This window comes from Saccharopolyspora cebuensis, assembly GCF_039542665.1.
GTDB lineage: Bacteria > Actinomycetota > Actinomycetes > Mycobacteriales > Pseudonocardiaceae > Saccharopolyspora > Saccharopolyspora cebuensis.
In genome coordinates this window covers 56,578-112,624 of the sequence record NZ_BAABII010000013.1, presented here as the reverse complement: position 1 = coordinate 112,624, position 56,047 = coordinate 56,578, and the positions used below count along the sequence as shown (strand labels likewise).

Sequence of the window (56,047 nt, the reverse complement as noted above, 5' to 3'; positions counted from 1 at the left end):
ACACGTTCTTCAGCAGGCGCTCCGAGGCGTTCTCCGAGCGCGACGCGGAGTTCGCCGAGAACGCCAAGCTGAAGGAGGAGCTGCTGGCCGAGGCCGAACGGCTGGACCCGGCGGCCGATCTCCAGGGCGCGCAGCAGGCGTTGCAGCGCATCCAGGGCCGCTGGGACGAGATCGGCAAGGTGCCCCGGGAGCGGATGCGGGAGCTGGAGGGCAGGCTTCGCGCGGTCGCCGACTCGGTGCGCGACGCCGCCGACGCCCGGTGGCGGCGCACCGACCCGGAAGCCCAGGCACGGGTCGACCAGTTCCGGGAGCGGGTCGAGCAGTTCCAGGCGCAGGCGGACAAGGCCCGCGCCGGGGGCGACGAGCGCCGGGCGAAGAAGGCCGAGGAGCAGGCGCAGCAGTGGCGGGAATGGCTCGCCGCCGCGGAGCAGGCCCTGGCCAGCCGCTGATCAGCCGGGCGGCGGGTCCACCGGGACTCGCCGCCCGCCCGGATCGCGGCGGGCGATCAGCTCAGTCCCGGCTCCAGACGATCTTCATCCACTGCACGCCGAGCACCAGCATGCACAGCACCGCCAGGACCAGTCCGAACGACGGTCCGGCGACGCCGCCGGTCTGGCGGGACCAGATCGCGATCATGCCCTCGAAGGTGACCATCAGGCCGCCGAGCCCGGCCAGGAAGGCGATCACCCACCGCCGGGTGATCAGCGCGAGCGAGCCGAGCCCGACACCGACGACGGTGGCGTTGGTGGAGAACAGCCAGGGCAGCAGGCCGATGTCGAGTTCCGGATCGGCCTGGCCGGTCAGCACCTCCCACCCGGCGGCGTCGCCGACCCACGGCAGCACCGACGAGAACACCAGCACCAGGATCGCACCGGCCAGCACCAGCGCCCGCGAACCGGGGTCGAAGGTGCGCAGGACCTCCCGCTCGCTGCGGGACAGCGCTCGGGTGCCTTCTCGGGTCTTCTCCGGTTCGCTGCTCAACACGCACATCCCTGCTGCACTGCGGTTTCCTGGGGCGAGGCGGGCGGGGCGCCGAAGGACGGCAGCCCCAGGGTCACCCCGGAGGTCTTGGGCCGGACGCCTTCCTCCCAGTGGTCACCGGCGCGGGTGCGGCGGTGCTGGTGCAGGTCGGCGTCGGCGACCAGGTGGTGCGGCGCGGCCTTGGTGATGGTGGTGCGCACGACGTCACCGGGCCGGATCTCCCGGTCGATCGCCCCGCCGGGCGCGAAGTGCACCAGCCTGCCGTCCCGGGCGCGGCCGGAGAGCCGGCGGGTGGCGGTGTCCTTGCGGCCCTCGCCCTCGGCGACCAGCAGCTCGACCTCGCGGCCGACCAGGGCGCGGTTCTCCGCCCACGAGATCTCGTCCTGCAACGCCACCAGCCGCTCGTAGCGCTCCTGCACGACCTCCTTGGGGAGCTGGTCGGGCATGTCGGCGGCGGGGGTGCCGGGGCGCTTGGAGTACTGGAAGGTGAACGCGCTGGAGAACCGGGCCTGCCGGACGACCTCCAGCGTCTGCTCGAAGTCCTCCTCGGTCTCGCCCGGGAAGCCCACGATGATGTCGGTGGTGATGGCGGCGTCGGGCATCGCCTCCCGCACGTCGCGCACGATGCGCAGGAAGCGGTCCGAGCGGTAGGAGCGGCGCATCGCCTTGAGCACCCGGTCCGAACCGGACTGCAGCGGCATGTGGAGCTGGTGGCAGACGTTGGGCGTCTCGGCCATGGCGGCGATCACGTCGTCGGTGAAGTCCCTCGGGTGCGGCGAGGTGAACCGGACCCGCTCCAGCCCCTCGATCTCGCCGCAGGACCGCAGCAGCTTGCCGAAGGCGTAGCGGTCGCCGAACTCGACGCCGTAGGCGTTGACGTTCTGCCCGAGCAGCGTCACCTCCAGCACGCCCTCGTCGACCAGCGCCTCCACCTCGGCCAGCACCTCGCCGGGGCGGCGGTCCTTCTCCTTGCCGCGCAGCGCGGGGACGATGCAGAAGGTGCAGGTGTTGTTGCAGCCGACCGACACCGACACCCAGCCCGAGTAGGCGGATTCGCGCCGGGCGGGCAGCGTGGAGGGGAAGACGTCCAGCGACTCGAGGATCTCGACCTCGGCCTCGTCGTTGTGCCGGGCCCGCTCCAGCAGGGTCGGCAGCGAACCGAGGTTGTGGGTGCCGAAGACGACGTCGACCCACGGCGCCTTCTTGACGATGCTGTCGCGGTCCTTCTGGGCCAGGCAGCCGCCGACCGCGATCTGCATGCCGGGGTTGGCGTCCTTGGCCGGGCGCATGTGACCGAGCGTGCCGTAGAGCCGGTTGTCGGCGTTCTCCCGGACCGCGCACGTGTTGAACACGACCACGTCGGGTGACGCCCCGGTCACCGCGCGCACGTATCCGGCGTCCTCCAGCATCCCGGCCAGGCGCTCCGAATCGTGCACGTTCATCTGGCAGCCGTACGTCCGGATCTCGTAGCTCCTGGCGCCACCGCTCGTGCTCACCGTTCCACCGTAGCTCCTGGTCAGTTCCGCCGTTCACCCGCCCGGACGCGCTGCCGCGGCGCCGAGCCGCGACCGAACCCCCGCGGCGGCCCCGGGACCCGGCGCGGCATTTGCCGGATTTCTCGAAGTAACCGAGTTGCAACCGGTGTTTGCCCGATCCGTCTGGACTAAGCGGTTCCGGCGGCTTAGGTTCCTGCCAACGAAATCCGATTCGTACCAGGAGAAAGCATGGCCGAAGCTCCCCCGGACGCGCCGATGATCCGGATGTCCGCGGTCGACAAGCACTTCGGCCCGTTGCACGTGCTGCGGGACATCACGCTGGAGGTGCCGCGCGGACAGGTCGTGGTGGTGCTCGGGCCGTCGGGCTCGGGCAAGTCGACGCTGTGCCGCGCGATCAACCGGCTGGAGCCGATCGACTCCGGGACCATCGAGATCGACGGCGTCCCCCTGCCCGTCGAAGGTCGCGCGCTCGCCGGGCTGCGCTCCGACGTGGGCATGGTCTTCCAGCAGTTCAACCTCTTCGCGCACAAGACGATCCTGGACAACGTGACGCTCGGACCGATCAAGGTCCGCGGCCTCGGCAAGGAGGCGGCGCGCGAGGAGGCGCTGCGGCTGCTGGACCGGGTGGGCATCGCCGACCAGGCGGCCAAGTACCCGGCCCAGCTCTCCGGCGGCCAGCAGCAGCGGGTGGCCATCGCCCGCGCGCTGGCGATGAAGCCGAAGGTGATGCTGTTCGACGAGCCGACCTCCGCGCTGGACCCGGAGATGGTCAACGAGGTGCTCGACGTGATGACCGCGCTGGCCGACGAGGGCATGACCATGCTCGTGGTCACCCACGAGATGGGCTTCGCCCGCCGCGCCGCGCACCGGGTGCTGTTCATGGCCGATGGCGAAGTGGTCGAGGACGCCTCCCCCGACACGTTCTTCAGCGCGCCGGAGAGCGACCGCGCCAAGGACTTCCTCGGCAAGATCCTCACCCACTAGCGTCCAGAGAGGGGCACGCAATGCGAGGCAAGAAGGTTCGGTTCGCCGGGGTGCTGGCGGCATCGCTGGCCCTGGTGCTGACCGGCTGCGGGGGCGGCGGCGAGAACCAGCTCGCCACCGGTGGCACCGACGCCCAGGCCGAGGTCGACGCGAACGCGCAGTTCGAGCCCGGCACCACCATGGCGGCGCTGCAGCAGCAGGGCACCATCCGGGTCGGCACCAAGGTCGACCAGCCGCTGTTCGGCCTCAAGGGGCTCGACGGCCAGATGCAGGGCTTCGACGTGGAGATCGCCGAGATCGTCGCGGGCAAGCTGGGCATCGCCCCGGAGAACATCGAGTGGGTGGAAACGCCCAGCAAGACCCGCGAGGAGGTCCTCGAGCAGGGCCGGGTGGACATGGTGGTGGCCACCTACACCATCAACGACGCCCGCAAGGAGCGGATCAGCTTCGCCGGCCCCTACTACCAGGCCGGGCAGGACCTGATGGTCAAGGCCGACGACACCTCGATCACCGGCCCCGAGTCGCTGCGCCCGGCCGGCGCCAAGGTCTGCTCGGTCACCGGCTCGACGCCCGCCGAGGAGATCAAGAAGTACGTCGACGCGTCGAACCTGGTCCTGTTCGACGTGTACTCCAAGTGCGCCGACGCGCTGCGCACCGGCCAGGTGCAGGCCGTCACCACCGACAACGTGATCCTGCTCGGGCTGGTCGAGAAGAGCGGCGGCGAGTTCAAGCTGGTGGAGAAGCCCTTCACCGAGGAGCCGTACGGCATCGGCATCAAGAAGGGCGACGTGGCGTTCTGCGAGTTCATCAACCAGTCGCTCACCGAGGCGGCGCAGGACGGCGCCTACGAGGCGGCCTGGAAGGCGACCGCGGGCACCGTCTCCGAGCGGACGCCGCAGCTCCCCGAATTCGATCCCTGCAGCTAGTTCACCGCGGAAGGGTGCCGCCCGGACCGGACGGCACCCTTCCTCATGGCCGGAGTTGACCCGTGGACGTCATCATCGACAACCTCCCGCTGTACCTGGACGGGCTGGTGCGCACGCTGCAGATCTGCGCGTACGCCGCCGCCCTCGCGCTGGTGCTCGGCGTGATCATGGCCGGTTTCCGGGTGTCACCGCTGCCGCCGCTGCGCGGTTGCGGCTCCGCCTGGGTGACCGTGCTGCGCAACTGCCCGCTCACCGTGGTGCTGTTCTTCATGGCCTTCGGGCTGCCCGAACTGGGCTTCAACGGCTCGTACTTCTGGTTCGGCACGATCGGTCTGGCCCTCTACACCTCGGCGTTCGTCTGCGAGGCGATCCGCAGCGGCATCAACGCGGTGCCGCCCGGGCAGGCCGAGGCCGCCCGGTCCATCGGGCTGACCTTCGGGCAGTCGCTGACCATCGTGGTACTGCCGCAGGCGGTGCGGACCGTCGTCCCGCCGCTGGGCAACGTGTTCATCGCGATGATCAAGAACTCCGCGATCGTCGGCGCGTTCGGCGTCGGCGGCGACCTGTTCGCCGTCGGCGACACGCTGACCTCCGCGCGCGGGTTCGCGGCGCTGCCCGTGCTCACCGGGGTGGTGCTCGGCTACCTGGTGATCACCATCCCCGCCGGGCTGCTGCTCAGCTACGTCGAGCGGAAGGTGGCGATCGCGCGATGACGACGAACTCGGTGCTCTACGAGACGCCCGGGCCGCAGGCCAAGCGCCGGTCCCTGATCGGCAGCGCGGTGGTCGGCCTGGCGCTGGCCGGGGTGCTGGCCTGGGTCCTGGTCCGGCTCGGCACGCAGGGGCAGCTCACCGCCGAGAAGTGGGGCCCGGTGCTGAACCCGGCCGACGGCACGTTCACCGCGCTGTGGTCGCTGCTCGGCCGGGGCCTGGCCAACACGGCCGCGGCCGCCGCGCTGGCGATGGTGTTCTCGCTGGTCATCGGCACCCTGCTCGCGGTGACCCGGCTGGTCAGCGCGCCGTGGTACCGGTGGCTCGTGGTCGGCGTGGTCGAGGTGCTGCGCGGCGTGCCGGTGGTCATCGCGATCTTCTTCGCCGCGCGGGTGCTGCCGGAGTTCGGACTCCAGCTGCCGACGCTGTGGTTCCTGGTCATCGGGCTCACCGCGTACAACTCGGTGATCATCGCCGAGATCGTGCGGGCCGGGATCCTGGCGCTGCCCAAGGGGCAGAGCGAGGCCGCCTACGCCATCGGCCTGCGCCGCGGGCAGGTGCTGACCACCGTGCTGCTGCCGCAGGCGTTCCGGGCGATGATGCCCGCGCTGATCAGCCAGCTCGTGGTGATCGTGAAGGACACCTCGCTGGGCTTCATCATCGCCTACGTGGACGTGCTGCGGCAGGCGCAGGTGATCATCCAGAACCTGAACAACCCGATCCAGATGTTCTTCGTGGTCGGCGTGCTGTTCATCGTGATCAACTACGCGCTGAGCCGGGTGGCCACCTACACCGAGCGCAGGCTCAGCCGGGGCCGCAAGGGCAGCACGGTGGTCACCGCCGAAGTCGACTGATCCCCGGCCTCACCCGGACGAGTGGGGAGTGCGGGGCGCCTTCATCCGACCATGCCGGATGAAGGTGCCCCGCACTCGGATCAGGTGGCCGGGGCGGGTTGGGCGCAGGTCGGGCAGCGGCGTTGGATGCCCTGGAGCAGGGCGCTCAGCGCTTGCGGCCCGGGCGGGCCGAAGGAGATCGTGAGCGCCACCGCACCGGCGACCCGGAAGACCTCCTCGTTGCGGACGTCGGTGAACCACCACAGCACGGGGGCCAGCGGTCCGAGGACCCGGGAGAGCTCCTCCTGGTGCTGCATCGCCCAGCGGAACAGGTCGGTGAGCTGCTTGAACCGGCGTTCGCCCGAGGTCGGCACCAGCCCGCGCCCACCCGCGACCCGCTCGCCGTGGTCCAGCGCGACCTGCTCAGCCGCGCTCCACTCCCGGTCGTGCACCGGCCGGTGGTCCAGCCGACCGGCGCGCAGGTCGACCAGGTAGGCCGCCCACTCGCCGGTCCCGGGGTTGCCGAAGTCGTCGGCGCCGGGACGACGCGCCACGACGAGGCTCCGCTCGAGCGCTTCGAGCAACCCCGAGCCGGTGACCGCCAGCCAACTGCCCGGGTCGCCCACGCCCCAGTCGCGCTGCGCGTCGAGCACCGCCGCGATGGCCGCCCAGCGCCGGAAATCCGGCTCGTACCGGGTGCCGTGCCGCTGCACCAGGCGGACGAAGTGGGCCCGGTCGGCCACCGGCATCCGGGCGATCTCGCCGAGATCGCAGCGCAGCGTGGTGGCGCAGTGCTCCGGCGAGGGCGGGGCGGCAGCGGTGGCCGGGACGGCGAGCCCGACCGAGGCGACCACCACCAGCCCGAGGGTGGCCAGGCGGCGGAACAGCGGCGGACCGGACATGGGGCCTCCGAGGACGGCGCGGCGGGATCGCGATCATCCAACCGCCGCTCCGCACGGCCGTCCATCTCCCCGGCAGGTGAGTCGGCCCCTCGACCAGGTGATCTCGCGGTGGCCCCGGACGCGGACCGGGTCAGCGCGGGCGTGCGGGGATGCCCTCGCGGCCGAGGGTGGCGTCGTAGGCGCGCTGCCAGGACCCGTCGGCCACCGCGGCGTCCAGGATCCCCTCGAACTCCTCGACCATGGCGTCGTCCCCGCCGCGGACCACGACGAAGCGGGGTTCGTCGGTGACCGCGTACGGGCCGACGTCGGCCAGATCGGCCCGGCCCCCGGCCTGCCAGCCGATCACCGCGTCGACGCTGCCGCTGGCCAGCGCGTCGTAGAGCAGGCTCGGCGGCAGCATCCGGTAGGTGACCTCGGTGTCGGGGTCGAGACCGAGGCGGGTGGCCAGCAGCCCGGCGATCTCCACGTCGAATCCCGCGTACTCGCCCGGCCCGACGCGCGCGGCGAAGGCGGGCGCGTCGTTGCGCACCCCGACGTGGAACTGGCGGTGCTGCTTGATCTCCTCGATGGTCGGCGAGGAGTCCAACCCGACCGAGGTGTCCGCCGACGGACGCGGTGCCGGGGGCGCGCTCGACGGCGCGTCGCGCGGCGGGAAGGCGTTCGACGCCGAGGGCACCTCCTGGCCGCAGGACGCCAGCACCGCGACGACGGCCACCACCCCGACCAGGGCCCGGATCCGCATGAGCACTCCTTCCGCCGGGTCCATGATCGCGCACCGGGGCGGGCGCCGGGGAACCCCTCGCGGAAAAGGCTCGCGCGGCTGGGGCGGTCACCGGCTGGATCGATTTTGGAATCCTCGACTGACCCATTAGTGTGGCTGCCGTCACCCGGCGCCAGCGTTGTCGCCTCCCACCACGTGTCCGGAGGCACCCATGACGCCGATGAACCACGTCGTCGACCAGGTCACCCGGCGCATCGTCGAACGCAGCAGACCCACCCGCGAGGCCTACCTCGCGCGCCTGCGCGACGCCGCGTCCACCCGCCCGGCCCGCACCGAGCTGCCCTGCAGCAACCTGGCGCACGGCTTCGCGGCCTGCTCCGGCCCGGACCGGCTCGCGGTGCGCGGCGCCACCAAGCCCGGCGTGGCGATCGTCTCCGCCTACAACGACATGCTCTCGGCGCACCAGCCCTACGCCGACTACCCGGGGCTGATCAAGGACGCCGTGCGGGAGGCCGGCGGTGTCGCGCAGTTCGCCGGCGGGGTCCCGGCCATGTGCGACGGGATCACCCAGGGCCGCACCGGGATGGAGCTCTCGCTGTTCTCCCGGGAGGTCATCGCGATGGCCACCGGGGTCGCGCTGTCCCACGAGATGTTCGACGGGGCCCTGCTGCTCGGGGTGTGCGACAAGATCGTGCCGGGACTGCTCATCGGCGCGCTGTCGTTCGGCCACCTGCCCGCGCTGCTGGTGCCCGCCGGACCGATGCCGTCCGGGCTGCCCAACGGCGAGAAGAGCCGGATCCGGCAGCTGTTCGCCGCGGGCGAGGCGAGCCGGGACGACCTGCTGGCCGCCGAATCCGCCTCGTACCACTCCCCCGGCACCTGCACCTTCTACGGCACCGCGAACTCCAACCAGCTCGTCGTCGAGGTGATGGGGCTGCACCTGCCCGGCGCGAGCTTCGTACCGCCCGGCACGCCGCTGCGCACCGCGCTGACCGAGCACGCCGCCCGACGGGTGGTGGAGATCGGGCCGAGCACCGACGACTACACGCCGCTGGGCGAGGTCCTCGACGAGCGCGCCATCGTCAACGGCGTGGTGGCGCTGCTGGCCACCGGCGGGTCGACGAACCACACCCTGCACCTGGTCGCCATCGCCGCCGCCGCGGGCATCGAGCTCACCTGGGACGACTTCGCCGAGCTCTCCGCCGAGGTGCCGCTGCTGGCCCGCGTCTACCCCAACGGCTCGGCCGACATCAACCACTTCGCCGCCGCGGGCGGGGTGCCCACGCTGGTGGGCTCGCTGCTCGACGCCGGGCTGCTGCACCCGGACGTGCGGACCGCGGCGGGCCCGGGCCTCGACCGCTACCGCGAGCAGCCGTTCCTGGAGGACGGCGCACTGGTCTGGCGGCCCGCGCCGCGCCGCAGCCTGGACCCGGACGTGCTGCGCGACGTCGACGAGCCGTTCGCCCCCGAAGGCGGGCTGCGGGTGCTCGACGGCAACCTCGGGCGGTCGGTGATCAAGGTGTCGGCGGTGGCCGCCGAGCACCGCTCGGTCACCGCCCCGGCGCGGGTGTTCACCGACCAGCACGAGTTCACCGCCGCGTTCCGCGCCGGGGAGCTGGACCGCGACGTCGTCGTGGTGATCCGGGGCCAGGGCCCGCGCGCCAACGGGATGCCCGAGCTGCACGGGCTGACCCCCTCGCTGGGCGTGCTGATGGACAAGGGGCACCAGGTCGCGCTGGTCACCGACGGCCGCATGTCCGGGGCCTCCGGCAAGATCCCGGCCGCGATCCAGCTCACCCCGGAGTCCGCCGCCGACGGGCCGCTGGCCCGGATCGCCGACGGCGACGTGGTCCGGCTGGACGCCGACCGGGGAACCCTCGAAGTGCTCGTCCCCGACGCGGAGCTGGCCGCCCGCACCCCCGACCTCGGCGCGGCCGGACCGCAGTTCGGCACCGGCCGGGAGCTGTTCGGGGTGTTCCGCGACGCGGTCGGCCGCGCCGACCAGGGGGCGAGCGTGTTCACCGCACCGCAGAGCTCCACGGCGGACGTGACAGCATGACGGCAACTCGCTCGGAGGAAGGGACGTGGACGTGAAGGCAGCCGAGGTGCTGGAGCTGAGCCCGGTCGTACCGGTCGTCGCCCTGGACGACGCGGAGCAGGCCGTGGATCTCGCGCGGGCGCTGGTGCGCGGTGGGATCGGCACCATCGAGGTCACCCTGCGCACCCCGGCGGGCCTGCCCGCGATCGAGCGGATCGCGGCCGAGGTCGAGGACATCGTGGTGGGCGCGGGGACGATCACCGAGCCGGGGCAGGCGGCGCGGGCCGCCGGGGCCGGGGCCGGGTACCTGGTCACCCCGGGTGGCACCGACCGGCTGCTCGACGACCTCGACGAGGTCGGCCTGCCCTACCTGGCCGGGATCAGCACGGTGTCCGAGGCGATGCGGTTGGCCGAACGCGGGGTCTCGGCGATGAAGTTCTTCCCGGCCGAGGCCAGCGGCGGCGTGCCCTACCTCCAGTCGCTCAGCGGGCCGCTGCCGGGACTGCGCTTCTGCCCCACCGGCGGGATCGGGCCGGACAACGCGCGGGACTACCTGGCGCTGTCCAACGTCGGTTGCGTCGGCGGCTCGTGGATCACCCCGAAGCGGCTGCTCGCGGCCGGGGACTGGGGCGGGGTCGAAGCGCTCGCCCGGGAGGCCGCCGCGCTGCGGTGAACCGGCGGATCGCGGTGCCGTCCGGACGGCACCGCGATCCGCCGGGCGCCGGGTTCAGCCGGGCGCCGGGTTCAGCCGGGCGCCGGGTTCAGCCGGGCGCCGGGTTCAGCCGGGCGCCGGGTTCAGCCGGGCGCCGGGTTCAGCCGGGCGCCGGGTTCAGCCGGTCCGGCCGTCGATGCGGGCCAGCGCCTCGGAGATCGAGTCCACCACCGGGCAGCCCGCCTCCTCCAGCGCGGTGCGGGACATCACGCCGGTGGTGAGCAGCACGCAGTCGGTGCCCGCCCGCTGCGCCGCGTGGGCGTCGTCGAGGACGTCACCGATGAGCACCACGTCCCGCGGGTCGAGTTCCAAGGCGTCCATGTGCCGCACCAGGTGTTCGGCCTTGGACCCGCCGCCGAGGTCCTCGCGGAGGCCGTCCACCCGGCTGAAGTAGCCGTCCAGGCCCATGCTGCTCACCAGCGGCACCAGCTCGTCGTGGAACCACATGGACAGCAGGGATTGGCTGCGCCCGGTTCCCGCCCAGTCGGCGAGCAGGTTCGGGACCCCGTCGGCGAGGCGGCAGCTGTGCAGCAGGTCCCGGTACGCGTTGTGGTAGAGCACGTCGATGCGCGCCCAGTCCTGCTCGTCGAGCGAACGCCGCAGCAGGCGCTCGTAGCACTTCTGCAGCGGGCGGCCGAACAGCGAACGCCACTCGTCGATGTCGATGTGGTCGCGCTCGAACGCCGTGCACACCACGTTCACCGCCTCGACGACGGCGTGGTTGTCGGACAGGAGTGTTCCGTTCCAGTCCCACACGATGTGGCGCGGGACGCGCGTGGCCAGACTCGTCACGGTCGTCGACTCTACGAGCCGCCGGCGAGGAGGCGAAAGCCGCTCCGCGTCACGGTTCCTCGCCCGCCTGCGGCTCGCCGTCGACACCCGAGCGTTCGAGTTCCTCGCGCACCACCCGGAAGGCGAGCCCCTCCGAGTAGCCCTTGCGCGCCAGCATCCCGACCAGGCGGCGCATCAGCACCGCGCCGTCGGCCGAGGTGGTGGAGCGGAGCTTGCGCCGCACGGCCTCGCGGGCCCGCTCCACCTCGTCGTCTTCGTCCACGGTGGACAACGCCGCCGCGACGAGGTCCTCGGACACGCCCTTGCGGCGCAGCTCGAAGCCGAGCGCCTTGCGCCCGAGGCCGCGGTTGCGCTGGCGTTCGTGCACCCACTCCGCGGCGAACGCGGCGTCGTCGACCAGACCGGCGTCGACGAACTTCCGCAGCACGCCGTCGGCGACCTCGTCTTCGAAACCCTTGCGCAGCAAGGCTTGCCGCAGCTCATCCCGGCTGCGGGCGCGCACCGCGAGCAACCGGTAGACCACGTCCCGCGCACGCTGCTCGGGAGTCCGCTCGGCCTCGTCGGCCGCCGGGGCCGGGTCGTCGCCGGAGGAACGGCCGCGCGCGCCGCGCCCCCGGCGATCACCACTGCCGTGCACCGGGATCAGAAGTCGACCGGAGCCGGCTCGGCCGACTCCTCGGCGTCCACGGTGGCGCCGATGCCGAGCTTCTCCTTGATCCGCTTCTCGATCTCGTTGGCGATGTCGGGGTTCTCCCGCATGAAGCGGCGGGCGTTCTCCTTGCCCTGGCCGAGCTGGTCGCCCTCGTAGGTGTACCAGGCCCCGGACTTGCGGACGATGCCCTGCTCCACGCCCATGTCGATCAGCGAGCCCTCGCGGCTGATGCCGACGCCGTAGACGATGTCGAACTCCGCCTGCTTGAACGGTGGCGCCATCTTGTTCTTCACCACCTTGACCCGGGTGCGGTTGCCCACCGCGTCCGAGCCGTCCTTGAGCGTCTCGATGCGCCGGACGTCCAGCCGCACCGAGGAGTAGAACTTCAGCGCCTTGCCGCCGGTGGTGGTCTCCGGCGAGCCGAACATCACGCCGACCTTCTCGCGGAGCTGGTTGATGAAGATCGCGGTGGTCTTGGCGTTGTAGAGCGCCGAGGTCAGCTTGCGCAGCGCCTGGCTCATCAGCCGGGCCTGCAGGCCGACGTGGCTGTCGCCCATCTCGCCCTCGATCTCGGCGCGCGGCACCAGCGCGGCCACCGAGTCGATGACGATGACGTCCAGCGCGCCGGAGCGGATCAGCATGTCCGCGATCTCCAGCGCCTGCTCGCCGGTGTCCGGCTGGGCCACCAGCAGCCCGTCGGTGTCCACGCCGATCGCCTTGGCGTACTCGGGGTCCAGCGCGTGCTCGGCGTCGATGAAGGCCGCCGTGCCGCCGAGCTTCTGGGCGTTGGCCACGGCGTGCAGCGCCACCGAGGTCTTACCGCTGCTCTCCGGGCCGTAGATCTCCACGACGCGGCCGCGCGGCAGACCGCCGATGCCCAGCGCCACGTCGAGCGAGATGGAGCCGGTCGGGATCACCTCGATCGGCGCCCGGGTCTCGTCGCCGAGCCGCATGACCGAGCCCTTGCCGTACTGCTTGTCGATCTGGGCAAGCGCGAGTTCCAGCGCCTTGCCTTTGTCGGGAGTCGTCGCTGCCATCGGGGGCCACCTCGGGGAGTCGGACTGCGTCGGGTCAGGGCCGACGCTACTGGCCGGGACCGACGATTTCCGCAGGGGCCGGGAGGCCGCGGGGAGATCGCGATCCGTTGCGCCACCATCATAGGCGAACGGGTGTTCGATCATCGGACCGACACGCCGGTCCCGTCGCTCGTCGGTGTGACGGTGCGATCACCGCCGACCGCGCGGACACTGGGACTCCCGGACACCGACCGGGGCACGGACCGCTGGAGCACCGGGGGCGCGGAGCCGCCGGTTCCGCCGACCGACGGCCACCGCGAGGAGGTGCCGATCATGACGACGCGCCGTTCCCTGCCGCCCGAACATCCGCTGAGCCGGATCTACCGGATCGTGGCAGCCCTGCTCGGCGCCGCGCTGGTGGTCTACGGCGCCCTCGTGCTGGGCGGTCGGCCACCGCTGCTGGGGGCGGAGGGCGCCCAGGTCTACTTCTGGCTCTCCGGCAACGGGATGCTCGGCTACCTCTCCGTCGCCTTCGGCGCGGTGCTCGTGCTCGCGGCGGCCTGGGGCGGCAAGGTCGCCTCGACCACCAGCACGGTGGCCGGGGTGCTGTTCTTCCTCGCCGGGCTGGCGCACCTCGTGCTGTTCGCCACGACGTGGAACCCGCTCGGGTTCAACGCGGCGAACGTGGTGTTCAGCCTCGCCGCCGGGGCGCTGCTGGTGTTCCTGGGGGTCTCCGGCCGGGTCGGCGGCCCGCTGCCGCCCGACGACCCCCGGCACCGCGCCGCGGACCGGTTCCCCGAGCAGCGGACCGGCGAACGGCCGCCCGCCGGCTCGGCGCAGCAGCGGCTGGCCGACCTGCAACCGCTGTCCCGGGACGAGGCCGCCGTCGCCGCGGGCACCTCCACGCCGCAGCAGCAACGGCGGGTCCGCGCCGAGGCATGGCGCCACCAGCAGGAGGAACGCCGCCGGGCCTACGAGCACTACGCCGAGCAGCACCGCACCGAGGCCGACGAGATCAGCGCGCAGAACCCCTGGCAGGACGAGTACCCGGAGCCCCGCAGCGCGCCGCCCACCCGGGACCTGAGGTTCCCCCAGCGCGGCGACACCTGATCCCGGCGCACGGCCGCTCCTGCACCGGGTCCCGCGACCCGAGGTCAGCGCCGCTCCGGCGGCACCTCGAACGCGTCGCAGACCGCCTGCCAGACCTCCTTGGGGGTGAACCCCGCCTCGAGGGCCTCGTCGATGGTCCGGCCGCCCAGCACGGCGAACACGTGGTCCTGGGCCATCATCTCGGCGCGGACCCGGCCGAACTCCTCGGCGAGCCGGTTGCGGAAGTGGGTGTGGCGCATCACCGCTGAGCCTACGCGCCGCCCGTATGCTGGGGGCGTGCTGCTCCTGCAAGCCGATCCGACCGGGTTGTCGTCACCGCTGGGCAAGCTGGTGATCGCGGCGATCCTGCTGACCGTCGTCGTGCTCGCCCTCCGGCACCTGTGGAACCGGCGCGGGCGCTGAGCCCGGCGGGACCGCACGTCCGTTCGGGTGAGCGCCCGCTCCGCTGCCCGCTGTCGGTGCCGTGGTCCAGCATGGAGGGGTGAGCGATGTGCTGGAGGTGTTCTCCCCGCCGACCCGGGACTGGTTCCGCGGCGCGTTCGCCGGGCCCACCGAGGCCCAGCGCGGCGCCTGGCAGGCCATCGCCGACGGCGAGCACGCGCTGGTGGTGGCGCCCACCGGTTCCGGCAAGACGCTCGCCGCGTTCCTCTCGGCGCTGGACCGGCTGGCCGCCGAAGGACCTCCGGAGGACCCCCGGCGGCGTTGCCGGGTGCTCTACGTCTCGCCGCTCAAGGCGCTGGCCGTGGACGTCGAGCGCAACCTGCGCGCGCCGCTGGCCGGGATCCGGCAGGCCACCCAGCGCGCCGGAGGCGAGCCGCCGGACATCGCGGTCGGCACCCGCACCGGTGACACCCCCGCCGACCAGCGCCGCGCGTTCCAGCGCACGCCGCCGGACGTGCTGGTCACCACGCCCGAATCGCTGTTCCTGCTGCTGACCTCCGCCGCCCGCGAGTCGCTGCGCGGGGTGGAGACGGTGATCGTCGACGAGGTGCACGCGGTGGCGGGCACCAAGCGCGGCTCGCACCTGGCGGTGTCGCTGGAGCGGCTCGACGAGCTGCTGCCCCGCCCGGCGCAGCGGGTCGGCCTGTCCGCGACGGTGCGGCCGGTGGAGGAGGTGGCGTCGTTCCTGGCCGGCGGCCGACCGGTGCGCACCGTCCAGCCGGCCCACCCGAAGGAGGTCGAGGTCCGGGTCGAGGTCCCGGTGCCGGACATGGCCGAGCTGGGGGCGCAGTCCGGTGACGTCGAGGGCTCGGCGGCGGGGGCGGCCCCGCGCACCTCGATCTGGCCGTCGGTGCAGGAGCGCGCGCTGGAGCTGATCCGGCAGCACCGCTCGACCATCGTGTTCGCCAACTCGCGGCGGCTCGCCGAACGCCTCACCTCCGGGATCAACGAGCTCGCCGCGGAGCAGGAGACCGGGGTCGCGCCCGAGCCGTCCCGGTTCCCGGCCGAGGCGGTCGGCGGCTCCGGCATCACCGCGGGCGCGCCCGCCGTGGTCGCCAAGGCCCACCACGGATCGATGTCGAAGGAGCAGCGGGCGGTCGTCGAGGAGGAGCTCAAGTCCGGCCGGCTGCCGTGCGTGGTGGCGACCTCCTCCCTGGAGCTGGGCATCGACATGGGCGCGGTGGACCTGGTGGTGCAGATCGAGACGCCGCCGAGCGTGGCCTCCGGCCTGCAGCGCATCGGCCGCGGCGGGCACCAGGTCGGCGCGGTGTCGCGCGGGGTGGTGTTCCCCAAGTTCCGGGGCGACCTGATCGGCTGCGCGGTGGTGTCCGAGCGGATGGCCGACGGGCTGATCGAGGCGCTGTCCTACCCGCGCAACCCGCTGGACGTGCTGGCCCAGCACGTGGTGGCGATGGTGGCGATGGAGCCGTGGTCGGTGCCGGACCTGGCCGCCGTGCTGCGCCGCGCCGCGCCGTTCGCCGGGTTGCCCGACTCGGCCCTGCACTCGGTGCTGGACATGCTGGCCGGGCGCTACCCCAGCGAGGAGTTCGGGGAGCTGCGGGCGCGGATCGTGTGGGACCGGGTCAACGACGAGCTGCGCGCCCGGCCCGGGGCGCAGCGGCTGGCGGTCACCTCCGGCGGCACCATCCCGGATCGCGGGCTGTTCCTGGTCACCACGCCCGGGGAGACCGGGACCGGTGGCGCGCGGGTCGGCGAGCTCGACGAGGAGATGGTCTACGAGTCGCGGGTCGGCGACACCTTCCTGCTGGGCACCTCGGCGTGGCGGGTGGAGGACATCACCCACGACCGGGTCGTGGTGGTGCCCGCCCCCGGCGCGGCGGCGCGGATGCCGTTCTGGAAGGGCGATTCCCCCGGCCGTCCGCTGGAACTGGGCCGGGCGCTGGGCGCCTTCGTCCGGGAGGTGACCGGTTCGGCGGCCGAGACCGCGCGGGAGCGGATGGCCGCGGCCGGGCTGGACGAGTGGGCGCGGGACAACCTGCTGTCCTACTTGGACGAACAGCGGGAGGCGACCCGGCACGTGCCGGACGACCGGACGATCCTCGTCGAGCGCTTCCGCGACGAGCTGGGCGACTGGCGGCTGGTGGTGCACTCGCCGTTCGGCGCCAAGGTCAACGGGCCGTGGGCGCTGGCCATCGGCGCCCGGATCCGCGAGCGCCGCGGGGTCGAACCGCAGGTGGCGTCCTCTGACGACGGGATCGTGCTGCGGCTGGCCGACGCGCTCGACGAGGCGGGGTCCGAGGTGCTGCCCACCGCCGAGGACGTGCTGCTGGACCCGGACGACGTGGCGCGGGTGGTGACCGACGAGGTCGGCGGCTCGGCGCTGTTCGCCTCCCGGTTCCGGGAGTGCGCGGCCCGGGCGCTGCTGCTGCCGCGGCGCGATCCCGGCCGCCGCTCGCCGCTGTGGCAGCAGCGGCAGCGCTCGGCGCAACTGCTCGCGGTCGCCGCGCAGTACGAGCAGTTCCCGATCGTGCTCGAGGCGATGCGGGAATGCCTGCAGGACGTCTACGACGTGCCGGGGCTGACCGACCTGATGCGGCAGGTGGCCGCGCGCCGGGTGCGGGTGGTGGAGGTGCAGACCCCGACGCCGTCGCCGTTCGCCCGCAACCTGCTGTTCGGCTACATCGGGATGTTCCTGTACGAGACCGACGCGCCGCTGGCCGAGCGCCGTTCCGCCGCGCTGAGCCTGGATCCCGCGCTGCTGGCCGAGCTGCTGGGCTCCGAGGAGCTGCGCGAGCTGCTCGACCCGGAGGTGGTCACCGAGGTCGAGCAGCAGTTGCAGCGGCTCACCCCCGAGCGGCACGCCAAGGACGCCGAAGGCGCGGTGGACCTGCTCCGCTTCCTCGGCGACCTGTCCGCCGAGGAGGCCGAGGCGCGCGGCATCCACCCGGAGTGGCTGGCGGAGCTGGCCGCGCAGCGCCGGGTGCTGTCCGTGCGCATCGCCGGGGAGCCGCGCTGGATCCCGGTCGAGGACGCGGGCAAGGTCCGCGACGCGCTCGGCGTGGCGCTGCCGGTCGGCGTGCCGGAGACGTTCACCGAGCCGGTGCCGGACCCGCTGGGCGAGCTGCTGATCCGCTTCGCCCGGTGCCGGGGGCCGTTCACCGCCGAGGCCGCGGCCGGGCGGTTCGGGCTCGGCGTCGCGGTGGTGCACGGGGTGCTGGACCGGTTGACCGGCACCGGCAGGCTGGCCCGGGGCGAGCTGCGCCCGCTGGACGCCGGTGGCGGTGGTGCGCTGGAGTACTGCGACACCGAGGTGCTGCGGCGGTTGCGGCGCGGTTCGCTGGCCCGGCTGCGGGCCGAGGTGGAACCCGTCGAGCCCGCGGCGCTGGGGCGGTTCCTGCCCGCGTGGCACGGCATCGGCGCCCGGTTGCGCGCCGCGCCGACGGTGGACGACGTGTACTCGGTGGTGGAGCAGCTCGCCGGTGCCCCGGTCCCGGCCAGCGCGCTGGAATCGTTGCTGCTGCCCGCGCGGCTGCCGGGCTACTCCCCCGCGCTGCTCGACGAGCTGACCGCGACGGGCGAGGTGACCTGGGTCGGGTCCGGTGCTCTGGCCGGTGGGGACGGCTGGATCGCGTTGGCGCCCACCGACGTCGCGGACCTGCTGCTGCCGGACCCGCCGGAGGCGACCGGGGACGACGCACCGCTGCACCGGGCGCTGCTGGACGCGCTGGGCGGCGGGGCGCTGTTCTTCCGGGAGCTCGCGGAGCGGGGCGGGTCGGCGCTGGTCGAGCAGGGCGAGCAGGCCCCGGCCGACGACGCGGTGATCGCCGCGCTGTGGGACCTGGTCTGGGCGGGCCGGGTCAGCAACGACACGCTGGCCCCGCTGCGCTCGCTGGTGTCCGGCCGGGGTGCCGCGCACAAGCCGCGGCGCAGCGCGCCCCGGGGCCGCTACGCGCGGTTGCGCGCGGGCCGCCCCGCGATGCCCAGCCGCACCGGGCCGCCCACCGTCTCCGGCCGCTGGTCCCTGGCGCCGCGCCCGGAAGCGGAGCCGACGCGTCGCGCGCACGCCCGCGCCGAAGCCTTCCTGGAGCGGCACGGGGTGCTGACCCGGGGCGCGCTGGACGTCGAACGCGTCGCAGGCGGGTTCTCCTCGGTCTACAAGGTGCTGCGGGCGATGGAGGAATCGGGGCGCTGCCGCCGCGGCTACGTCGTCGAGGGGCTCGGCGCGGCGCAGTTCGCGGTGCCGGGTGCCATCGACCGGCTGCGCGCCCTGTCCCACCCGCCGGAGGAAGCGCCGGAGGCGGTGGTGCTCGCCGCCGCCGACCCGGCCCAGCCGTACGGCGGGGCGCTGGAGTGGCCCGCGGCGATGGGCGGCACCCGGCACCGGCCGGGGCGCAAGGCCGGTGCCCTGGTGGCGCTCGTCGGCGGGGAGGCGGTGCTCTACGTGGAGCGCGGCGGGAAGTCGCTGCTGTCGTTCACCGAGGACGAGGACGCGCTGCGGCGGGCGGCGGCCGGTCTGGCCCGGGTCGTCCGGGAGGGCTGGCTGGACCAGCTCGCCGTGCAGCGCGCCGACGGCGAGGGCGCCTGGGGCTCGCGACTGGCGGAGATCCTCACCGAGGCAGGTTTCCGCGCCACGCCGAAGGGTCTGCGGCTGCGGGCCTGAGGCGTCGGCGGTCTCCTCGCGGACGTTGGGCCGCGAGGGGACCGGTTCGGCCGCGGCGGGACGCGTTCACAGGTGCGGCGCCACGTGGTCGTGGAACGTGGTGATGCGGGTGTAGCCGGTCAGCACGTCGGCGAGGCGCAGCTCGGCACCGCGCGGGATGGCCAGCGCGGTGACCCCGACGAGCTTGCCGTCCACGACCAGCGGACCCCCGCTGTCGCCGCCCGAGCTGGCCACGCCGCCCTGCTCGTACCCGGCGCACACGTAGTGCTCGGGGTGGAACGCCACCGGCCACGGCGATCCGTGCAGCGCCGCGTCCCGGCAGGCCTCGTCGGACACCAGCGGGAGCTGGGCCTCCTGGAGCAGCGGGGTCGCCGACTCCGCCGGTGGTGCGCCGAGCTGCTCCTCGCTGCTCACCCCCCACCCGAGCACCTGGGCCGGTGTGCCGGGCCGGTACAGCTCCTCGGCCTGCTCCGGGGTGGCGACCGGGAGCGTCCGGTACGGCATCGGCCGGTCCAGGGTCAGCACCGCGACGTCGCCCCCCGGGTAGCTCTGCCCGCCCTCCGGCGGGGGCGGGCCCGGGACCTTCTCGTGCGGGTCGATCGCCACCACCTTCCTGACCTCGCCCGCGTCGGTGCGCAGATCGGTCCGCCCGCCCACCACGTCGAGGTCGCCGAGCCGCGTCTCGTCGACGCAGTGCGCTGCCGTGACCACCTTGGTGGGGGCCACGAGCGCGCCGCCGCACTGGTGGTTCGACGGCCGGTCCGGGTAGGCGTGCGGATCGGAGAGGAACACCATCCACGGGTGGTCGGCGACCGAAACCGGTCCGCCGCCGATGACCCGGGTGCCGATCCCGTCCTCGGCCGCTGCCACCGGACCGGCCAGCGCCGTCGTCGCCATCGCGGTGGCGCCCAGGGCCATCGCCCACGTCTTCGCTCTGCTCATGCGACCAGGCTCGCGCGGCGGTGCGTCCACCGGTACCGGGACGAACCCGGAGACCGGCCCGGCTGCCCGTCCGCCCCGGAGCTGATGCCGAACGGCGCAACCGCCGCCCCCGCTCGGCGCAGCACCGCTCGTCGGCGCTGGTCGCGGGACCGCCCGGAGCCCTCGAACGTCCTACCCGGGTCCGATGCGTGATCGGGCATCCTGGGCGGGTGGACTGGCCCCAGCTCGCCGCGCTCTCCGTCGCCGCCGGGGCGGGGGCGATCGTGTTCCTCCGGCGCCGGCGCGGATCGGTGGTGCACCGCGCCGTCTCCGCGGTGCTGGTCGCGACGCTGGCCTACTTCGGGGCCATCGTCGCGCTGACCGTCCTGACCGGACTCGCCTGGCTCACCGCTTCCTAGCCGCCTCCGCGCGAAAACCGCCCGCGCACCCGCACCGGTGGGCCATGCTGCGGAGGTGGACTCCTCCTCGGTGGTGCTCGTCGGCGCGTCGGTCGGCGCGGGCGCGGTCGTGCTGGTGCGTTCGCTCCGGCGCACCGGCTGGCGCGACGCCTGGACGTTCGGCGGGCAGCTCGCCGGAGCGGCGCTGGCCGCCGTGCTGGCCTACTGGGGCGCGTTCGCGCTGCTCGCGCTCGGGTACGCCGCCGCGCTGAGCTCCGGTGCGTGACACCCGCGTCCGAACCGCTACGCCGGGACCGATCGCGCACGACGTCCTCGGGAACCCCACCACCGCCGACCGCGGTCCGGAACACGGCGGTGCGGAGGCGCAGCACCCGCCGAGGCCCGGGAGGACCGCTCAGCACCTGCCCGCCCGGCCCGGGAAGCGACCGCGCACCGCGGATACCCAGCAGCCTTCTCGCCGCGAGCCGCCGAGACCGTCAGCCACCGTTCGCCACGTCGGCGCCATCCGCGCGAGGGACCGCCGAGTTCCCGCCGCTCGGCGGCCCGATTTCCGGTGAGTGAGGGGCACCTTCATCCGGCATAGTCGGATGAATGTGCCCCTCACTCGGTGAACTGGGCGGGAGCCGCGTCAGCGGGTGGCGAGCCGCAGCAGCCCCCAGAGCTGGGCGATGGCGTCCGGATCACCGCTGGTCTCCACCGCGCGGTCCGGGAGCCTGCCCCACAACCAGAGGTACACCGCCGCCGGGTCGCCGCCGACGACCGCCTCCGGCGTGGTCAGCGCGACGTCGGCCGTGCTCACCACCGCCGTGCCCGCCGGATCGGCGGTGACCAGCCAGTTCCGGTCCGCCGCGTGCACGCCCACGGAGCAGGCGCGGGTGGCGGTCACCCCCAGGGCGTGCAGCCGGTAGTCGAACCACACCCGCAGCACCTCGTCGATCCCGTCCACCGCGATGTCCGGGTCGATCGGGGTGAGCTCGATGCCCGCCGCGATCTGGAGGTCGACGCGCTGCACCACGACGGCGTGCAGCAACCGGCGGGCCCAGAACCGCACCGAGTGGTCCTCCGGCCACCAGGTCGGGCAGGGGTCGTGGGGCGGTCGGCTGACCAGTTCGGCGAGCAGGTCGGCCAGCCGCAGCACGAGCCGGTCGGCCAGCTCGCGCAGCCCGGGATCGGCGGGCAGTTCCCAGCGCAGCGCGGACTCGGCGGAAGCGCCCAGCCAGGACAGCGCGTCCTCGGCCAGGTCCCCGAGGTGCCGCACCGTCTGGCCGACGGTCCGGCCGGAGGCCCCCGCGACGGGCAGGTCGGCGTGCGCGTCGTGGGTGGCGGCGACGAGGAGCTGCCCCTCGTCGGCGAGCAGATCGAGCATCCGCCCGTAGTCCATCCTCACCTCGCACCTCATCGCGCCGCTCCCGTCAGGTTCCTGCCGACGACGTCGAGGAACTCGCGGCTCTTGGCCACCAGGTCGTCGGCGTCGCGACCGGTGACCGGGACGCCCGCCTCGGCCGCGGCCCGGCGGTCCGACCGGGCCGCGAAGAAGGCGGCCCACTCCCGCAGCTCGGGTGCCGCCGCGGTGAGCAGGGCCCACACGCTGGTCGGGCGGGTGCGCTCCTGCTGCCGGGCGCGCGCCACCACGACGGCGGTCGCGGCCCGCAGCGCGGCCAGGTGCGCGGCGACGTAGCGCTCCCCCGCGCTGGCGCCGCCCTCGGCCGAGTGCAGCGACGACCGCGCCTGCACCAGGAGGGACATCGAGCCGGCCGGAACGTCGGCGGGCTGGGGCGGTCGGTGGTCCTCCACCGACCGCCGGGGAGCCGGGATCGACAGGTTGGGAATTGACATCGGCGTTCTCCTCGCACACGACGAGACGGTCCAGCCGGGGCGGGTCCGGCGGCGAGGTGCTTCCCCCACCGCACCGCCGAACCCGGATTCGAACATCAGTCCATCGAACCTCAGTTCGAACACCTGAAGATTAGCCCGCTCCCCCGATCGACTCAAGCATTGCGTCGCACATCACCTGTTCGAGCGGTGACCAGCGAAGATGATCACCTGAACGGAGGCAACGGGACGGCTCCGCCGGCACCGGCACGCGACCGGCCCGCGTTCGGGGAAAGACCTCGGCGGCCAAACCGGCTAGGGTTCCGCCCGTGACCGCCGCGCCGTCCCCCCGCTGTGACCGGATCAGCGAGCTGACCGCCGACCAGCTCCGCGCCCGCCTCACCGAAGCCCTGCACGTCTACGTGACCGCGATGGGGTACCCGCCCAGCACCGCGACGCAGCGGGGTCCGATGTGGTCGGCGCACACGATGCGGCCCGGGTGGCGCTGCGTCGGCGCGTTCAACGACCGCGACGAGCTCATCGGCATCGGCTACGGCTACCTCGGCGCCGCGGGCCAGTGGTGGCACGAGCAGGTGCGGCGCGGGCTGCTCAGCGTCGGCGGGGACGTCGACCGGTGGCTGACCGACTACTTCGAGCTCACCGAGCTGCACGTGCACCCGGGCAGCCAGGGCGGCGGACTCGGCGGGGAGATCCTGCGGCGGCTGCTCCTCGGGGCCGAGGGCAGCACCGTGCTGCTGTCCACACCGGAGGGACCGACCCGCGCCTGGCGGCTGTACCGCAGGCTCGGGTTCGACGACGTGCTGCGCGACTACCGGTTCACCGGGGACCCGCGTCCGTTCGCGGTCCTCGGCCGGTCGCTGCCGCTGGCGGACTGACCGGCCGGGGCACCTCGCGCCCCGGCCGGCGCCGGGATCACAGCAGCGCGAGCTGCTCCCGCAGCGTGTCCAGCCCCATGGCGCCCATCCGCAGCGCCTGGGCGTGGAACTCCTTGAGGTCGAACGCCGCGCCGTGCCTGCGGCGGGCGTCCTCGCGAGCGGCCAGCCACAGCCGCTCGCCGAGCTTGTAGGACGGCGCCTGCCCCGGCCAGCCGAGGTAGCGGTCGATCTCGTCGCGCACGTGCGCCGGGTCGGCGATGGTGCGGGTGAGCATGAACTCCAAGCCCAGCTCGGGCGTCCAGCGCTGCCCTTCGTGGAAGCCGGTGCCCTTCGGGATCTCCAGCTCCAGGTGCATCCCGATGTCGACGATCACCCGCCCCGCCCGGAAGAGCTGGTCGTTGAGCATCCCGAGCAGGTCGCCGTCGTCGCCGAAGTAGCCGAGCTCGCGCATCAGCCGCTCCGCGTAGAGCGCCCAGCCCTCCCCGTGCCCGGAGACGAAGCACATCAGCCGCTGGAACTTGTTCAGCCGCCCGGACTCGTGCACGCCGGTGGCGATCTGCAGGTGGTGCCCCGGAACGCCCTCGTGGTAGACGACGGTCAGCTCCCGCCAGGTCGGGAAGTCGACGCGGTCGGCGGGCACCGACCACCACATCCGGCCGGGGCGGGAGAAGTCGTCGCTGGGACCGGTGTAGTAGGCGCCGACCCCGCCGCCGGGCGGCGCGATCCGGCACTCCAGGGCCATCAGCCGGTCCGGGATCTCGAAGTGGGTGTCGCGCAGCTCGCGCAGCGCCTCGTCGGACCTGCCCTGCATCCACGCCTCGAATTCGCGCTGCCCGCGGACCAGGTAGCGCGGGTCGGCGTCGAGCGCGGCCGCCGCCTCGGCCGGGGAGGCGCCGGGCTCGATCCGCCGCGCGACCTCGCGCAGCTCCGCCTCGATCGCGGTGAACTCCTGCCAGCCCCACTCGTAGGCTTCCCGCAGGTCCAGCTGGGCGCCGGTGAAGTAGCGGGACCACAGCCGGTAGCGCTGCTCGCCCACCGCGTCGCGCTCCGGGGCCCGCGGCAACAGCTCGTCGCGCAGGAAGTCGGCCAGCTCGGCGTAGGCACCGGCGGCCGATTCGGCGGCGGCGTCGAGCTCCCGGCGCAGCGCCCCATTGACCTGCGCCCCGCCGACCTCCGCCCCGGCGACGAGCTCCGCGAAGAACGACTTCGGCGCACCGCGCCCGGACCAGGTGTCGCACTGCGCCGCCACCTTGGCGATCTGCCGCGCCGCCGAGACCGCGCCCCGGCGGGCGCCTTCGGTCAGGCCCGCGCGCAGCGAGCGCACCGATTCGCCGACCTTCGCCAGCCGGGTGGCGATGGTGCGCCAGTCCTGCTCGGTGGCGGTCGGCATCATGTCGAAGACCTGCCGGACGTCCTGCACCGGACTGGCGATCACGTTCAGCGCCGAGAGGTCGGCGTCGGCCTCGTGCAGCTCCAGGTCGACGCCCACCCGCTCCAGCAGCACCGCCTGCGCGACCCGTTCGGCGTCGTCGGCGGGCACGGCCTCGCGCGCCGCCGCGACCGCGCGCCGCGCCGCCTCCGCCCGGGCCCGGTGGCCCTCCGGCGAGTAGTCCGTCATGTCCTCGTCGTGACCCGGCAGCCCGAGGAAGGTGCCGGAAATGGGGTCGAGCGCGGCCAGCTCGTCGACGAACCGGTCGCTGATCTCGTGCACGCCCTGCTGATCAGTCGCCATGCCCGCCCACGCTAGTCGTCGCCCGCCGGAGCCTCATCCGGATTCCTCCGGCGCGGTCGTGCACCCGGCGAAAACCCGCAGCCGGTGCGACGATTCGGCAGGTGGAGCGGACAACGAGCGGTCGTCGAACGGGCCCCGCCCGCGGTGCGGTGCTGGGTCTGCTGCTGGTGCTCGTCGGGATGGTCACCAGCGGCTGCCTGCACGTGAACGCGGCGCTCACGATCGACGGCGAGGACGCCGTCGCGGGTGAGCTGGTGATCACCACGCAGACCGCCGACGGGAAGGTCCCGTTCCAGTTGACCCCGCCCGAGGACCTGGCCGACCAGGTGCGGATCACGCCTTACGCGCAGGGCGACCGGGTCGGCTCGCACCTGTCGTTCCGCGGCCTGAGCTTCGACGAGGTGACCCGGCTGAGCCAGTCGCTCACCCCGGACGACTCGCGCTACCAGTTCCAGCTCTCCCGCAGCGGCTCGCTGGTGATCCTGGAGGCCTCGGCCGACCTCACCCCGCTGGCCAACACCGACTCGTCGGTCGAGGTCAAGGTCAGCGCGCCGGGCGAGATCACCAGCACCAACGGCGAGGAGAGCGCGGGCACGGTCACCTGGGAGCTGGAACCGGGCGAGGTGACCAGGCTCGCGGCGACCTTCCAGTACGCCAGCGCGACCGGCGGCGGCTGGGTCGGCTGGGCGGCGCTGCTGACCGGCACGACCTTCCTGGTGGCGCTGGTCGTCGCCGCGCTGGCGCTGACCACCCACCTGCGGGCGCGCGCGGCCGAGGAAGCCTGAGCGCGCACCCCGCAAGGCCACCCGGACCGGACCCCTTAGGGTGAGGCGCGAGCCAGTCGTGCCCGCGGGAGCGGGACGGGGAATCCGGTCGGAAGCCGGAGCTGACGCGCAGCGGTAGGGGTGCTGGGCGAGGACACGTGCCACTGGGCCACCAGGCCCGGGAAGGCTCCTCGCCCGTACGAGCCCGAGCCCGAAGACCTGCTGGCTCGCCGGGACGCACACCGCTTCCCGGCTCGCACCCGGGCTTCGCGACCGAGCCCCGAGCGAAGGACGGTAGTCTTGCGCACCCGCCGCGCGGTGGTCCTGACCAGCCTCGCCACCCTCGCCCTCACCAGTTGCGCCGCACCCGAGGCCGGAGCACCGGCACCCGGCGCCGTGTCCGTGCCCAACTGCGACCGGGAGGTCGTGGTCGAGCAACCGCCGCAGCGCGCGGTGAGCCTGAACCAGAGCACCACCGAGATCATGCTGTCGCTGGGCCTGCAGGACCGGATGGTCGGCACCGCGACCTGGACCGACCCGGTGGACCCGGACCTGGCCGAAGCCAACGCGCGGGTGCCGAGGCTGGCCGACAACGCCCCGTCGTTCGAGACCGTGCTGAGCACCGAACCGGACATCGTGCTGGGCGCCTACCAGGCCGTCTTCACCGATGAGCGGGTCGCCTCGCGGGAGCGCTTCGGGCAGCTCGGCGTGCCGACCTACCTGTCGCCGAGCAACTGCCTGCCGGAGGAGGCGCCGCTGGGCGAACCGGTGGTGCTGGAGGACATCTACCGCGAGGTGCGGGAGATCGCGACGCTGTTCGGGGTGCCCGAGCGCGGCGAGGCGCTGATCGCGGACCTGCGCGACCGGGTGTCGGCGGCGCAGCGGAAGGTGGCGGGGCTGGACCTGCCGCCGGAGACCTCCGTGCTGTTCTGGTTCGCCCGCACCGAAACCCCGTACGTGGCGGGCGGCACCGGTGCCCCGGCGATCATGGCGCGCACCCTCGGGGTCCGCGGCACCTACGCCGACCAGCGCTCGATGTGGCCGCAGATCGGCTGGGAGGACATCCTGGCCCGCAACCCCTCGCTGCTGGTGCTCGGTGATCTGACCCGCGACGGCGAGGGCGACTCGTTGCGGGCCAAGGTCGACTTCCTGCGCGGCGACCCGGCCGTCTCCCGGCTCCCGGCGGTGCGCGAGCAGCGCTGGCTGCCGATGACCGGCACGGCGCTGAACGTGAGCCTGCAGACCATCGACGGGATCGAGGCCCTGGCCGACGCGCTGGTCGAGCTGGACCGGCAGCGGTGAGCCGCGCGCCGCGTCCCGGCCGGGCCGCGGGGCTGGTGCTGGTCGGCGTGCCCGCGCTGGTGCTGTCGATCGCGGCGGTGATCACCACCGGACCGGCCGACCTCGGTGTCGCGGAGGTCGTCGAGGTGATCGCCGCCCGGTTCGGCTGGGTCGAGACCGACCTGTCGCGGATCGCGCAGGGCATCGTGTGGGAGCTGCGGTTGCCCCGCGCGCTGCTGGCCGCGCTGTGCGGCGCCGGGCTCGCGGTGTGCGGCGCGGTGCTGCAATCGCTGCTGCGCAACCCGCTCGCGGACCCGTTCCTGCTCGGCGTGTCGGCGGGTGCTTCCACCGGCGCGGTCACGGTGGTGGTCCTCGGCCTCGGCGCCGGGGTGATCGGCCTGACCTCGGGGGCGTTCGTCGGCGCGCTCATCGCCTTCGGCCTGGTGATGCTGCTGGCCCGGCTGGCCGGTGGCGGGACCGGCCGGGTGATCCTCGCCGGGGTCGCGGGCACCCAGCTCTTCTCGTCGCTGACCTCCTACGTCGTGATGACCTCGGCCGACGCCGAGCAGACCCAGGGCGTGCTGTTCTGGCTGCTCGGCTCGCTGGCCGGGGCGCGCTGGACCGACGTGGTGATCGCCGCCGCGGTGACCGCCGCCGGGCTGGCGGTCTGCCTGTCCCAGGCCGGGCGGCTGGACGCGTTCGCCTTCGGCCAGGACGCGGCCGCCTCGCTCGGCGTGCCGGTGGCGCGGTTGCGCGCGCTGCTGCTGGTCACCACCGCCCTGCTCACCGCGACGCTGGTCGCGGCGGCGGGGGCGATCGGCTTCGTCGGTCTGGTGCTGCCGCAGGCGATGCGGTTGGTCGTCGGCCCCGGGCACCGCGCGCTGCTGCCGGTGTCCGCCGTCTACGGCGCCCTGCTGCTGGTCTGGGTCGATGCGCTGGCGGGCACCCTGGCCGCGCCGCAGGAGGTACCGGTCGGGGTGATCACCGCGATCGTCGGCGTGCCGGTCTTCGCCGCGCTGCTGGTGCGCAAGCGGGGCCTGACGTGAGGTCCGGCCACCGGCACCACCACGCGTTTTCGAGGGAGGAGCGGGCATGAGCTTCCGGACCCGGGAGCTGTCCTGGCACGCCGGTGGCGCGCTGATCGTCGACGGCATCAGCACCGAGGTGGAACCCGGCCGCACCCTCGGGCTGCTCGGGCCCAACGGGTCCGGCAAGTCGTCGCTGCTGCGGCTGCTGGCCGGGCTGCGACGGCCTTCCGCGGGCAGCGTGCTGCTCGACGAGCGGGAGCTCGGCGGGTTCGGCCGCCGCGAACTGGCCCGCCGGGTCGCGGTGGTCGAGCAGGAGTCCAGCACCGAGCTGGACCTGTCGGTGCGCGACGTGGTCGCCCTCGGCCGCACCCCGCACCGCACCGGCTGGGGCGGGGAGCACCCCGACGACGCGGCGGCGGTGCGCCGGGCGCTGGCCGCCACCGGGCTGGACGGCCTCGCCGAGCGGCGGTGGCACGCCCTGTCCGGCGGGGAGCGGCAGCGCACCCAGATCGCCCGCGCGCTGGCCCAGGAACCCTCCGAGCTGCTGCTCGACGAACCTACCAACCACCTCGACATCGCCCACCAGCTCGAACTGCTGGCGCTGATCCGCACCTTGCCGCTGACCACCGTGGTCGCGCTGCACGACCTGAACCTGGCCGCCGGCTACTGCGACCGGCTGCTGGTGCTGGCCGGCGGCCGGGCGGTGGCCGCCGGTGCCCCCGCCGACGTGCTCACCGAGGACCTGGTCGCCGAGGTCTACGGCGTGGCCTGCGAGGTCGTCGCGACCCCGGAGGGCGCTCCGCACATCCGGTTCCGCGGTCCGGTCGGCCGGTGACGCACGACGCGGTACCGATCACGCTCCGTGTCCATTCACCCGGACGTGGACGCCGCGGCGGGACCCGCCAGCCGCGGCGCGCGGACATCGCGGAGGATGGTGGCGTGCCCGTTTCGCATCCGACCACCGAGAACAGCACCGACGAGGACGCCGTCGTGGAACACGATCTACCCGGTGCGGTGCAGCACCTGCTGACCCGGTACCTCCGGCAACGACGTGCCGAGGCCGCCGACCTGGACCCGGCCTTCGGGACCGCGGTGGACAAGCTCGCCCGGTTCGTCCTCGGCGGCGGCAAGCGGCTGCGGCCCACCTTCGCCTGGTGGGGGTGGCGCGCGGCGGGCGGCGCCGCGCAGGGCCCGGAGGCGGTCGCGGCGCTGCGCGCGGCCAGCGCCCTGGAACTGCTCCAGGCCTGCGCGCTGGTGCACGACGACCTCATCGACGACTCCGACACCCGCCGCGGTCACCCGACCGTGCACCGCGAGTTCGCCGCGCTGCACGAGGAATCGGACTTCCGCGGCGAGCCGGATTCGTTCGGCACCGCCGCCGCCGTGCTGCTCGGCGACCTCGCCCTGGCCTGGGCCGACGACCTGGTGCAGGAGTCGGGGATGGGCGCCGACGCGCTGCGCCGCGCCCGCGAGCCGTGGCGGGCGATGCGCACCGAGGTGATGGCCGGGCAGTACCTCGACGTGCTGGGCCAGTTCCGGGATGACGAGACCCCGCAGGCCGCGCTGCGGATCTGCGAGCTCAAGGCCGCGTCCTACACCGTGCAGCGCCCGCTGGAGATCGGGGCCCAGCTCGCCGGGGCCGATCCCGCGACGCTGGGATCGCTGGGCCGCTTCGGCGCCGACATCGGTGTCGCCTTCCAGCTCCGCGACGACCTGCTGGGCGTGTTCGGCGATCCGGAGGTGACCGGCAAGCCCGCGGGGGACGACCTGCGCGAGGGCAAGCGGACGGTGCTCATCGCCGAAGCGGTGGACAACGCGCGGCGGCAGGACGACCAGCAGGCGCTGGCCGAGCTGCGCGGCGTGCTCGGCGACGCCGACCTCGACCCCGCGCGGGTCGAGCGGACGCGCGGGCTGCTCACCCGGCTCGGCGCGGTCGACGCGGTGGAGCGGCGGATCACCGACCTGACCGGGTCGGCGATCCGGGCGCTGCGCTCCGCGGGGGTCGCCGAGCCCGCCGCGACCGAGCTCGCCGAGCTGGCCATCGCGGTGACCGACCGCACCCGCTGATGCGCACCGTCACCGGCCGCACCGACCACGTCGTCATCGTCGGCGCCGGGCTGGCCGGGCTCGCCTGCGCGCTGCACCTGGCGGGGGCCGGGCGGCGGGTCACCGTCGTCGAGCGGGAGGAGGTCCCGGGCGGACGCGCCGGGCTGCGGCTGCTCGACGGCTACCGGATCGACACCGGACCCACCGTGCTCACCATGCCCGAGCTGCTCGACGAGGCGCTGGGCGCGGTGGGCGGGTCGATCGACGACGCGCTCGACCTCGTCCCGCTCGACCCGGCCTACCGGGCCCGCTTCGCCGACGGTTCCGTGCTCGACGTGCGCACCGGCGGCGAGGCGATGGAGGACGAGGTCCGCCGCTTCGCCGGCCCCGGGGAGGCGGCCGGGTACCGGCGGCTGCGGCGCTGGCTCACCGAGGTCTACCGGGCCGAGCTGGACCGCTTCATCGACGCGAACTTCGACTCCCCGCTGGACCTGGCCTCGCCGGAGCTGGCCCGGCTGGTCGCGCTGGGCGGCTTCGGCCGCCTCGACCGCGCGATCGGCCGCTTCCTGACCGACGAGCGGCTGCGCCGGGTGTTCTCCTTCCAGGCGCTCTACGCCGGGCTCGACCCGCGCCAGGCCCTGGCGCTGTACGCGGTGATCCCGTACATGGACACCATCGGCGGCGTGTGGTTCCCGCGCGGCGGGATGCACGCGGTGCCCACCGCGATGGCCGACGCGGCGCGCCGTGCCGGGGTCGAGTTCCGCTGGGGCGCCGAGGTGGAGTCGCTGGAGCGGCGCGGCGACCGGATCACCGCGGTGCGCACCCGGCACGAGCGGATCGCCGCCGACGCCGTGGTGCTCACCCCGGACCTGCCGGTCGCGCGGAGGCTGCTCGGCGAGCGGCCCCGGCGGCGGTTGCGCTGGTCGCCGTCGGCGGTGGTGCTGCACGCGGGCACCACGACGAGCTGGGACGACGCCCACCACACGATCTCCTTCGGCGCGGCGTGGCGCTCGACGTTCACCGAGATCATCCGGGACGGGCGGCTGATGACCGACCCGTCGCTGCTGATCACCCGCCCCACCGCCACCGACCCGGGGCTGGCGCCGCCCGGCCGCGAACTGCACTACGTGCTGGCGCCGTGCCCGAATCTGGCGACCGGGCCGCTGGACTGGGCGCGGATCGGCCCCGCCTACCAGGAGGAGCTGCTGGGCGTGCTGGAACGGCGCGGGTACACCGGCTTCGGCACCGCGCTCGACGTGGCCGAACTCGTCACCCCCGCCGACTGGGCGGCGCGCGGCCACGCGGCGGGCACCCCGTTCTCGGCCGCGCACACCTTCCCGCAGACCGGGCCGTTCCGCCCGCGCAACCTGGTGCGCGGGCGGTCCAACGCGGTCCTGGCGGGATCCGGCACCACTCCCGGCGTGGGGGTGCCCCCGGTGCTGCTGTCCGGCAAGCTCGCCGCCCGCCGGATCACGGGCTGACCAGGGCGGAGTGCGCGAGGGGTCAGAACCCCATCGCCTGAGCGCGCCTCTTGACCTCCCTGCCCCGGTCCCCGCGCAGCGCGTCGATCGGGGTGCCGGGCAGCGTGTCGTCGGCGGTGAACAGCCAGCGCAGGATCTCGTCGGGGTGGTAGCCGGAGTCGAACAGCAGCGTGATCGTGCCGGGCAGGCCCTTCACGATGTCGGTCTCGGCGAAGAACGCCGTCGGGACGCCGAGCTCGCCGTCGCGCCGGATCGCGAGCAGGTGGCCATCGCGGATCAACTGGTGCACCCGGGTGACCGACCGGCCGAGTCGCCGGGCGACCTCGGGCAGCGGGGTGAGCTCCACGTCGGGAGCGAGCACATCCTGGGCAGCGGGAATCGCACTCACGCCGCACACGATGCCACATCGGCCCGACGGTCGCCGAGCACCGGACGGGGTGGTGGTCGATCCACCGGATCGGGCACCGGGCCCGCCGCGGCACCCCTACGATGGGCGGTCGTGCCCCGACATCGACCGCAGCCGCCGCCCTCGACCGGGCCTTCGATCCCTCACCTGCCACAATCGTGGCGGAACGACTACCCGGCGGTTGGCGGCAGATGACTCATGAGAACCGGTCCGGTCGAGGGGGCAACCTCGTCGGCGCCATGCTCGAACGGCGGTACCGGGTCGACTCGCTGATCGCCCGGGGCGGCATGTCCACCGTCTACCGCGGGCTCGACACCCGGCTCGACCGGCCGGTGGCGCTGAAGGTGATGGACGAGCAGTACTCCGGCGACCGCTCCTTCGTGGAGCGCTTCGAGTCGGAGGCCCGCGCCGCCGCCCGGCTGCACGACCCGAACATCGTCGCGGTCTACGACCAGGGCGTCGACCGCCGCGCCGACGGCGACCACGTGTTCCTGGTGATGCAGCTCGTCGAGGGCTGCACGCTGCGCGACCTCATCGTGGACCGGGGCAGGCTGCCGGTGCCGCTGGCGCTCAGCGTGCTCGAACCGGTGCTCTCCGCGCTGGCCGCCGCGCACGGCGCCGGCATGGTGCACCGCGACGTCAAGCCGGAGAACGTGCTGATCGGCGAGGACGGCACCGTCCGGGTCGCCGACTTCGGCCTGGTCCGCGCGGCGGCCTCGGCGGGCACCACGAGCGGCAGCGTCATCCTCGGCACCGTCGCCTACCTCTCCCCCGAGCAGGTCACCACCGGCGCCGCCGACCTGCGCACCGACGTCTACGCCGCGGGCGTGGTGCTGTTCGAGATGCTCACCGGGCACCCGCCCTACGTCGGGGACACCGCGCTGTCGGTGGCCTACCGGCACGTCAACGACGACGTGCCCGCTCCGGGCACGCAGGTCGACGGCGTCCCGCCCGCGCTGGACGAGCTCGTGGTCCGCGCCACCCGCCGCGACGCGCAGGCGCGTCCCGCCGACGCCGCCGCGATGCTCGCCGAGGTGCGCCGGGTCCGCGGGGAGCTCGGCATCGCCCCGGTGCCGGTACCGGTGCCCAGCAGCGCCGAGCGCACCACCGTGATGCCCACCGCCCAGCACCCGCCGCCGGAGCAGGGCGATCCGCCGACCGAGCAGTTCGCCGCGGTCCGCGACGTGCCCGCCGCCGGACCGCAGGGCACCCGCGCGCTGCAACGGCCCCGCTCGGCCGAGGAGGAGGACCGCACCCAGGAGTTCGGCGCCGTCGCCGCCGGTCCCTCGCCGCGCGAGCAGGAGCGCCGCCGGGGCAAGCGGGCGGTCGTGGCCTGGACCGCCGTCGTCGCGGTGCTGGCCCTGCTCGTCGGTGGCGTCGCGTTCTGGTTGGGCACCGGCGGCAGCTCCGTCCAGGTCCCGCAGCTCGTCGGCAAGCCCGAAGCCGAGGCGCAGCAGGCGTTGCAGACCGCGGGCCTGCGCTCCACCGTCACGAAGGAGCACGACAACGCCGTGCCGGAGGGCGTGGTGATCAGCTCCTCGCCGGAGCAGGGCGCCCAGGTCTCCACCGAGCGCGAGGTCGCGCTGGTCGTCTCGCTGGGCAAGCCCGCGGTGCCGCCGATCGCCGAGGGCACGCCGCTCGCCGAGGCGGAGATCGAGGTCCGCAACGCGAAGTTGCAGCCCGTGCACGACGAGTCCGCCGACGAGTACCACCAGTCGGTGCCCGAAGGACGCGTGATCCGGGTCGATCCCGCACCGGGCACCCGGCTGGACATCAGCTCCGAGGTGCGCCTGATCGTGAGCCGGGGACCGCCGCCGGTCCCGGTGCCCGACGTGCGCGGTGCCAGCAAGGAGGAGGCGTTCGCGATCCTGAGCAACGCCGGGTTCACCCCGTTCGAGGCCGGGCAGCAGTTCAACGCCGACGTCGAGGGCGGGCACGTCATCGCCACCGACCCGGGCGCCGGTACCGAGGTGCGGCTCGCGGGCAGTCCGCGGATCGGCGTGGTGCTGTCCAACGCCGTCGCGGTGCCCGACCTCAACGGCACCACCGTGGAGCAGGCGCAGCAGGCGATGGCCGAACGCGGGCTGGTGCTCGACGTCAACGCGCTGTGGAACCGGCCGAACATGCGGATCTTCGGCCAGCTCCCGACACCGGGCAGCCGGGTGGAGCCGGGGTCGACGGTTCGGGTGACCGCCTTCTGAGCGTGATGATGATCTCAAGGTAGGTCCGTAACGACCTCCCGCCACCCTGTTGACCAGCGGCGACGGCGACTGGGAAGATCGTCGGATAACCCCGGAACGGGGGATTTGGGCTGGTCGCGCGGGCACCGGCCGTTCGGTGTGGAAATATTGGCCGCACCATGTCCCCGACTGCACCTGCCACGTCGGCGAGCGGTCGGCCCGAGGGGGTCGGCAGGGCCACCGGCGTTCTCGACCTCGGCGGACGCCTGCTGCGCGGTCCGCTGCCGCTGCGCACCATCGCACTGGGCGCCGTCGGCTCCGCACTGCTGCTGATCGGTTCGATCGGCGCGGGCGGCACGCTCGTGCACGATCCGGTCCTCGGCTCCGGCCCGCTGTCCGCGCTGCGCTACGGGCACGGCCGGGACCTCGCCGTCACCGTCGTCTACACCGGGTTCGCGCTGCTGGTGTGGGCCTGGGTGCGGCTCGGACGCGGCGTGCTGGCCCACCTCGTCGACGCCCGCGGCGTGCTGCTGGCGATGAGCGCCTGGCTGCTGCCCATGTTGCCCGCGCCGCCGCTGTTCACCCGGGACGTCTACAGCTACCTCGGGCAGGGCCTGCTCGCGCTGCACGGCCTGGACCCGTACGCGGTGGGGCCCTCGGTGCTGGCCGGGCCGATCCCGGAGAACGTCCACCCGACCTGGCAGACCACGCCCGCGCCGTACGGGCCGCTGTTCATCGGCGTGGCCAAGGGCGTCATCCTGCTCGCCGGGCACGACGTCATCGCCAGCGTGATCGTGATGCGGCTCGTGCTGCTGGCCGGGCTGGCGATGGTGGTGCTCGCGCTGCCCGGTCTGGTCGCCCACCTCGGCGGCAGGCTCCCGGTGGCGCTGTGGCTGGTCGCGGCGAGCCCGATGACGGTGGTGCACCTGGTCGGCGGGCCGCACAACGACCTGCTCATGATCGGGTTGCTGCTGCTGGGCACGCTGCTGGTGCTCGAGGGCAGGCACGGCTGGGGGATCGGGCTGGCCTCGGCCGCGATGGCGATCAAGGCGACCGGCGGCTTGGTGCTGCCGTTCCTGGTGTGGGTGTGGGCCGCGCACCTGGCGGGCTCGCCCCGGCAGCGGTTCGTCCGCGCGGTGGTCCCGGCGCTGGGCATCTTCGCCGTCGTATTCGGCTCCTGCATGGCGCTGGCCAAGGTGGGCTTCGGCTGGCTGCCCGCGCTGTCCGCGCCGGGCATGATCGTGAACTACCTGTCCGCGCCGACCGGGTTCGGGCAGGTGCTGCACACCCTGGTATCGCTGTTCGCGGACGTCGACACCTGGCCGTTCGTCGACTTCGGGCGCGCCGTCGGGTCCTTGGCGCTGGCCGCGGTCATCGGCTGGCAGTGGTGGCAGGCCCGCGCGGGCGGGGTGATCGCGATCCGCCGGGCGGCCGTCGTGCTGGTCGCCGCCGCGCTGCTGTCGCCGACCGTGCTGCCCTGGTACCTGACCTGGGGCTTGGCGCTGGCCTGCGCGCTGCCCTGGACGCCGCGCGCGCTGTCCTACGTCGTCGGCGCGTCCATCGCGCTGGTGCTGGCCTACTACCCGGACGGCGAGCAGGCGATGTACCACTGGCCGTTCGTGGCGGTCGGCATCGCGGCGGCCGTCCTCGGCTCCGCCTCGCTGCTGCGCTACGACCCGCTCGGCTTCAACGACTTCCTCGGCAGGCGACAGCGCGGCGGCTGACGGCCACCCCGGAGCAGCTCACCCGCAGGAGCGTTGAGTGAGGGGCACCCTTGTCCAAGTTACTTGGGCAAGGGTGCCCCTCACTCAACGCTCCTGCGGGTGACCGGCGCAGAACCGGGCGCCGGTCGGGTGGGTCAGTGGCGGAGCATCTCGGCGACCAGGAACGCCAGCTCCAGCGACTGCTGGGTGTTCAGGCGCGGGTCGCAGGCCGTCTCGTAGCGGCCGGCGAGGTCGGTGTCGGAGATGTCCTGGGCGCCGCCGAGGCACTCGGTGACGTCCTCACCGGTCAGCTCGATGTGGATGCCACCGGGGTGGGTGCCGAGCCGGTGGTGCACCTCGAAGAAGCCCTGCACCTCGTCGACGACCCGGTCGAAGTGCCGGGTCTTGTAGCCGGTGCTGGCCTCGTGGGTGTTGCCGTGCATCGGGTCGCACTGCCAGATGACCTGGTGACCGGAGGCGGTGACCTTCTCCACGATCGGCGGCAGCGCGTCGCGGACCTTGCCGTTGCCCATCCGGCTGATCAGGGTGAGCCGGCCCGGCTCGTTGTTCGGGTCCAGCCGCTCGACGTACTCGACGGCCTGCTCCGGGGTGGTGCTCGGGCCGATCTTCAGACCGATCGGGTTCGAGATCAGCTCGGCGAAGGCGATGTGCGCGCCGTCGAGCTGGCGGGTCCGGTCGCCCACCCACAGGAAGTGCCCGGACAGGTCGAAGAGCCGGGGCGTCGGTCCGCTGGTGTCGAGCCGGAGCATCGCGCGCTCGTAGTCCATCACCAGCGCCTCGTGGCTGGCGTAGAACTCGACGCCGTGCAGGCTGCTGTCGTCGACGCCGCAGGCCGCCATGAAGCGCAGCCCCCGGTCGATCTCGGCGGCCACCGACTCGTAGCGCTCCCCCGCCGGGGAGTTCAGCACGAAGTCCTTGTTCCAGTCGTGCACCTGGGTCAGCGCGGCCATCCCGGCGCTGGTCAGCGCGCGGGAGAGGTTCATCGCGGCGCTGGCGTTGGCGTAGGCGCGGATCAGCCGCGACGGGTCGTGCCGCCGGGCGTCCTCGTTCGCCTGCAACGAGTTGACCATGTCGCCCCGGTAGGACGGCAGGCCCAGGGCGTCGGTGTCGCTGGAGCGCGGCTTGGCGTACTGGCCCGCCAGCCGGCCGACCTTGACCACCGGCATGCTCGCGCCGTAGGTCAGCACCACGGCCATCTGCAGCAGGGTGCGGATGTTGCCCCTGATGTGCGGCTCGGTGTTGTCGGCGAAGGTCTCGGCGCAGTCCCCGCCCTGGAGCAGGAACGCCTCCCCGCGCGCGACGGCGGCGAGGTTGTCCCGCAAGCGGTCCACCTCGGTCGGCACGGTCACCGGCGGTACGCTCTCCAGCACCTTGCGCACCTGCTCCGCCTGTCCGGCGTCGGGCCAGGTGGGCTGCTGCGCGGCGGGCCGGGCCAGCGCATCGTCGAGCCGGTCGCGCATCTCCTGCGGCAGCGGAGGCAGGTCCGGCAAATCATCAACGGGGACGTCGACGCTCCAGTTCACCCCACCAGAATAGGGGTTCGACGCCACCGATTTTCACGTGGGAGAGGTGACGCACAGCCCGGATGGTCCTGGGCAGCTCGATTCAGCCGTCCGCCAGCTTGCGGTGGTCCCAGCTGATGGTCCGGGTGGGGGTGAAGCGCAGCCCGACCCGCTTCGCCGCCCGCTCCCGCAACTCCTCCGGGTCCTCGCGCTCCCGCGCCCCCGCGTAGCGGCGGGCCAGCCCGGCGCCGATGCGCCGCACCTCGGCCGGGTCGTCGAGCACCTCCACCGAGCACTCCAGCGACACGCCCCGGAGCTGGTCGTAGCTCTCCCCCGCCTCCAGCAGCAGCGTGGCCCGGGGATCGCGGCGCAGGTTCACCGTCTTCTGCGACTTGCCGAAGGACCACACCTCGATGCGCGGCCCGTCGGGCACGAACCACATCGGCACCAGGTGCGGCCGTCCGCCGGGCTTCACCGTGGCCAGCACCACGACCCGCCGGGCGGCGATGAACCCGTCGATCTCGGCCTGGGTCATGGTGATCCGGTCACGTCGCGACATCGTCGTCCTCCGATCGGCCGGGGTCGATCCTCGCCGGGCAGCGACGCCCCGTCAACGCCCGCCCGACCGGTCGCCCAGGCTGGCGAGGAACGCGCCCCACCGGGCGCGCGGGAACGCCAGCACCGGCCCAGCGGGATCCTTGGAGTCCCGCGCGACGACGGCACCCCCGACGAACGCGACCTCGACGCAATTCGCTCCGTTGTCGCTGTAGCTGGAGCGACGCCACCCAGCGCGGGGGCTCACCGGTCGCCCAGGCTGGCGAGGAACGCGCCCCACCGGGCGCGCGGGAACGCGAGCACCGGCCCGGCCGGATCCTTGGAGTCCCGCGCGACGACAGCGCCCTCGACGAACGCGACCTCGACGCACGCACCCTGGTTCATGCTGCGGTTCGACTTCCGCCAGCGGAGGACGGGCACATCACGCACTGGGGCCTCCTAGGTCAGCTCACTGAGCACCTCTCGGATGAACGCCTTGGATTCTTCCTGATCCAGGGCTTCTTCGCGAAGCGCTTTCGCGATCCCCCGGTACGTGCCGATGAGGACCGGATCTTCGACGTCGTAGCGAGCTCCGAGCACGGGATGGCCCTCGACGAAGACGCCGGGGCTGAAATCGTCGAACTCCAGCAGGATGAACTTGCCGTCCATACCCGAATGCGCCCCGACACTCGTGGGCATGACCTGGACGCCGACGTGGGGCCGTTCAGCCATCTCGACGAGGCGCCGCAGCTGCGCTCCGTGAATCTCGCTCCCGCCGATCGGCCGCCGCAGCGCGGCCTCCTCGATCACCACGTCCAACGCGAGAGGGATCGGCTCGGCGAGACGGCGCTGGCGCTCAAGCCGGAGTTCCGCGACCTTCGATCGGTGCTCCGGCTCAACCGTTCGGCTGGCCGCAGTCAACGCCGTTGCATAACCCGTGGTTTGCAGGAGTCCGGGTATGACGAGCTGTTCGTAGTTGAACTCGTAAGCGGCCTCTCCCTCGGACCCGAGGAAGAACGCGAACCAGTCCTCGACCACCTCGGCGTACGGCGCCCACCAGCTCGGTTCCGCCGAGCGGCGTGCCTGCTCGACAAGCGTGGCCGACTCCTCAGGAGGCGCGCCGTAGTAGCGCAGCAGGTCGCGAACGTCGCGATGCTGGAGCCGGTACATGCCCGCCTCCATCTGACTGATCTTCCCGCGCGAGCAGCCGAGTTCTTCGGCGGCCTCGTTCGTCGCCCGCCGTGCCTCCGCCCTGAAATGGCGCAGACGCACACCGATCCTGCGCCGTTGTGCGGGCGGGCCGAGTTCCTGGACCTGCTCCGCCAGCTCACCCAGGACGAGGCGCCTCGGGTGTTCTCGCTCTGCGCGGAGGTGGGCGAGCGCTACGACGGGCACGTCGAGTTCTGGGGGATGGCCTTCGACGACCACGTCGACGTGATCAGCGCTTCCGGGCGGCTGCGCGGGACGTTCCGGTCCGCGGAAGCGGCGTTGCGGCGGCTGTCCGGTGGGGGCCGCTTGCACCTGGTGTGGGTCGACGGGCGCCGCTGAGGTCTTCGGCGGCGCCCGTCGCCGGGGTCAGCCGCGAGCGGGTTCCGGGGTGGCGAGCCGCTGCTGGTACTCGTGCTCGACGGCGTCGGCGTCGTAGCCGACCGGCTCCCAGCGCTTGGCCAGCAGGGCGACCATGCCCAGCAGCGGGGCGGCGGCGATCACCCAGAACACCCCGGTGCCGAACGAGGCGCTGAGCACCGGGAAGAAGAACAGCGACAGCGTGGAGCCGACGCGCAGCGTGCCCTGGTTGAAGCCGATGCCGGTGCCGCGCAGCTCGGTCGGGTAGCTCAGCGACGCGAAGTTCATGAAGTTCGCGCCGGGGCCGCCGCCCTGGGCGAACATGAAGCCGCCCAGCGCGAACAGCGCCAGCAGCACCCAGGCCGTCGACGACGGATCGCCGATCACGGCCAGCACCACCAGCGCGGTGAGCTGGACCGCGAAGCCCCAGAAGGTCATCCGCCAGGCGCCCGCCGAGTTCGCCAGCCGCATCCCGAGCAGGCCGCCGGTCACCGCGAAGACCAGGTTGAGCACCAGGGACGCCGAGATCGTGTTCAGGTCCCCCTGGCCGAGCAGGCTCGCGATGATGATCGGCAGGCCGTAGGCCACCGCGTTGTAGGAGAAGGTCTGGGCCAGCGCCACCGCCAGCGCCTGGAAGGTGCGGGGCCGGAACCGGCGCGCGAACAGCGTCCGGAACTGGTGCAGCGAGGCCCGCGGCTTGGACTCCCGCTTCGGCCGCTCGGCGTCCTCGGCCACGACCGCGTCCACCCCGTACGAATCCCGCAGGATGCGGGCCGCGCGTTCCAGGTCGCCCTGGTTGGCCGCCCAGGACGGCGACTCGTTCATGTACTTGTTGCGCACCAGCAGGATGACGATCGCGGGCACCGCGCCGAAGCCGACCGTGAACCGCCACAGCAGGTCGTGCTGCGAGTCGGGCAGCAGGAAGTACAGCGCCAGGATGACCAGGTAGCAACCGCTGGTCGCCACGTACCAGGCCGGCGACCAGGAGGCCGTGCGCGACCCCTTGCTGCCCTTGCCGCGCAGCCGGGAGAACTCGGCGAGGAAGGCCATCGCCACCGGGATGTCCATGCCGACCCCGATGCCCATCAGGAACCGGAACACGATCAGCACCTCGGCGTTGGGCGCCAGCGCGCAACCGATCGCCGAGACGACGAAGAACAGCATGTCCGCCATGAAGACCCGGTACCGGCCGAGCCGGTCCACCAGCACGCCGCCGAGCCAGGCGCCGAGGATCGCGCCGACGCTGATCGACGCGGTGACCGCGCCCGCGCCCGCCGGGGAGAGGCCGAACTCCTCCCGGATCTGGGTGATGCCGTAGGCCAGCGAGGTCAGGTCGTAGGCGTCGAGGAAGATGCCGCCGAGGGCCAGCAGCACGATCATCTTCGCGTGGCTGCCCCGGGCCGCGCCGGAGTTGACCAGCTCGGTGACGTCCCGGGCCGAGCGGATGAGCACGGTCTCGCGCTCGGCGGCAGGTTGGGTGGACACGGGGAGCCCCTTCCAGGTGTCGCGCCGTTGGATTCGCGACGGGCGACGCTACCTGGTGGGACACCCCGGTCCAGATCGTGGAACAGCCGGTGTCGGCGCCGCGTGACCGGCCGGACACCCCGGGTGCCGATGCCCGGCCGGATGCGGCGAACGTCTCAGTCCCGGCGGGACCGCGGCGGCCCTCAGCCGAAGAGGACCTCGGCTTCGGCCAGGCGCTCCGGCGGCACCGTCTTCAGCTCGGCGGTCGCCTCCCGCAGCGGCACCCGGACGATGTCGGTGCCGCGCAACGCGACCATGCTGCCGAACTCGCCCGCCGCGACGGCGTCGATGGCGTGCAGCCCGAACCGGGTGGCCAGCACCCGGTCGTAGGCGGTGGGCGGGCCGCCGCGCTGGGTGTGGCCGAGCACCACGGCCCGGGACTCCTGCCCGGTGCGCTCGGCGAGCTCGTCGGCCAGCCAGGTGCCGACGCCGCCGAGCCGGACGTGGCCGAAGGCGTCGCGCTCCCCGGTGGCCAGGAGCTCCTCCCCGCCCGCGGGCACCGCGCCCTCGGCCACCACGACGATCGGCGCGTACTGCCGCTCGAACCGCTGGCGCACCAGGTCGCAGACCTTGTCGACGCTGAACGGCTGCTCCGGCACCAGGATCACGTTCGCCCCGCCGGCCAGGCCGGAGTGCAGCGCGATCCAGCCCGCGTGCCGCCCCATCACCTCCACCACCAGCGCCCGGTGGTGCGATTCGGCGGTCGTGCGCAGCCGGTCGATGGCCTCGGTGGCGATGTGCACCGCGGTGTCGAAGCCGAAGGTGTAGTCGGTGGCGCCGAGGTCGTTGTCGATCGTCTTGGGCACCCCGACCACCGGCACGCCGTCGTGGGTGAGCTGCTCGGCGACGCCGAGGGTGTCCTCGCCGCCGATCGCGATCAGCGCGTCCACCCCGTGCTCGGCGAGCGTCGCCTTCACCCGGGCGACGCCGTCGTCCACCTTGTACGGGTTGGTGCGCGAGGAGCCGAGGATCGTGCCGCCCCGGTTGAGGATCTCCTCCACCGAATCCAGCGTGAGCGGTGTGGTCAGCCCTTCGAGCGGGCCGAGCCAGCCGTTGCGGAATCCCACGATCTCGTGGCCGTGGATCGAGATCCCGTTGCGGGTCACCGCTCGCAGCACCGCGTTGAGCCCCGGGCAGTCCCCACCGCCGGTGAGCACTCCGACACGCATTCCAGCCTCCAGCCGTCAGCATCCAGGTCTCCCCCGGATCGACAGCCTGTCATGGACTGGATCGGTGCAGCAAGTAATCGGCCGATCACCGCGCGTCCTCGGGTTCCCCTGCGGCCGGCGCCGCGCGGTGGGGGCCGCGGTCGATCAAGCGAGGCCGCGCTGGTGGCGGGTCCGCTCCAGCACCTCCCACCGGCGCAGGTTGTGCCGCGCGTCGGCGAGGGCGTCGTGCGCGTTGGCGGGGGCGGCGGGCAGCCGGGGCTTGCCCAGGTCGTCCCAGCGCTGCCGCAGGTCGCGGGTGAACTTCGGGATGGCCGGGGGCAGCGCGGGCATCGCGCCCCAGAGCTGGGCCAGCGCCACGTGGTCGTAGGCGGCGTACCAGGCCCACAGCTCGATGCCCTCGTCGCCGTGCGCGGTCAGGAAGTCCAGCAGGGCGTCGCGGATCGCGGCGCGGGACAGCCAGCGCTGGTCCGCGGGCGGCGGCAACTGCGGCAGGACGTGGCGCCGGACCCACTGCCCGGCCTTGCCCGCGTCGAACTCGGTGGACACCGCGTAGAACTCGCGGCCGGACTCGTCGACCACCCCGATCGACACCAGGTCGATGGTGTACCCGTCCTCGATGAATTCACAGTCGTAGAAGAACCGCACCCGGTCAGGTTAAGCGCCGGTGCGGCGCGCTCCCGGCGCGGGCCGTCAGCCCGCCTTCGCCTCGGGCAGCCGCTCCGGACCACCGGAATCGCCCCAGCCGGCCACCTGCTTGCCCTGCGCGGCCAGGTCGTCCTTGACCTTCGCGGCGTAGACGTCGACGTACTCCTGACCGGACAGCTCCATCAGGGCGTACATGATCTCGTCGGTGATGGAGCGCTCGACGAACCGGTCACCGGCCATCCCGTCGTAGCGGGAGAAGTCCAGGGGCTCGCCGACCTCGATGACCACCTTGTGCGGCCACCACATCGTGGAGCCGATCGGGTTGACCCGGTCGGTGCCGAACATGGCGATCGGGATGACCGGCACGCCCGACTCCAGCGCCATCCGCGCCACGCCGGTCTTGCCCTTGTAGAGCCTGCCGTCGGGCGAGCGGGTGCCCTCCGGGTAGACGCCGAGCAGCTTGCCCTCGCGGAGCAGCCGGACCCCGGTGTCCAGCGCGGCCTGGGCGGCGGCGCCGCTGGAGCGGTCGATGGGCACCTGGCCCACGCCGGTGAAGAAGAAGCGCTTGAACGCGCCCTTGAGGCCCTTGCCGGTGAAGTACTCGCGCTTGGCGAGGAAGGTGACCCGGCGCGGCATCATCAGCGGCATGAAGAACGAGTCGGCGACCGCGAGGTGGTTGCTGACCAGGATCGCGCCGCCGTCGGCGGGGACGTGTTCGACGCCGAGGATCTTGGGGCGGCAGAACAGCTTCATGAGGGGACCGAGCAGTAGATGCTTCATCACCCAGTACAGCACTGTGCCGCAGCCTTCCTGACGCGCCGAGTTCCCGGTTCAGCGTACGGAGCCCGGTCAGCAGGCACAATGCGCACCCCGGCGGCGGCGACTCGGGTCGATCGAGTATCCCCGGACGTCGGTTGGCCGTGCGACGATGGAGCGGTGTCCGTGCCGTCGCGGTGGGAGGCCGACGTGTCCCAGGTCCTGTCCGGTGCCGAGCCGTTCGCGCACGACGGCCCGGCCGAGGTCGGCGTCCTGGTCTGCCACGGCTTCACCAGCACCCCGCAGAGCGTGCGGGCCTGGGCCGAGCACCTGGCCGCGGCGGGGTGCGCGGTGCGCTGCCCGCTGCTGCCCGGGCACGGCACCCGCTGGCAGGACCTCAACGGCACCGGCTGGCACGACTGGTACCGGGCCGCCGAGCGGGAGCTGCTGGCGCTGCGCGAGCGCTGCCGGTCGGTGTTCGTGTTCGGGCAGTCGATGGGCGGCACGCTCGCGCTGCGGCTGGCCCAGCGGCACCCGGACATCGCCGGTCTGGTGCTGGTGAACCCGTCGGTGACGACCCGGCGGACCGGGGCGGCGCTGCTGCCCCTGCTGGCCCGCCCCCCGCTGTCCTGGGTGGTGCCGTCGCTGCCCGGGGTGGCGGGCGACGTCGCGGCGCCGGGCGTCCGGGAGCTGGCCTACGACCGGATGCCGCTGCGCGCGATGGCCAGCCTGCGGCGCCTCTGGTCGGTCGTGCGCGCCGAGCTCGGGGAGGTGCGCCAGCCGCTCGTGCTGTACCGGTCGGCGGTCGACCACGTCGTCGAACCGGTCAACGCCGAACTGGTGCTCGCCGGGGTGCGCAGCGCGGACGTCACCGCGCACGTGCTGGCCGACAGCTTCCACGTCGCGACCCTGGACCACGACGCGCCCGCGCTGTTCGCCGGTAGCGTCGAGTTCATCCACCGCATCCACCACGAACGGGCCGAGGAACCGGCATGAGCACGCGCCACGACAACGCCGATGGGCCGGAGGACATCGACGCGGCCTTCGCCGAGATCGTCGCCGGTCTGGAACGCGATTCGACGTTCGGCTCCTGGCCGCGCGAGGACGAGCCGCGGCGGACCGAGGAGGACGACGCCGCGCGCCCCGAACCGGCGCCCGCGCCGGAGCCGGCGAGCGGGCCCCGGGACTGGACGCCGGAGGCGGACGAGGCGGAGGAGCACTACGTCCCGCCCGAACCACCGCCGCTGCCGAAGCCGGGGTGGAGCACCGTGGCCGGGGTGGCGGTGGTGTGCCTCGGGGTGGTCCTGCTGGCGCTGCCGGCGCTGGTCGGCCCCAGCACGCTGCCGATCGGGCTGGTGCTGATCAGCGCGGGGATCGGCTGGCTGCTGCTGCGCATCCGCAACCGCCCGGGCCCCGACGCCGACGACGAGGACGGCGGCGCCCAGGTCTGAGCTCCCGCGCGCCTCAGCGGTCCCCGCGCTCCGCCGCGCCCCGCCTGCCGCACCCGGCGCCGGTCACCGCGGCGACACCCCCGCGCCCGACATCCCCAACCCCGACATCCCCGCGCCCGGCATCCTCACGCCCGGCGGCCACGTGCTCCCGCGCCAGCGTGGCGGCACCGACCACGGTGGCCTCCGCGCCGAACGCGGCCAGCGCCACCCGGGCCACGGGCCGGTGCCCGCTGCCGGTGACCGCGTCGGCGTAGTGCTGCTCGGCGCGGTCCAGGAACAGGTGCGCCGAGCCCGAGACGCCGCCGCCGATGACCACGACCTCCGGGTCGTAGACGTCGGCGACCAGGGCCAGGCCCTCCCCCAGCCAGCGCGCCAGCTCCTCGAACGCCCAGCGCGCGACGGGGTCACCGGCCTCGGCGGCCCGGGCGACGTCGAGGCCGGTCAGAGCGGTGCGGTCGACCTCGGCCAGCGCGGTCGCGGCGCCCGGGTCGGCGGCGAGGCGCTCCAGCGCGGTCCGGGCCAGCGCGGTCCCGCTGCAGTAGCGCTCCCAGCAGCCGCGCTTGCCGCACGAGCAGGGCCTGCCGCCCGGCACCACCCGCAGGTGGCCGAGCTCCGGGGCGACGCCGTGGGCGCCCCGGAACACCTCGCCGTCGAGCACGGTGGCCGCGCCGATGCCGGTGCCGATGGCGACCAGGGTGGCGGTCCGGGCGCCGGTGGCCGCGCCGAAGCGCTGCTCGGCGATGCCCGCGGCGTTCGCGTCGTGCTCCAGCACCACCGGCACGCCCAGCCGCGCGGCGAGCTCGTCGGCGACCGCCACGTGCCGCCACGCCAGGTGCGGGGCGAAGCGCACCACCCGCCGGTCCTCGCTGACGAATCCGGCGACGGCCAGACCGACCGCGGCGACCGGGTACCGCTCGCACAGCGCGCGCACCGTGGTCGCGATCGCCTCGTTGAGCTCGTGGGCGGTCGGCGGGGTCGCGGCCCGCTCGGTGTCCAGCACGCCGCCGTTCGGGTCGACCACCGAGGCCCGCACGCTGGTCCCGCCGACGTCCACCCCGACGGTCAGCACTGCGCCGCGACGCCCTCGTCACGCAGCACCGGCCCGCCGACGCGGCGCACGTCGATCCGCTGCACGTCCGGTTCCGCGCTCTCCTCCGCCGGTTCCGGACCGGGTTCGGCGACGTGCTCGGCGAGGGCTTCGCGCAGCGCCCGCACGATGCCGGCGAGCTGCTCGGTCATCGCCGACGGCGACTGCCCGCGCAGCAGCGACACCGCCGCGCACACCGGGCACCAGCCGCAACCGTCCGGCTGCGGGTCGAGGTCCCGGCAGGCGCGCAGGTAGCCCTCGGCGCGCTCGGCCAGCGCGTCGAGCAGCAGCCGGATCTCCGCCACGAGCCGTTCGCGTTCCGCACCCACGTCGTCCACCTCACCGCATCCACAGTTCCGGGTCGGGCTTGAACGCCACGGTGACCCCGTCGTCACCGGCCTCCGCCGAGACCACCTCGCAGCGGCGCAGCACCGCGGGCAGGGCGATCAGCCGACGCCTGCCGTCGACCGCGATCGCCAGCTCGTCACCGATCCGGGCCAGGTCGAGTTCGGCGTCGCGGTGCAGCGGCAGCGCGATCTCCAGGCGGTAGACCGCGTCCAGGTCCCGGCCGCCGCCGCTGACCCGCAGCTCCGGAGCGGTGCCGCGCGGGGCCAGCGGGTCATCATCACCGTAGAGCTCGGCGCCCAGCGCGGCGAGCGCGGCGGACCCGACCGGTTCGGCGGCGCGGTGCTCGACGAGCCGCAGCGGCAGTTCGGTGCCCTCGCGCACCGAGTCCAGCACCCGCTCCTGCTCGCGGCGGCGGGTGCGCAGCCACTCGGCCGCCGCGCCCCGGGCCGAGCCGGGGTCGGGCACCACCCGGTTGGCGACCAGCCCGTCGACCCGGATCTGCTGCAACGCCAGGGCGGTGAGCGCGCGCCGGGTCTCGGCGGCGACCACCGCCTCGGGGGTGAGCACCAGGCGCGCGCTGGTGGTCTCGGCGGTGAGCAGGTCGCGGAGCCCGGTGAGCCGTTCGGCGAGCCTGCCCAGCGCGTCGGCGGCGGCGTCCCAGCGGCCCACCTGGTCGCTGCCGGCCAGCCCGGCGAGCAGGCCGCGGACCGCGCGGCGGTGCGCCGGGAACAGCCGCTCCAGGTAGCCGGCCGCGGACTCGGGCAGCGCGAGCAGCCGCAGCGTCTCGGCGGTCGGACCGCAGTCGACGATCACCGCGTCCCACAGCCCGGAGTCGGCCAGCCGGTGCACCTCGGAGAGCGCGAGCAGGTCCTCGACGCCGGGCAGCGCGGTCAGCTCCTCGGCGGCCACCTCGTCCACGCCCGCGCCGTGCAGCAGGGTCCGCAGGTGGCCGCGCAGCTCCCGCCAGGCGTCGTCGACCAGCGCCCGGGTGTGCACCTCGGCGGCGTGCAGCACGACGCCGTCGGAGACCGCCACCTCGCGGGGCCGGGCGTCCAGCGGCGCGCCGAGGGCGTCGGCCAGCGAGTGCGCGGGGTCGGTGGAGACCACGAGCACCTTGCCGCCCCGCGACGCGACGCGCGCGGCGGTGGCGGCGGCGGAGGTGGTCTTGCCGACGCCGCCCTTCCCGGTGAACAGCAGCAGGCGCACGTCGATCAGCGGGTGCCCTCGACGCGGTGCTTGAGCTCCTTGAGCGCGGTATCCATGATCATCTTCTCCGCCTTGCGCTTGAACAGGCCGATCATCGGGATCGCGAGGTCGACGGCGAGGCTGTAGGTGACCTCGGTGTGGCCGCTCGGCAGCGGGTCGAGCCGGTAGCTGCCGCGCTGCGCCTTCTGCACCTGCCCCTCGGTGAGGGTCCAGCTCACCGACAGGCCGTCGGCGGACCACTCGTAGAGGTTGGTGTACTTGTCCTTGACCACCCCGGCGTCGAGCACGAAGTGCACCTTCTCGGCGGCCCCGGTGGCGGTGGTGGCCAGCACCTCGGTCTCCGTCACCGCCTCCGCCCACTCCGGATACGCGGCGAAGTCCGCGATGACGGCCATGATCTCCGATGCGGGCGCCGCGATCTCGATGGACTGGGTGGACTGATCGACCATGCGCGCAGGCTACCGCCTGGAGCGGCCGAAGCAGCAGGTGGCGGGCCCGGTTGTCGCCACGTTCACCATTCGATCGCGTAGGGGCGGCCGGTGCGCTTGAAGTGCCCCACGTTGACGCATTCGGTCCGGCCCAGGCGGACCCGGGGAGCCAGCGGCTGGTGCACGTGGCCGAACAGCGCCCAGCGCGGCCGGTCGGCCCGGATGCGCTCCACCAGCCCCCGCGAACCGCGCTCGGCGCGCTTGGCGACCACGTCGAAGACCAGCTCGGGCACGGCGGGCGGGACGTGGCTGCACAGCACGTCCACCGGCGGCAGCCCGGCCAGCTCGGCGTCGAACTCGTCCTCCGGCCGCAGGTGCGGGACCCACGCCGAGCTCCCGCGCACCACCGTCCCGGCGGGCACCACCGAACCGCCGACGAACCCGAAGCGCAGCCCGCCGATCTCGGCGGTGCCGCCGTCCACCAGGTGCAGCCCCTCGCGGGCGAACTCCGGCCACAGCCGGGGCGCGTCCACGTTGCCCGGGATCGCGTAGGTCGGGGCGGTCATCGAACCGAACAGCTCGGCGTACTGCTCCCGGATCGCCTCGTCGACGACCGCGCCCGGGTCGGACAGGGTCGCCCACAGCGAGCGCGCGTAGGCGCCCAGCTCCGGACCGCGCCGGGTGCGCCGCAGCTCGGCGAAGCGGGCGACCTTCTCGGCGCCGAAGATCCGCCCCAGGATGCCCGCGCCGTGGTCGTGGTAGTCCACGAAGTCGATCAGGTCGCCGAGCACCAGGAGCGCGTCGGCCCCGTCCCCGGCGCGCTTGAGGTCCTCGACGTTGCCGTGGACGTCCGACACGACATGGACGCGCAAACGACACCTCCTCTCCCGCAGCAGGTCGACGTCCGTCGAACGTAGCGCCGAACCGGCCCCGCACGCACGGCCCGGCGGGTGTGGCGCCCACGACCACCGGTGCGCCGCTCGCCCGCGACCGGTTCCCGAGGGCTACCCTGCGCTCGGTCGATCCGGCGATCGGCCCCCGGACGCGCACCGCCGGCCGGTGCGGCGGATGATCGCGGTGCGGAAATGGGGACTACCGCCGGGTAACCATCGGCGTTAGGTTGTGCCCCACGAACGGCCTGTTTCGGAGGTTTCGACGTTGCGAGAGTTCAGCGCACCCGCCACGGTCTCGGTGGCCGAGGACGAGAATCTCACCGACATGGTGTGGGCGAACGCCGAGCGCTTCGGGAGCGCCGTGAGCTTCCGGCGGCGGGTGGAAGGGACCTGGGTCGACGTCACGGCCGCCGAGTTCGCCGCCCAGGTGCTCTCCGTCGCCAAGGGACTGATCGCCGCGGGCTTGCGGCCGGGCGACCGGATCGGCCTGATGTCGCGGACCCGCTACGAGTGGACCCTGCTGGACTTCGCCATCTGGTCGGCCGGGTGCGCCAGCGTGCCCATCTACGAGACCTCCGCCTCCGACCAGCTCGAGTGGATCCTCTCCGACTCCGGGGCCCGCGCCATCGTCGTCGAGACCGCCGGGCACCGCGCCGAGGTCGACTCGGTCCGCGGCAAGCTCCCCGAGGTGGCCCACCTCTGGCAGATCGAGGACACCGAGGGGCGGGGCGCGATCGACGAGCTGATCGCGCTGGGCGCCGACGTCACCGACGAGGACGTGCACGAGCGCCGCGGGCAGGTGGGCGCCGACGACCTCGCGACGCTGATCTACACCTCCGGCACCACCGGCCGCCCCAAGGGCTGCGTGCTCACCCACCGCAACCTGCTCGCCGAGGTCCGCGCCGACCTCGACGCGTTCCCGCAGCTCCTGCGCGCGGGCAACTCGATGCTCATGTTCCTGCCGATGGCGCACGTGCTGGCCCGCGCGATCACCGTCGCCTCGGTGTACTCGCGGATCACCCTCGGCCACACCCCGGACATCAAGGACCTGGTCAACGACCTGTCCTCGTTCCGGCCCACGTTCGTGCTCGCGGTCCCCCGGGTGTTCGAGAAGGTCTACAACACCGCCAAGCAGAAGGCGCACGGCAGCGGCAAGGGGAAGATCTTCGACGCCGCCGAGGAGACCGCCGTGGCCTACAGCAAGGCGCAGGACGGCGACGGCCCCGGGCTCGGCCTCAAGGCCAAGCACTTCGTCTTCGACAAGCTCGTCTACGGCAAGCTGCGCGCCGCGCTGGGCGGGCGCTGCATCGCCGCGGTCTCCGGCGGTGCGCCGCTGGGCGACCGGCTGGCGCACTTCTTCCGCGGCGTCGGCGTACCGGTGCTGGAGGGCTACGGCCTCACCGAGACCACCGCGGCCGCGGCGGTCAACGTCGAGGGCGGCTTCAAGATCGGTACCGTGGGCAAGCCGATCGCGGGCACCTCGGTGCGCATCGCCGAGGACGGCGAGGTGCTGCTCAAGGGCGACGTCGTCTTCCGCGAGTACTGGAACAACCCCACCGCCACCGCCGACTCCCTGGAGGACGGCTGGTTCCACACCGGGGACCTGGGCACCCTGGACGACGAGGGCTTCCTGCGGATCACCGGCCGCAAGAAGGAGATCATCGTCACCGCGGGCGGCAAGAACGTCGCCCCGGCGGCGCTGGAGGACGCGCTGCGGGCGCACCCGCTGATCAGCCAGTGCATGGTGGTCGGCGACCAGAAGCCGTTCATCGGCGCGCTGATCACCCTCGACCCGGAGTTCCTGCCGTCCTGGCTGAGCAACCGCGGTCGTCCCGCCGACACCCCGACCGCCGAGCTGATCGACGACCCGGACCTGCGCGCCGAGGTGCAGCAGGCCGTCGACGAGGCCAACGCGGCGGTCTCCCGCGCGGAGCGGATCAAGCAGTTCCGGATCCTCGCCGACGACTTCACCGAGGCCACCGGCGAGCTGACCCCGAGCATGAAGCTCAAGCGCGGCAAGGTCGCCGAGAACCACAAGCAGGACATCGAGGCCATCTACTCCTGAGCGGTCGTCCCTCGACGACGGTCCACGGCGGTAGCGCCGGTTTCGCCCGAGGCGGCGAGACCGGCTCGCACCACGGCAGGTGCGCGACGCCGGGGTGCTGGTCGCACGCGGAGGCGCGCCCGCCCGAACACCGCGCGGTGCCTTCGGCGCCCGCCGCAGGCGCACCGGTCCTGCGCTCCGGGGCTCGGGTCACGTTCCCCGGTGGGGGTGCCCCGGTTCCTGCGCCGCGGCGAGCACGGCCGCCAGCAGGCCGGGGAAGCGCTGTTCCAGGTCGGCGCCGCGGAGCTCGCTGTAGCGGGCCGTGCCCTGCTCGTACTGGGCGATGATGCCGTTCTCGCGCAGCACCTTGAAGTGGTGCGTGGAGGTCGACTTGGACACCGCCAGGCCGAACGCACCGCAGTGCATCGGCTGTTCGGACCGGGCCAGCGACCGGACGATGTCGAGCCGAACGGGATCGCCGAGCGCGCGCAGCACCTGCTCCACCCGGATCTCGCGCAGGTCCGGCTGGGCGAGCGCCTTGCTGGAGCTCCGGCGGCGGGGCTGGTCGGTGAGCACGCCCACATCGTACGACAGCCACCGCACCTATTTGTACGATGGATTTCGTACTACGACGTCAGTCGAACGTACCCCCAGGAGTCGTCACGGTTCGCACGGCGGACCAGGAGGAACGATCGCGACGATGGACACCCCCGCCCAGCACCACGGCGCCGCGGAAGACGTGCTGTTCGACCCCGTGACCGTCGGCGGCCGCACGCTGGTCAACCGCGCTGCGCTGGCCCCGATGACGCGGGTCAGCGCCACCGCCGAGGGCCTGGTCACCGACCGCAATGCCCGCTACTACGCCGGTTTCGCCCGCGGCGGCTTCGGCCTGATCATCACCGAAGGCGTCTACACCGACACCGAGCACAGCCAGGGATACCTGCACCAACCAGGCCTGGCCACCCCGGCGCAGGAGCGGTCCTGGCGACCGGTCGTCGAGGCCGTGCACGCCGAAGGCGGCGCGATCTTCGCCCAGCTGATGCACGCCGGCGCCCAAGCCCAGGGCAACCGGTTCCGCCACGGCACGGTCGGCCCCTCCGCGGTGGCACCGCGCGGCGAGCAGCTCGGCTTCTACCGCGGGGAAGGCCCGTACCCGACCCCGGAACCGCTGGACGCCGCGCAGCTCGCCGAGATCCGCCGGGAGTTCGCCGCCGCGGCCCGCCGCGCCGCCGCAGCGGGCTTCGACGGGGTGGAACTGCACGGCGCGAACGGGTACCTGCTCGACCAGTTCCTCACCGACTACCTCAACCAGCGCGACGACGAGTACGGCGGCGGCATCGAGAACCGCCTGCGCCTGGCGGCCGAGGTCTGCGACGAGGTGTTGCAGGCGGTCGGCTCGGAGATCGCGGTCGGCATCCGGATCTCCCAATCCAAGGTCAGCGACCTCACCTACCGCTGGCCCGGCGGCGTCAAGGACGCCGAGACCATCTTCGAGACCCTCGCGCGCACCGGGGCGCACTTCCTGCACACCACCGAGTACCGGGCCACCGCAGCCGCCTTCGACGCCGGGCAGGCGACGCTGGCCGAGCTCGCCAAGCAGCACAGCGGGCTGCCGGTGATCGCCAACGGCCACCTCGAGGACCCGGACACGGCCCGGTTCCTGCTCCGCACCGGCGCGGCCGACGTGATCGCGATCGGCAAGGCCGCCCTGGCCCAGCACGACTGGCCCCACCGCGCCCGCGACGGCCACGACATCGTCGGCGATCCCCATCCCGGGACGCTGCAGCCGCTGGCCGACATCAAGGACTGGGAGCTGGACGGCTGAGCCCGAACCCGGGCGGCGAGAAAGAACCGGGCGGCGGGTCCGAAGTGGACCCACCGCCCGGTTCGCCGTTCGCCGGGATCAGCCGGCGACGCGGCGGATCTCGGTGACGTTGCCGATGTCCTGGTAGCCGTCCACCTTGACGACGTCGCCCGGCTGCGGGGCGTGCACCGCCTGGCCGCCGCCGATGTACATGGAGACGTGGCTGACCGGGCTGTAGTAGAAGATCAGGTCGCCCGGCTTGAGCTGGCTGGCCGACACCGACTTGCCCTGGTTCACCTGGGTCTTGGTGGAGCCGCCGAGCGACACCCCGGCCTGCTGGTAGGCCCAGTACATCAGCCCGGAGCAGTCGAAGGTGCTGGGCCCCTTGGCGCCGTAGACGTACGACGAGCCCTGCTTGCTCAGCGCGGCGTTGACCGCGGTGACCGCGGCGCCGGAACCGCCGATGAAGCCCGCGTCGGTGGAGCCGCCGCCGGTCAGGGATTCCTGGTCCTCGGCGCTGAGCTCGGAGTAGCGCTCCTCGGCGCGCTCGACCTGCTCCTCCATCTCCGCGGTCTTCTTGCGGAGCTCGTCGGCGATGCGCGCCGCGTCGCGCTCGGCCTGGGCGGCCCGGTTGCGCGCGTCCTGGGCGCGGCGCTCGGCCGACTCGGCCTGCTCGGTGGCCGCGGCCAACCGGCTGACCGCCTCGTTGTTGTCCTTGGCCAGCACGTCGAGCGCCGACGCGCGGTCCAGGAAGTCGTTGGGCGATTCGCTGACCAGCAGCGCGGACAGCTTGTTCAGCCGCGCGCCCTGGTAGGAGGCGCTGGTGAGCTGGTCGACCTGGCCGCGGAACCGCTCCTCCTCCGCGCGCGCCTGGTCGGCGATCTGCTCGGCCTGGACGGCCTCGGCGTTGGCGCGATCCAGCTCGGCCCGCTTGGCCGCGTGGTCGTCCTCCGCCTTCTTCTTCTCCTCGGTGAGCTTCTCCGCCTCGTGGTGGAGATCGCGCGCCTGCTGGGCGGCTTCGGAGGCGGTGTCGGGAAGCGGGGGGTCCGCGAGAGCCGGCGCGGTGGTCATGCCCACGGCTGCGGCGACCACACTCGCGGTCAGGGCTCCCCGCAGAGAGCGCTTGAGTCCTTGCGACGCCACGTCGCGCATGCTCCTTCGTCTGCTCGACCACCTGCCGGAACGACGAGCGCGCGGCCGGACGTCCGCGGACCCAGGAGGCCCGACCGGTCGCGGCGCACCGCAGGCGCCCCGGTTCGGCTCCCCGACAAGCCGATTCGGCGGTGACCCGCGGAGCCGTCCGGGACTGGACCGCTGATCGCCGCGAGGTCCTGGTCAGGTTACGAAAGGTGAGGCGCGACGTCCAGAAGCGGGGGAAGAATGGTGTGCACATTCGCACAAGACCCCTAACGGACGAGAGCCGTGCGCTCACCGTGATCGACCGGGAAAAGTCCTCACCTGGAACGACGAGCACTTCATCACCCGTCCCGGTCGGCTTGGGGCGTCGCGATCACCGATCATGAAATCGATCACGATCCGGGCGAAACGCCCGCACCGCCCGCACTACACCCGACCGAGCCGGTCCAGCAGCAGCGCCGAGGCCACCCCGTAGGCACCGCGCCTGCGGACCGACGTGGCCACCGCCCGGTCCGAGGTCGCGACCACGAGCTGACGCCCCCTCGGCTCCGCGGCCACCAGATCGCGGATCACGTCGTCGGCCTGCACCCCGGGTTCGCTGAACAGCACCCGCACCCCGCGGGGGCCCGCGGCGGGCACGGCGAGCACGTCGGCGCCGTCGAAGACGACCGTCACCTCCGCCCCGGTGCGCGCCGCCAGCGCGGCGAGCTGGTGCGACAACCGGTCGCGCTGGTCGGCCAGCGGCAGTTCCGGGTAACCGGTCTTGGTCACGTTGTAGCCGTCGACGATGAGGTGCACCGCGGGCAGCGACAGCAGCCGGTCCAGGGTCGCGACGTCGGGCACCTCGTCGGTGGCCCCGGAATGCATCCGGACCCGGCCGACCACGTCGGCGGGGCGCGGGCCGCTGCCGCTCGCGCCCAGTTCGCGGCGCAGGCCGCCCACCGCGCCCTCCAAGGTGTCCAGCAGCAGCGCCAACCGCACCTCGTCGCCCTGCCGCGCCTCGCGGGCCGACTGCCGCGCCACCTCCGCGTCGGCCACCGCGCGCTCGGCCCGACGGCGCTCCTCCGCCGCCCGGGCGCGCTCCCGGTCGCGCTCCGCACCGATCTCGGCCACCGCGGACTCGGTGTCGCCGCGCACCCGCTCCAGCTCGTCCCGCGCGTGCTCGGCGGCGTCCTTGGCCTCCTTGAGCCGGACGCCCTGCTCCCGCAACCGCTTGCGCAGCTTGTCGGCGTCGGCCCCGCTCTCCGCGCCGACCCGCTCGACCGCGTCCCGGGCCTCGGCCAGCTCCGCGCGCAACCGGCGCGCGTCCGCCGCCGAGCGCTCGGCGCGCGCCACCGCCGAATCCCGCGCCGCCCGCATCCGGCCGTGCTCGGTGCGCAGCGCCACCAGCTCCACGCAGTGCGCGGCCACCGGGGCGCCCAGCAGCATCCCCGCGGCGGCCACCGCGACCGGGTCGGCGGCCTCCAGCGCGAGCGCCTCGGGCCGGTGGTGCGTGCACCAGTCCAGCACCGCGGCGCGGAACACCGACGACTCCCCCAACGCCTCGACCAGCGCCGCCTCGCCGAGCTTGGCGCGCTTGGCCGGGGCGAACCGCATCACCGGCCGGACCTGCGCGGGCACGTCGGAGGCCCGCGCCTCGTCCAGCGACGCCGCGGCCAGTTCGGCGAGCCGCGAGCGCACCGGGCCGGGCAGCTCGTCCCACCCGGGCAGCCCGGGACCGGTCTGCTGTGCACTGTCCACAGCAGAGCCTTCCGGCGGTGGGGCGGGGTCCGGTCCCGGCGACGGTGGTGCCACCCCCACAGGCTAATGGCCGACCCCCCGGATCCCCGAACGCGCGGCTGGGCCGACCGGCTGTCGGTGCCCCGGCGTACGGTCCCGCCGATGCCCGCGCACGCCCAGCTCTCCTTCGACGAGATCGCCACCGAGGTCGAGACCCCGCTGCACCAGGTCACCTTCGTGGTGGTCGACCTGGAGACGACCGGAGCCGACCGCACCCAGGACGCCGTCACCGAGATCGGCGCGGTGAAGGTGCGGGGCGGCGCGGTGCTCGGCGAGTTCGCCACGCTGGTCGACCCGGAGCACGGCATCCCGCCCGCTGTGGTGTCGATCACCGGCATCACCGAGGCGATGGTCCGCGGCGCGCCCCGCTTCGACACCGTGCTCCCGGCGTTCCTGGAGTTCTGCCAGGGCGCCGTGCTGGTCGCCCACAACGCGCCGTTCGACCTCGGGTTCCTGCGCGCCGGTTGCGAACACCAGGGACTGCGCTGGCCGGCCCCGGCCGTCGTCGACACCGTGCGGCTGGCCCGCCGGGTGCTGACCCGGGACGAA

57 protein-coding genes and 1 riboswitch (2 of these 58 running past the window's edge) are annotated in these 56,047 nt (G+C 73.6%); of the genes, 27 read left to right on the top strand and 30 right to left on the bottom strand.

The features are described 5' to 3' along the window. A protein-coding gene (locus ABD976_RS19630; protein ID WP_345365269.1) for a DUF349 domain-containing protein crosses the window boundary here: on the top strand, positions 1–449 show its final stretch. It extends 892 nt beyond the left edge of the window; only the last 449 of its 1,341 coding nucleotides appear in the window; the start codon falls outside the window, past its left edge; it ends in the stop codon at positions 447–449. 61 nt (positions 450–510) lie between these two features. Here the strand turns inward: ABD976_RS19630 and ABD976_RS19625 are convergent, their stop codons facing one another. Together ABD976_RS19625 and miaB are read right to left on the bottom strand one after the other, a co-directional pair. Next, positions 511–981, bottom strand: a complete 471-nt coding sequence (locus tag ABD976_RS19625; protein ID WP_345365267.1) for an Rv2732c family membrane protein — start codon at positions 979–981, stop codon at positions 511–513. Beyond that, positions 978–2,477 (bottom strand): tRNA (N6-isopentenyl adenosine(37)-C2)-methylthiotransferase MiaB, encoded by a 1,500-nt coding sequence (gene miaB, locus ABD976_RS19620; protein WP_345365265.1) that lies wholly within the window; start codon positions 2,475–2,477, stop codon positions 978–980. The genes ABD976_RS19625 and miaB overlap by 4 nt, the downstream gene beginning before the upstream one ends. 255 nt (positions 2,478–2,732) lie before the next feature. On the opposite strand from miaB, the gene ABD976_RS19615 reads away from it, so the two are divergent. From ABD976_RS19615 to ABD976_RS19600, 4 genes are all read left to right on the top strand, one after another. Further along, complete coding sequence (locus ABD976_RS19615) at positions 2,733–3,461, top strand: amino acid ABC transporter ATP-binding protein (protein WP_345365355.1); 729 nt, start codon at positions 2,733–2,735, stop codon at positions 3,459–3,461. A 20-nt stretch (positions 3,462–3,481) separates the two neighbouring features. Next, the gene (locus ABD976_RS19610; RefSeq protein WP_345365263.1) at positions 3,482–4,387 is read left to right on the top strand and encodes a glutamate ABC transporter substrate-binding protein; all 906 of its coding nucleotides are present in this window, start codon (positions 3,482–3,484) and stop codon (positions 4,385–4,387) included. Between the two features lie 62 nt (positions 4,388–4,449). Continuing rightward, on the top strand, positions 4,450–5,100 hold the full coding sequence (locus ABD976_RS19605; protein ID WP_345365261.1) for an amino acid ABC transporter permease: 651 nt from the start codon (positions 4,450–4,452) through the stop codon (positions 5,098–5,100). Further along, positions 5,097–5,951: an amino acid ABC transporter permease gene (locus ABD976_RS19600; protein ID WP_345365258.1), complete on the top strand. Its 855-nt coding sequence runs from the start codon at positions 5,097–5,099 to the stop codon at positions 5,949–5,951. The genes ABD976_RS19605 and ABD976_RS19600 overlap by 4 nt, the downstream gene beginning before the upstream one ends. Before the next feature lie 80 nt (positions 5,952–6,031). On the opposite strand, the gene ABD976_RS19595 is transcribed toward ABD976_RS19600, so the two are convergent. Together ABD976_RS19595 and ABD976_RS19590 are read right to left on the bottom strand one after the other, a co-directional pair. Further along, positions 6,032–6,832: a hypothetical protein gene (locus ABD976_RS19595; RefSeq protein WP_345365256.1), complete on the bottom strand. Its 801-nt coding sequence runs from the start codon at positions 6,830–6,832 to the stop codon at positions 6,032–6,034. Between the two features lie 130 nt (positions 6,833–6,962). Continuing rightward, positions 6,963–7,574 (bottom strand): transporter substrate-binding domain-containing protein, encoded by a 612-nt coding sequence (locus ABD976_RS19590; protein ID WP_345365254.1) that lies wholly within the window; start codon positions 7,572–7,574, stop codon positions 6,963–6,965. Positions 7,575–7,764: 190 nt separating this feature from the next. Between ABD976_RS19590 and edd the strand changes: the two genes are divergently transcribed. After that, positions 7,765–9,612, top strand: a complete 1,848-nt coding sequence (edd, locus tag ABD976_RS19585; protein WP_345365252.1) for a phosphogluconate dehydratase — start codon at positions 7,765–7,767, stop codon at positions 9,610–9,612. 25 nt (positions 9,613–9,637) lie between these two features. Beyond that, complete coding sequence (gene eda / locus ABD976_RS19580; RefSeq protein ID WP_345365250.1) at positions 9,638–10,264, top strand: bifunctional 4-hydroxy-2-oxoglutarate aldolase/2-dehydro-3-deoxy-phosphogluconate aldolase; 627 nt, start codon at positions 9,638–9,640, stop codon at positions 10,262–10,264. A 156-nt stretch (positions 10,265–10,420) separates the two neighbouring features. Here the strand turns inward: eda and ABD976_RS19575 are convergent, their stop codons facing one another. From ABD976_RS19575 to recA, 3 genes are all read right to left on the bottom strand, one after another. Next, the gene (locus ABD976_RS19575) at positions 10,421–11,095 is read right to left on the bottom strand and encodes an HAD family hydrolase (protein ID WP_345365248.1); all 675 of its coding nucleotides are present in this window, start codon (positions 11,093–11,095) and stop codon (positions 10,421–10,423) included. Positions 11,096–11,144: 49 nt separating this feature from the next. Beyond that, positions 11,145–11,618 (bottom strand): regulatory protein RecX, encoded by a 474-nt coding sequence (locus tag ABD976_RS19570; RefSeq protein WP_345365353.1) that lies wholly within the window; start codon positions 11,616–11,618, stop codon positions 11,145–11,147. 119 nt (positions 11,619–11,737) lie between these two features. Next, positions 11,738–12,784 carry a recombinase RecA gene (gene recA, locus ABD976_RS19565; RefSeq protein ID WP_345365246.1) on the bottom strand — a complete coding sequence of 349 codons (1,047 nt, stop codon included), beginning with the start codon at positions 12,782–12,784 and terminating at the stop codon, positions 11,738–11,740. 312 nt (positions 12,785–13,096) lie between these two features. On the opposite strand from recA, the gene ABD976_RS19560 reads away from it, so the two are divergent. Beyond that, entirely contained in the window at positions 13,097–13,873 is a 777-nt protein-coding gene (locus ABD976_RS19560) for a DUF4383 domain-containing protein (RefSeq protein ID WP_345365244.1), read from the top strand. Between the two features lie 44 nt (positions 13,874–13,917). On the opposite strand, the gene ABD976_RS19555 is transcribed toward ABD976_RS19560, so the two are convergent. Further along, entirely contained in the window at positions 13,918–14,112 is a 195-nt protein-coding gene (locus tag ABD976_RS19555; RefSeq protein ID WP_345365242.1) for a DUF3046 domain-containing protein, read from the bottom strand. Positions 14,113–14,149: 37 nt separating this feature from the next. Between ABD976_RS19555 and ABD976_RS19550 the strand changes: the two genes are divergently transcribed. Together ABD976_RS19550 and ABD976_RS19545 are read left to right on the top strand one after the other, a co-directional pair. Continuing rightward, positions 14,150–14,275, top strand: a complete 126-nt coding sequence (locus ABD976_RS19550) for a hypothetical protein (protein ID WP_345365240.1) — start codon at positions 14,150–14,152, stop codon at positions 14,273–14,275. A 79-nt stretch (positions 14,276–14,354) separates the two neighbouring features. Next, positions 14,355–18,935 (top strand): ATP-dependent helicase, encoded by a 4,581-nt coding sequence (locus tag ABD976_RS19545; protein ID WP_345365238.1) that lies wholly within the window; start codon positions 14,355–14,357, stop codon positions 18,933–18,935. 66 nt (positions 18,936–19,001) lie between these two features. Here ABD976_RS19545 and ABD976_RS19540 read toward each other — a convergent pair whose 3' ends face one another. After that, the gene (locus ABD976_RS19540) at positions 19,002–19,877 is read right to left on the bottom strand and encodes a S1 family peptidase (protein ID WP_345365236.1); all 876 of its coding nucleotides are present in this window, start codon (positions 19,875–19,877) and stop codon (positions 19,002–19,004) included. A 209-nt stretch (positions 19,878–20,086) separates the two neighbouring features. Here ABD976_RS19540 and ABD976_RS19535 point away from each other — a divergent pair, with 209 nt between their 5' ends. Both ABD976_RS19535 and ABD976_RS19530 read left to right on the top strand, forming a co-directional pair. Further along, positions 20,087–20,275 (top strand): hypothetical protein, encoded by a 189-nt coding sequence (locus ABD976_RS19535; RefSeq protein ID WP_345365234.1) that lies wholly within the window; start codon positions 20,087–20,089, stop codon positions 20,273–20,275. A gap of 55 nt (positions 20,276–20,330) precedes the next feature. Beyond that, the gene (locus ABD976_RS19530; protein WP_345365232.1) at positions 20,331–20,540 is read left to right on the top strand and encodes a hypothetical protein; all 210 of its coding nucleotides are present in this window, start codon (positions 20,331–20,333) and stop codon (positions 20,538–20,540) included. Between the two features lie 363 nt (positions 20,541–20,903). On the opposite strand, the gene ABD976_RS19525 is transcribed toward ABD976_RS19530, so the two are convergent. Beyond that, entirely contained in the window at positions 20,904–21,656 is a 753-nt protein-coding gene (locus ABD976_RS19525; RefSeq protein ID WP_345365351.1) for a maleylpyruvate isomerase mycothiol-dependent enzyme family protein, read from the bottom strand. Positions 21,657–21,670: 14 nt separating this feature from the next. After that, a complete protein-coding gene (locus ABD976_RS19520) occupies positions 21,671–22,111 on the bottom strand; it encodes an SAV_6107 family HEPN domain-containing protein (RefSeq protein WP_345365230.1) in 441 nt (146 codons plus the stop codon). Positions 22,112–22,416: 305 nt separating this feature from the next. Between ABD976_RS19520 and ABD976_RS19515 the strand changes: the two genes are divergently transcribed. Continuing rightward, complete coding sequence (locus ABD976_RS19515; RefSeq protein WP_345365228.1) at positions 22,417–22,983, top strand: GNAT family N-acetyltransferase; 567 nt, start codon at positions 22,417–22,419, stop codon at positions 22,981–22,983. Between the two features lie 37 nt (positions 22,984–23,020). Here the strand turns inward: ABD976_RS19515 and ABD976_RS19510 are convergent, their stop codons facing one another. Further along, positions 23,021–24,715 (bottom strand): DUF885 domain-containing protein, encoded by a 1,695-nt coding sequence (locus ABD976_RS19510; RefSeq protein WP_345365226.1) that lies wholly within the window; start codon positions 24,713–24,715, stop codon positions 23,021–23,023. 101 nt (positions 24,716–24,816) lie between these two features. Between ABD976_RS19510 and ABD976_RS19505 the strand changes: the two genes are divergently transcribed. The 6 genes from ABD976_RS19505 (at position 24,817) to crtI (ending at position 31,315) form a co-directional block, all read left to right on the top strand. After that, positions 24,817–25,500, top strand: coding sequence for a DUF3153 domain-containing protein (locus tag ABD976_RS19505; protein WP_345365224.1), 684 nt, complete (start codon positions 24,817–24,819; stop codon positions 25,498–25,500). A 36-nt stretch (positions 25,501–25,536) separates the two neighbouring features. Next, positions 25,537–25,720: riboswitch (cobalamin riboswitch) on the top strand. Between the two features lie 59 nt (positions 25,721–25,779). Next, a complete protein-coding gene (locus ABD976_RS19500; RefSeq protein ID WP_345365222.1) occupies positions 25,780–26,781 on the top strand; it encodes an ABC transporter substrate-binding protein in 1,002 nt (333 codons plus the stop codon). Next, the gene (locus tag ABD976_RS19495) at positions 26,778–27,806 is read left to right on the top strand and encodes a FecCD family ABC transporter permease (RefSeq protein WP_345365219.1); all 1,029 of its coding nucleotides are present in this window, start codon (positions 26,778–26,780) and stop codon (positions 27,804–27,806) included. The genes ABD976_RS19500 and ABD976_RS19495 overlap by 4 nt, the downstream gene beginning before the upstream one ends. Positions 27,807–27,852: 46 nt before the next feature. Further along, a complete protein-coding gene (locus ABD976_RS19490; protein ID WP_345365217.1) occupies positions 27,853–28,623 on the top strand; it encodes an ABC transporter ATP-binding protein in 771 nt (256 codons plus the stop codon). A 104-nt stretch (positions 28,624–28,727) separates the two neighbouring features. Beyond that, entirely contained in the window at positions 28,728–29,855 is a 1,128-nt protein-coding gene (locus ABD976_RS19485; protein WP_345365215.1) for a polyprenyl synthetase family protein, read from the top strand. Beyond that, on the top strand, positions 29,855–31,315 hold the full coding sequence (crtI, locus tag ABD976_RS19480) for a phytoene desaturase family protein (protein ID WP_345365213.1): 1,461 nt from the start codon (positions 29,855–29,857) through the stop codon (positions 31,313–31,315). Before ABD976_RS19485 ends, crtI begins: the two co-directional genes overlap by 1 nt. Positions 31,316–31,337: 22 nt before the next feature. On the opposite strand, the gene ABD976_RS19475 is transcribed toward crtI, so the two are convergent. Further along, the gene (locus tag ABD976_RS19475; RefSeq protein WP_345365211.1) at positions 31,338–31,703 is read right to left on the bottom strand and encodes an Rv2175c family DNA-binding protein; all 366 of its coding nucleotides are present in this window, start codon (positions 31,701–31,703) and stop codon (positions 31,338–31,340) included. Positions 31,704–31,960: 257 nt separating this feature from the next. On the opposite strand from ABD976_RS19475, the gene pknB reads away from it, so the two are divergent. Both pknB and mptB read left to right on the top strand, forming a co-directional pair. Beyond that, on the top strand, positions 31,961–33,922 hold the full coding sequence (gene pknB / locus ABD976_RS19470) for a Stk1 family PASTA domain-containing Ser/Thr kinase (RefSeq protein ID WP_345365209.1): 1,962 nt from the start codon (positions 31,961–31,963) through the stop codon (positions 33,920–33,922). Positions 33,923–34,080: 158 nt separating this feature from the next. Then, positions 34,081–35,625, top strand: coding sequence for a polyprenol phosphomannose-dependent alpha 1,6 mannosyltransferase MptB (gene mptB, locus ABD976_RS19465; protein ID WP_345365207.1), 1,545 nt, complete (start codon positions 34,081–34,083; stop codon positions 35,623–35,625). A gap of 134 nt (positions 35,626–35,759) precedes the next feature. Here mptB and ABD976_RS19460 read toward each other — a convergent pair whose 3' ends face one another. From ABD976_RS19460 to ABD976_RS19440, 5 genes are all read right to left on the bottom strand, one after another. Next, complete coding sequence (locus ABD976_RS19460; protein ID WP_345365205.1) at positions 35,760–37,148, bottom strand: class II 3-deoxy-7-phosphoheptulonate synthase; 1,389 nt, start codon at positions 37,146–37,148, stop codon at positions 35,760–35,762. An 82-nt stretch (positions 37,149–37,230) separates the two neighbouring features. Beyond that, positions 37,231–37,686, bottom strand: a complete 456-nt coding sequence (locus ABD976_RS19455) for a pyridoxamine 5'-phosphate oxidase family protein (protein WP_345365203.1) — start codon at positions 37,684–37,686, stop codon at positions 37,231–37,233. 51 nt (positions 37,687–37,737) lie between these two features. After that, complete coding sequence (locus ABD976_RS19450) at positions 37,738–37,929, bottom strand: DUF397 domain-containing protein (protein WP_345365201.1); 192 nt, start codon at positions 37,927–37,929, stop codon at positions 37,738–37,740. Further along, complete coding sequence (locus ABD976_RS19445; RefSeq protein ID WP_345365199.1) at positions 37,926–38,111, bottom strand: DUF397 domain-containing protein; 186 nt, start codon at positions 38,109–38,111, stop codon at positions 37,926–37,928. Before ABD976_RS19445 ends, ABD976_RS19450 begins: the two co-directional genes overlap by 4 nt. Before the next feature lie 9 nt (positions 38,112–38,120). Next, the gene (locus tag ABD976_RS19440) at positions 38,121–38,933 is read right to left on the bottom strand and encodes a helix-turn-helix domain-containing protein (RefSeq protein ID WP_345365197.1); all 813 of its coding nucleotides are present in this window, start codon (positions 38,931–38,933) and stop codon (positions 38,121–38,123) included. On the opposite strand from ABD976_RS19440, the gene ABD976_RS19435 reads away from it, so the two are divergent. Further along, positions 38,919–39,209, top strand: coding sequence for a hypothetical protein (locus ABD976_RS19435; protein ID WP_345365195.1), 291 nt, complete (start codon positions 38,919–38,921; stop codon positions 39,207–39,209). The two genes, ABD976_RS19440 and ABD976_RS19435, sit on opposite strands and share 15 nt — an antisense overlap. A 27-nt stretch (positions 39,210–39,236) precedes the next feature. Here ABD976_RS19435 and ABD976_RS19430 read toward each other — a convergent pair whose 3' ends face one another. The 4 genes from ABD976_RS19430 to ABD976_RS19415 form a co-directional block, all read right to left on the bottom strand. Beyond that, positions 39,237–40,712, bottom strand: coding sequence for an MFS transporter (locus ABD976_RS19430; RefSeq protein WP_345365193.1), 1,476 nt, complete (start codon positions 40,710–40,712; stop codon positions 39,237–39,239). A 182-nt stretch (positions 40,713–40,894) separates the two neighbouring features. After that, positions 40,895–41,920, bottom strand: a complete 1,026-nt coding sequence (locus ABD976_RS19425; protein WP_345365191.1) for a 6-phosphofructokinase — start codon at positions 41,918–41,920, stop codon at positions 40,895–40,897. A 144-nt stretch (positions 41,921–42,064) separates the two neighbouring features. Then, positions 42,065–42,565: a polyadenylate-specific 3'-exoribonuclease AS gene (locus tag ABD976_RS19420; RefSeq protein ID WP_345365189.1), complete on the bottom strand. Its 501-nt coding sequence runs from the start codon at positions 42,563–42,565 to the stop codon at positions 42,065–42,067. Between the two features lie 45 nt (positions 42,566–42,610). Continuing rightward, positions 42,611–43,360 (bottom strand): lysophospholipid acyltransferase family protein, encoded by a 750-nt coding sequence (locus ABD976_RS19415; protein WP_345365187.1) that lies wholly within the window; start codon positions 43,358–43,360, stop codon positions 42,611–42,613. Between the two features lie 141 nt (positions 43,361–43,501). On the opposite strand from ABD976_RS19415, the gene ABD976_RS19410 reads away from it, so the two are divergent. After that, the gene (locus tag ABD976_RS19410; protein ID WP_345365185.1) at positions 43,502–44,317 is read left to right on the top strand and encodes an alpha/beta hydrolase; all 816 of its coding nucleotides are present in this window, start codon (positions 43,502–43,504) and stop codon (positions 44,315–44,317) included. Continuing rightward, positions 44,314–44,772 (top strand): DUF308 domain-containing protein, encoded by a 459-nt coding sequence (locus ABD976_RS19405; RefSeq protein ID WP_345365183.1) that lies wholly within the window; start codon positions 44,314–44,316, stop codon positions 44,770–44,772. The genes ABD976_RS19410 and ABD976_RS19405 overlap by 4 nt, the downstream gene beginning before the upstream one ends. A 13-nt stretch (positions 44,773–44,785) precedes the next feature. On the opposite strand, the gene ABD976_RS19400 is transcribed toward ABD976_RS19405, so the two are convergent. The 5 genes from ABD976_RS19400 to ABD976_RS19380 form a co-directional block, all read right to left on the bottom strand. Continuing rightward, entirely contained in the window at positions 44,786–45,841 is a 1,056-nt protein-coding gene (locus ABD976_RS19400) for an ROK family protein (RefSeq protein WP_345365181.1), read from the bottom strand. Beyond that, entirely contained in the window at positions 45,835–46,188 is a 354-nt protein-coding gene (locus tag ABD976_RS19395; protein WP_345365179.1) for a hypothetical protein, read from the bottom strand. Before ABD976_RS19395 ends, ABD976_RS19400 begins: the two co-directional genes overlap by 7 nt. A gap of 10 nt (positions 46,189–46,198) precedes the next feature. Then, positions 46,199–47,413, bottom strand: coding sequence for an ArsA family ATPase (locus ABD976_RS19390; protein WP_345365177.1), 1,215 nt, complete (start codon positions 47,411–47,413; stop codon positions 46,199–46,201). 5 nt (positions 47,414–47,418) lie between these two features. Beyond that, complete coding sequence (locus tag ABD976_RS19385) at positions 47,419–47,862, bottom strand: SRPBCC family protein (RefSeq protein WP_345365175.1); 444 nt, start codon at positions 47,860–47,862, stop codon at positions 47,419–47,421. Positions 47,863–47,924: 62 nt separating this feature from the next. Then, positions 47,925–48,713 carry a metallophosphoesterase family protein gene (locus tag ABD976_RS19380; protein WP_345365173.1) on the bottom strand — a complete coding sequence of 263 codons (789 nt, stop codon included), beginning with the start codon at positions 48,711–48,713 and terminating at the stop codon, positions 47,925–47,927. A 286-nt stretch (positions 48,714–48,999) separates the two neighbouring features. On the opposite strand from ABD976_RS19380, the gene ABD976_RS19375 reads away from it, so the two are divergent. Continuing rightward, a complete protein-coding gene (locus ABD976_RS19375; RefSeq protein ID WP_345365172.1) occupies positions 49,000–50,799 on the top strand; it encodes an AMP-dependent synthetase/ligase in 1,800 nt (599 codons plus the stop codon). Between the two features lie 189 nt (positions 50,800–50,988). Here ABD976_RS19375 and ABD976_RS19370 read toward each other — a convergent pair whose 3' ends face one another. Then, positions 50,989–51,354: an ArsR/SmtB family transcription factor gene (locus ABD976_RS19370; protein ID WP_345365170.1), complete on the bottom strand. Its 366-nt coding sequence runs from the start codon at positions 51,352–51,354 to the stop codon at positions 50,989–50,991. A gap of 124 nt (positions 51,355–51,478) precedes the next feature. On the opposite strand from ABD976_RS19370, the gene ABD976_RS19365 reads away from it, so the two are divergent. After that, positions 51,479–52,603, top strand: a complete 1,125-nt coding sequence (locus tag ABD976_RS19365; protein ID WP_345365168.1) for an oxidoreductase — start codon at positions 51,479–51,481, stop codon at positions 52,601–52,603. Positions 52,604–52,681: 78 nt separating this feature from the next. Here ABD976_RS19365 and ABD976_RS19360 read toward each other — a convergent pair whose 3' ends face one another. Continuing rightward, positions 52,682–53,734 carry a C40 family peptidase gene (locus ABD976_RS19360; RefSeq protein ID WP_345365166.1) on the bottom strand — a complete coding sequence of 351 codons (1,053 nt, stop codon included), beginning with the start codon at positions 53,732–53,734 and terminating at the stop codon, positions 52,682–52,684. Between the two features lie 411 nt (positions 53,735–54,145). Continuing rightward, the gene (locus ABD976_RS19355) at positions 54,146–55,459 is read right to left on the bottom strand and encodes an NYN domain-containing protein (protein WP_345365164.1); all 1,314 of its coding nucleotides are present in this window, start codon (positions 55,457–55,459) and stop codon (positions 54,146–54,148) included. Positions 55,460–55,600: 141 nt separating this feature from the next. Between ABD976_RS19355 and ABD976_RS19350 the strand changes: the two genes are divergently transcribed. Beyond that, positions 55,601–56,047: the 5' portion of a DEDD exonuclease domain-containing protein gene (locus tag ABD976_RS19350; RefSeq protein ID WP_345365162.1), read on the top strand. It continues 1,272 nt past the right edge of the window; the window shows 447 of its 1,719 coding nt (coding positions 1–447); it begins with the start codon at positions 55,601–55,603; the stop codon falls past the right edge of the window.

Bases quoted from the DNA above. Each gene is read 5' to 3' on its own strand.
- pknB (WP_345365209.1), top strand. From the start codon at position 31,961: ATGCTCGAACGGCGGTACCGGGTCGACTCGCTGATCGCCCGGGGCGGC.
- ABD976_RS19360 (WP_345365166.1), bottom strand. From the start codon at position 53,734: ATGCGCGACGTGGCGTCGCAAGGACTCAAGCGCTCTCTGCGGGGAGCC.
- crtI (WP_345365213.1), top strand. From the start codon at position 29,855: ATGCGCACCGTCACCGGCCGCACCGACCACGTCGTCATCGTCGGCGCC.
- mptB (WP_345365207.1), top strand. From the start codon at position 34,081: ATGTCCCCGACTGCACCTGCCACGTCGGCGAGCGGTCGGCCCGAGGGG.
- ABD976_RS19405 (WP_345365183.1), top strand. From the start codon at position 44,314: ATGAGCACGCGCCACGACAACGCCGATGGGCCGGAGGACATCGACGCG.
- ABD976_RS19385 (WP_345365175.1), bottom strand. From the start codon at position 47,862: ATGGTCGATCAGTCCACCCAGTCCATCGAGATCGCGGCGCCCGCATCG.
- ABD976_RS19435 (WP_345365195.1), top strand. From the start codon at position 38,919: ATGGCGCAGACGCACACCGATCCTGCGCCGTTGTGCGGGCGGGCCGAG.
- edd (WP_345365252.1), top strand. From the start codon at position 7,765: ATGACGCCGATGAACCACGTCGTCGACCAGGTCACCCGGCGCATCGTC.
- ABD976_RS19600 (WP_345365258.1), top strand. From the start codon at position 5,097: ATGACGACGAACTCGGTGCTCTACGAGACGCCCGGGCCGCAGGCCAAG.
- ABD976_RS19555 (WP_345365242.1), bottom strand. From the start codon at position 14,112: ATGCGCCACACCCACTTCCGCAACCGGCTCGCCGAGGAGTTCGGCCGG.
- ABD976_RS19425 (WP_345365191.1), bottom strand. From the start codon at position 41,920: ATGCGTGTCGGAGTGCTCACCGGCGGTGGGGACTGCCCGGGGCTCAAC.
- ABD976_RS19595 (WP_345365256.1), bottom strand. From the start codon at position 6,832: ATGTCCGGTCCGCCGCTGTTCCGCCGCCTGGCCACCCTCGGGCTGGTG.
- ABD976_RS19365 (WP_345365168.1), top strand. From the start codon at position 51,479: ATGGACACCCCCGCCCAGCACCACGGCGCCGCGGAAGACGTGCTGTTC.
- ABD976_RS19490 (WP_345365217.1), top strand. From the start codon at position 27,853: ATGAGCTTCCGGACCCGGGAGCTGTCCTGGCACGCCGGTGGCGCGCTG.
- ABD976_RS19590 (WP_345365254.1), bottom strand. From the start codon at position 7,574: ATGCGGATCCGGGCCCTGGTCGGGGTGGTGGCCGTCGTCGCGGTGCTG.
- ABD976_RS19520 (WP_345365230.1), bottom strand. From the start codon at position 22,111: ATGTCAATTCCCAACCTGTCGATCCCGGCTCCCCGGCGGTCGGTGGAG.
- ABD976_RS19540 (WP_345365236.1), bottom strand. From the start codon at position 19,877: ATGAGCAGAGCGAAGACGTGGGCGATGGCCCTGGGCGCCACCGCGATG.
- ABD976_RS19525 (WP_345365351.1), bottom strand. From the start codon at position 21,656: ATGGACTACGGGCGGATGCTCGATCTGCTCGCCGACGAGGGGCAGCTC.
- recA (WP_345365246.1), bottom strand. From the start codon at position 12,784: ATGGCAGCGACGACTCCCGACAAAGGCAAGGCGCTGGAACTCGCGCTT.
- ABD976_RS19610 (WP_345365263.1), top strand. From the start codon at position 3,482: ATGCGAGGCAAGAAGGTTCGGTTCGCCGGGGTGCTGGCGGCATCGCTG.
- ABD976_RS19455 (WP_345365203.1), bottom strand. From the start codon at position 37,686: ATGTCGCGACGTGACCGGATCACCATGACCCAGGCCGAGATCGACGGG.
- ABD976_RS19560 (WP_345365244.1), top strand. From the start codon at position 13,097: ATGACGACGCGCCGTTCCCTGCCGCCCGAACATCCGCTGAGCCGGATC.
- ABD976_RS19510 (WP_345365226.1), bottom strand. From the start codon at position 24,715: ATGGCGACTGATCAGCAGGGCGTGCACGAGATCAGCGACCGGTTCGTC.
- ABD976_RS19615 (WP_345365355.1), top strand. From the start codon at position 2,733: ATGATCCGGATGTCCGCGGTCGACAAGCACTTCGGCCCGTTGCACGTG.